The organism is Streptomyces sp. NPDC058295 (assembly GCF_042880655.1).
In the GTDB taxonomy this organism is placed as follows: Bacteria; Actinomycetota; Actinomycetes; order Streptomycetales; family Streptomycetaceae; genus Streptomyces; species Streptomyces coriariae.
On the sequence record NZ_JBHVYO010000024.1, the window covers coordinates 1 to 55,696 of the forward strand.

Annotated in this window: 52 protein-coding genes and 1 riboswitch (1 of these 53 cut by a window edge); of the genes, 27 read left to right on the top strand and 25 right to left on the bottom strand. The window is 72.4% G+C overall.

Annotation, left to right across the window (positions count from 1 at the left end):
- Positions 1-74 precede the first annotated feature (74 nt).
- From ACFVYS_RS24795 to ACFVYS_RS24805, 3 genes are all read right to left on the bottom strand, one after another.
- Positions 75-338 carry a TM2 domain-containing protein gene (locus ACFVYS_RS24795; RefSeq protein ID WP_142265854.1) on the bottom strand — a complete coding sequence of 88 codons (264 nt, stop codon included), beginning with the start codon at positions 336-338 and terminating at the stop codon, positions 75-77.
- A 238-nt stretch (positions 339-576) separates the two neighbouring features.
- Entirely contained in the window at positions 577-996 is a 420-nt protein-coding gene (locus ACFVYS_RS24800) for a DUF2752 domain-containing protein (protein ID WP_389505288.1), read from the bottom strand.
- On the bottom strand, positions 989-1,507 hold the full coding sequence (locus ACFVYS_RS24805) for a TM2 domain-containing protein (protein ID WP_389505290.1): 519 nt from the start codon (positions 1,505-1,507) through the stop codon (positions 989-991). The genes ACFVYS_RS24800 and ACFVYS_RS24805 overlap by 8 nt, the downstream gene beginning before the upstream one ends.
- A gap of 149 nt (positions 1,508-1,656) precedes the next feature.
- On the opposite strand from ACFVYS_RS24805, the gene ACFVYS_RS24810 reads away from it, so the two are divergent.
- The 4 genes from ACFVYS_RS24810 (at position 1,657) to ACFVYS_RS24825 (ending at position 3,935) form a co-directional block, all read left to right on the top strand.
- Entirely contained in the window at positions 1,657-2,064 is a 408-nt protein-coding gene (locus ACFVYS_RS24810; protein ID WP_389505292.1) for a VOC family protein, read from the top strand.
- 101 nt (positions 2,065-2,165) lie between these two features.
- The gene (locus ACFVYS_RS24815; protein ID WP_389505294.1) at positions 2,166-2,582 is read left to right on the top strand and encodes a hypothetical protein; all 417 of its coding nucleotides are present in this window, start codon (positions 2,166-2,168) and stop codon (positions 2,580-2,582) included.
- A gap of 5 nt (positions 2,583-2,587) precedes the next feature.
- Positions 2,588-3,097 carry a thiol-disulfide oxidoreductase DCC family protein gene (locus ACFVYS_RS24820; RefSeq protein WP_389505296.1) on the top strand — a complete coding sequence of 170 codons (510 nt, stop codon included), beginning with the start codon at positions 2,588-2,590 and terminating at the stop codon, positions 3,095-3,097.
- 10 nt (positions 3,098-3,107) lie between these two features.
- The gene (locus ACFVYS_RS24825) at positions 3,108-3,935 is read left to right on the top strand and encodes a TetR family transcriptional regulator (protein ID WP_389505298.1); all 828 of its coding nucleotides are present in this window, start codon (positions 3,108-3,110) and stop codon (positions 3,933-3,935) included.
- Between the two features lie 35 nt (positions 3,936-3,970).
- On the opposite strand, the gene ACFVYS_RS24830 is transcribed toward ACFVYS_RS24825, so the two are convergent.
- Entirely contained in the window at positions 3,971-6,385 is a 2,415-nt protein-coding gene (locus ACFVYS_RS24830; RefSeq protein ID WP_389505480.1) for an MMPL family transporter, read from the bottom strand.
- Between the two features lie 167 nt (positions 6,386-6,552).
- On the opposite strand from ACFVYS_RS24830, the gene ACFVYS_RS24835 reads away from it, so the two are divergent.
- Positions 6,553-7,242: a response regulator transcription factor gene (locus ACFVYS_RS24835; protein ID WP_389505300.1), complete on the top strand. Its 690-nt coding sequence runs from the start codon at positions 6,553-6,555 to the stop codon at positions 7,240-7,242.
- Entirely contained in the window at positions 7,239-8,714 is a 1,476-nt protein-coding gene (locus tag ACFVYS_RS24840) for an ATP-binding protein (RefSeq protein ID WP_389505302.1), read from the top strand. Before ACFVYS_RS24835 ends, ACFVYS_RS24840 begins: the two co-directional genes overlap by 4 nt.
- A 35-nt stretch (positions 8,715-8,749) precedes the next feature.
- Here the strand turns inward: ACFVYS_RS24840 and ACFVYS_RS24845 are convergent, their stop codons facing one another.
- From ACFVYS_RS24845 to ACFVYS_RS24860, 4 genes are all read right to left on the bottom strand, one after another.
- Positions 8,750-9,151, bottom strand: a complete 402-nt coding sequence (locus ACFVYS_RS24845) for an ATP-binding protein (protein ID WP_383477494.1) — start codon at positions 9,149-9,151, stop codon at positions 8,750-8,752.
- 122 nt (positions 9,152-9,273) lie between these two features.
- A complete protein-coding gene (locus ACFVYS_RS24850) occupies positions 9,274-10,812 on the bottom strand; it encodes an ABC transporter substrate-binding protein (protein ID WP_389505304.1) in 1,539 nt (512 codons plus the stop codon).
- A 208-nt stretch (positions 10,813-11,020) separates the two neighbouring features.
- Positions 11,021-12,415 (bottom strand): metallophosphoesterase, encoded by a 1,395-nt coding sequence (locus ACFVYS_RS24855; RefSeq protein WP_389505306.1) that lies wholly within the window; start codon positions 12,413-12,415, stop codon positions 11,021-11,023.
- Between the two features lie 2 nt (positions 12,416-12,417).
- Positions 12,418-12,657: an SCO4848 family membrane protein gene (locus tag ACFVYS_RS24860; protein WP_142265844.1), complete on the bottom strand. Its 240-nt coding sequence runs from the start codon at positions 12,655-12,657 to the stop codon at positions 12,418-12,420.
- A 91-nt stretch (positions 12,658-12,748) separates the two neighbouring features.
- On the opposite strand from ACFVYS_RS24860, the gene ACFVYS_RS24865 reads away from it, so the two are divergent.
- Positions 12,749-14,104 carry a D-alanyl-D-alanine carboxypeptidase family protein gene (locus tag ACFVYS_RS24865; RefSeq protein WP_389505309.1) on the top strand — a complete coding sequence of 452 codons (1,356 nt, stop codon included), beginning with the start codon at positions 12,749-12,751 and terminating at the stop codon, positions 14,102-14,104.
- Here the strand turns inward: ACFVYS_RS24865 and ACFVYS_RS24870 are convergent.
- The 3 genes from ACFVYS_RS24870 to ACFVYS_RS24880 all read right to left on the bottom strand — a co-directional run bounded on the left by ACFVYS_RS24870 (position 14,058) and on the right by ACFVYS_RS24880 (position 16,570).
- A complete protein-coding gene (locus ACFVYS_RS24870) occupies positions 14,058-14,975 on the bottom strand; it encodes a YihY/virulence factor BrkB family protein (RefSeq protein WP_389505311.1) in 918 nt (305 codons plus the stop codon). The genes ACFVYS_RS24865 and ACFVYS_RS24870 overlap by 47 nt on opposite strands.
- Before the next feature lie 139 nt (positions 14,976-15,114).
- A complete protein-coding gene (locus ACFVYS_RS24875) occupies positions 15,115-16,068 on the bottom strand; it encodes a decaprenyl-phosphate phosphoribosyltransferase (protein ID WP_389505313.1) in 954 nt (317 codons plus the stop codon).
- Positions 16,061-16,570 carry a phosphatase PAP2 family protein gene (locus tag ACFVYS_RS24880; RefSeq protein WP_389505315.1) on the bottom strand — a complete coding sequence of 170 codons (510 nt, stop codon included), beginning with the start codon at positions 16,568-16,570 and terminating at the stop codon, positions 16,061-16,063. Before ACFVYS_RS24880 ends, ACFVYS_RS24875 begins: the two co-directional genes overlap by 8 nt.
- Positions 16,571-16,702: 132 nt before the next feature.
- On the opposite strand from ACFVYS_RS24880, the gene ACFVYS_RS24885 reads away from it, so the two are divergent.
- Positions 16,703-18,076, top strand: a complete 1,374-nt coding sequence (locus ACFVYS_RS24885; RefSeq protein WP_389505317.1) for an FAD-binding protein — start codon at positions 16,703-16,705, stop codon at positions 18,074-18,076.
- On the top strand, positions 18,073-18,828 hold the full coding sequence (locus ACFVYS_RS24890) for a decaprenylphospho-beta-D-erythro-pentofuranosid-2-ulose 2-reductase (RefSeq protein ID WP_142265838.1): 756 nt from the start codon (positions 18,073-18,075) through the stop codon (positions 18,826-18,828). The genes ACFVYS_RS24885 and ACFVYS_RS24890 overlap by 4 nt, the downstream gene beginning before the upstream one ends.
- A gap of 28 nt (positions 18,829-18,856) precedes the next feature.
- Here ACFVYS_RS24890 and ACFVYS_RS24895 read toward each other — a convergent pair whose 3' ends face one another.
- The 5 genes from ACFVYS_RS24895 to ACFVYS_RS24915 form a co-directional block, all read right to left on the bottom strand.
- On the bottom strand, positions 18,857-19,435 hold the full coding sequence (locus ACFVYS_RS24895) for a 2'-5' RNA ligase family protein (protein ID WP_389505319.1): 579 nt from the start codon (positions 19,433-19,435) through the stop codon (positions 18,857-18,859).
- 187 nt (positions 19,436-19,622) lie between these two features.
- Entirely contained in the window at positions 19,623-20,636 is a 1,014-nt protein-coding gene (trpS, locus tag ACFVYS_RS24900) for a tryptophan--tRNA ligase (protein WP_389505321.1), read from the bottom strand.
- A gap of 79 nt (positions 20,637-20,715) precedes the next feature.
- Positions 20,716-22,164: a glycine hydroxymethyltransferase gene (locus tag ACFVYS_RS24905; protein ID WP_389505323.1), complete on the bottom strand. Its 1,449-nt coding sequence runs from the start codon at positions 22,162-22,164 to the stop codon at positions 20,716-20,718.
- A 40-nt stretch (positions 22,165-22,204) separates the two neighbouring features.
- Positions 22,205-22,295, bottom strand: a riboswitch (ZMP/ZTP riboswitch).
- 121 nt (positions 22,296-22,416) lie between these two features.
- Positions 22,417-23,604, bottom strand: a complete 1,188-nt coding sequence (locus ACFVYS_RS24910) for a glutathionylspermidine synthase family protein (protein ID WP_389505325.1) — start codon at positions 23,602-23,604, stop codon at positions 22,417-22,419.
- 32 nt (positions 23,605-23,636) lie between these two features.
- Positions 23,637-24,077 carry a hypothetical protein gene (locus ACFVYS_RS24915; RefSeq protein ID WP_389505326.1) on the bottom strand — a complete coding sequence of 147 codons (441 nt, stop codon included), beginning with the start codon at positions 24,075-24,077 and terminating at the stop codon, positions 23,637-23,639.
- A gap of 129 nt (positions 24,078-24,206) precedes the next feature.
- Here ACFVYS_RS24915 and ACFVYS_RS24920 point away from each other — a divergent pair, with 129 nt between their 5' ends.
- Positions 24,207-25,085, top strand: coding sequence for a hypothetical protein (locus tag ACFVYS_RS24920; protein ID WP_389505482.1), 879 nt, complete (start codon positions 24,207-24,209; stop codon positions 25,083-25,085).
- Here the strand turns inward: ACFVYS_RS24920 and ACFVYS_RS24925 are convergent.
- The gene (locus ACFVYS_RS24925) at positions 25,066-25,845 is read right to left on the bottom strand and encodes a DUF3050 domain-containing protein (RefSeq protein ID WP_389505328.1); all 780 of its coding nucleotides are present in this window, start codon (positions 25,843-25,845) and stop codon (positions 25,066-25,068) included. The genes ACFVYS_RS24920 and ACFVYS_RS24925 overlap by 20 nt on opposite strands.
- 218 nt (positions 25,846-26,063) lie before the next feature.
- Here ACFVYS_RS24925 and ACFVYS_RS24930 point away from each other — a divergent pair, with 218 nt between their 5' ends.
- Genes ACFVYS_RS24930 through ACFVYS_RS24955 form a run of 6 tightly spaced genes read left to right on the top strand, consistent with a single transcriptional unit; the run spans position 26,064 to position 34,396 of the window.
- Positions 26,064-26,642, top strand: coding sequence for a hypothetical protein (locus ACFVYS_RS24930; RefSeq protein ID WP_389505329.1), 579 nt, complete (start codon positions 26,064-26,066; stop codon positions 26,640-26,642).
- A 31-nt stretch (positions 26,643-26,673) separates the two neighbouring features.
- Positions 26,674-29,034 carry a chorismate-binding protein gene (locus tag ACFVYS_RS24935; RefSeq protein WP_389505331.1) on the top strand — a complete coding sequence of 787 codons (2,361 nt, stop codon included), beginning with the start codon at positions 26,674-26,676 and terminating at the stop codon, positions 29,032-29,034.
- Positions 29,031-30,776, top strand: coding sequence for an AMP-binding protein (locus ACFVYS_RS24940; RefSeq protein WP_389505333.1), 1,746 nt, complete (start codon positions 29,031-29,033; stop codon positions 30,774-30,776). The genes ACFVYS_RS24935 and ACFVYS_RS24940 overlap by 4 nt, the downstream gene beginning before the upstream one ends.
- A gap of 47 nt (positions 30,777-30,823) precedes the next feature.
- On the top strand, positions 30,824-32,407 hold the full coding sequence (locus ACFVYS_RS24945) for a class I adenylate-forming enzyme family protein (RefSeq protein WP_389505335.1): 1,584 nt from the start codon (positions 30,824-30,826) through the stop codon (positions 32,405-32,407).
- Positions 32,404-33,582, top strand: a complete 1,179-nt coding sequence (locus tag ACFVYS_RS24950) for an FAD-dependent monooxygenase (RefSeq protein WP_389505337.1) — start codon at positions 32,404-32,406, stop codon at positions 33,580-33,582. The genes ACFVYS_RS24945 and ACFVYS_RS24950 overlap by 4 nt, the downstream gene beginning before the upstream one ends.
- Positions 33,583-33,592: 10 nt before the next feature.
- Positions 33,593-34,396 carry an aminotransferase class IV gene (locus ACFVYS_RS24955; protein ID WP_389505339.1) on the top strand — a complete coding sequence of 268 codons (804 nt, stop codon included), beginning with the start codon at positions 33,593-33,595 and terminating at the stop codon, positions 34,394-34,396.
- A 109-nt stretch (positions 34,397-34,505) separates the two neighbouring features.
- Here the strand turns inward: ACFVYS_RS24955 and ACFVYS_RS24960 are convergent, their stop codons facing one another.
- Together ACFVYS_RS24960 and ACFVYS_RS24965 are read right to left on the bottom strand one after the other, a co-directional pair.
- Complete coding sequence (locus ACFVYS_RS24960) at positions 34,506-34,991, bottom strand: carboxymuconolactone decarboxylase family protein (RefSeq protein WP_389505341.1); 486 nt, start codon at positions 34,989-34,991, stop codon at positions 34,506-34,508.
- 31 nt (positions 34,992-35,022) lie between these two features.
- Positions 35,023-36,465 (bottom strand): PLP-dependent aminotransferase family protein, encoded by a 1,443-nt coding sequence (locus ACFVYS_RS24965; protein WP_389505343.1) that lies wholly within the window; start codon positions 36,463-36,465, stop codon positions 35,023-35,025.
- Positions 36,466-36,512: 47 nt separating this feature from the next.
- Here ACFVYS_RS24965 and ACFVYS_RS24970 point away from each other — a divergent pair, with 47 nt between their 5' ends.
- The 3 genes from ACFVYS_RS24970 to ACFVYS_RS24980 are packed head-to-tail and all read left to right on the top strand — an operon-like array spanning position 36,513 to position 38,205.
- Positions 36,513-37,031 (top strand): carboxymuconolactone decarboxylase family protein, encoded by a 519-nt coding sequence (locus tag ACFVYS_RS24970; RefSeq protein WP_389505344.1) that lies wholly within the window; start codon positions 36,513-36,515, stop codon positions 37,029-37,031.
- Positions 37,028-37,471 carry a carboxymuconolactone decarboxylase family protein gene (locus ACFVYS_RS24975; protein ID WP_389505346.1) on the top strand — a complete coding sequence of 148 codons (444 nt, stop codon included), beginning with the start codon at positions 37,028-37,030 and terminating at the stop codon, positions 37,469-37,471. The genes ACFVYS_RS24970 and ACFVYS_RS24975 overlap by 4 nt, the downstream gene beginning before the upstream one ends.
- Positions 37,468-38,205, top strand: coding sequence for an isocitrate lyase/phosphoenolpyruvate mutase family protein (locus ACFVYS_RS24980; protein ID WP_389505347.1), 738 nt, complete (start codon positions 37,468-37,470; stop codon positions 38,203-38,205). Before ACFVYS_RS24975 ends, ACFVYS_RS24980 begins: the two co-directional genes overlap by 4 nt.
- 3 nt (positions 38,206-38,208) lie before the next feature.
- Here the strand turns inward: ACFVYS_RS24980 and ACFVYS_RS24985 are convergent, their stop codons facing one another.
- From ACFVYS_RS24985 to ACFVYS_RS25005, 5 genes are read right to left on the bottom strand one after another with little or no spacing between them, the layout of a single operon-like run.
- The gene (locus tag ACFVYS_RS24985) at positions 38,209-39,165 is read right to left on the bottom strand and encodes an ABC transporter substrate-binding protein (RefSeq protein ID WP_389505349.1); all 957 of its coding nucleotides are present in this window, start codon (positions 39,163-39,165) and stop codon (positions 38,209-38,211) included.
- Between the two features lies 1 nt (position 39,166).
- Positions 39,167-41,113 (bottom strand): ABC transporter permease, encoded by a 1,947-nt coding sequence (locus tag ACFVYS_RS24990; RefSeq protein WP_389505351.1) that lies wholly within the window; start codon positions 41,111-41,113, stop codon positions 39,167-39,169.
- A complete protein-coding gene (locus ACFVYS_RS24995) occupies positions 41,113-42,243 on the bottom strand; it encodes a glycine betaine/L-proline ABC transporter ATP-binding protein (protein ID WP_389505484.1) in 1,131 nt (376 codons plus the stop codon). The genes ACFVYS_RS24990 and ACFVYS_RS24995 overlap by 1 nt, the downstream gene beginning before the upstream one ends.
- 5 nt (positions 42,244-42,248) lie before the next feature.
- Positions 42,249-43,781, bottom strand: a complete 1,533-nt coding sequence (locus tag ACFVYS_RS25000) for a GMC family oxidoreductase (RefSeq protein ID WP_389505353.1) — start codon at positions 43,779-43,781, stop codon at positions 42,249-42,251.
- Between the two features lie 56 nt (positions 43,782-43,837).
- Positions 43,838-45,367 (bottom strand): aldehyde dehydrogenase family protein, encoded by a 1,530-nt coding sequence (locus ACFVYS_RS25005; RefSeq protein ID WP_389505355.1) that lies wholly within the window; start codon positions 45,365-45,367, stop codon positions 43,838-43,840.
- A 232-nt stretch (positions 45,368-45,599) separates the two neighbouring features.
- On the opposite strand from ACFVYS_RS25005, the gene ACFVYS_RS25010 reads away from it, so the two are divergent.
- Complete coding sequence (locus ACFVYS_RS25010) at positions 45,600-46,553, top strand: GNAT family N-acetyltransferase (protein WP_389505357.1); 954 nt, start codon at positions 45,600-45,602, stop codon at positions 46,551-46,553.
- On the opposite strand, the gene ACFVYS_RS25015 is transcribed toward ACFVYS_RS25010, so the two are convergent.
- Entirely contained in the window at positions 46,536-47,510 is a 975-nt protein-coding gene (locus ACFVYS_RS25015; protein ID WP_389505358.1) for a LysR family transcriptional regulator, read from the bottom strand. The two genes, ACFVYS_RS25010 and ACFVYS_RS25015, sit on opposite strands and share 18 nt — an antisense overlap.
- Positions 47,511-47,613: 103 nt before the next feature.
- Here ACFVYS_RS25015 and ACFVYS_RS25020 point away from each other — a divergent pair, with 103 nt between their 5' ends.
- The 7 genes from ACFVYS_RS25020 to ACFVYS_RS25050 all read left to right on the top strand — a co-directional run.
- Positions 47,614-49,020, top strand: a complete 1,407-nt coding sequence (locus ACFVYS_RS25020) for an MFS transporter (RefSeq protein WP_389505360.1) — start codon at positions 47,614-47,616, stop codon at positions 49,018-49,020.
- Positions 49,021-49,061: 41 nt separating this feature from the next.
- The gene (locus ACFVYS_RS25025; protein WP_389505362.1) at positions 49,062-49,904 is read left to right on the top strand and encodes a helix-turn-helix domain-containing protein; all 843 of its coding nucleotides are present in this window, start codon (positions 49,062-49,064) and stop codon (positions 49,902-49,904) included.
- Entirely contained in the window at positions 49,886-50,098 is a 213-nt protein-coding gene (locus tag ACFVYS_RS25030; protein ID WP_389505364.1) for a DUF397 domain-containing protein, read from the top strand. The genes ACFVYS_RS25025 and ACFVYS_RS25030 overlap by 19 nt, the downstream gene beginning before the upstream one ends.
- On the top strand, positions 50,083-50,472 hold the full coding sequence (locus ACFVYS_RS25035; RefSeq protein ID WP_389505366.1) for a CU044_2847 family protein: 390 nt from the start codon (positions 50,083-50,085) through the stop codon (positions 50,470-50,472). Before ACFVYS_RS25030 ends, ACFVYS_RS25035 begins: the two co-directional genes overlap by 16 nt.
- Before the next feature lie 69 nt (positions 50,473-50,541).
- Entirely contained in the window at positions 50,542-52,641 is a 2,100-nt protein-coding gene (locus ACFVYS_RS25040; RefSeq protein ID WP_389505368.1) for a trypsin-like peptidase domain-containing protein, read from the top strand.
- Positions 52,638-53,588 (top strand): AAA family ATPase, encoded by a 951-nt coding sequence (locus ACFVYS_RS25045; RefSeq protein ID WP_389505370.1) that lies wholly within the window; start codon positions 52,638-52,640, stop codon positions 53,586-53,588. Before ACFVYS_RS25040 ends, ACFVYS_RS25045 begins: the two co-directional genes overlap by 4 nt.
- 1 nt (position 53,589) lies before the next feature.
- On the top strand, positions 53,590-55,696 hold the 5' portion of the coding sequence (locus ACFVYS_RS25050) for an SAV_2336 N-terminal domain-related protein (protein WP_389505372.1). 1,229 nt of this gene lie beyond the right edge of the window; 2,107 of the gene's 3,336 nt are visible here — the first part of the coding sequence; it begins with the start codon at positions 53,590-53,592; the stop codon falls past the right edge of the window.

Below are 55,696 nucleotides of genomic sequence, written 5' to 3' on the forward strand. Positions count from 1 at the left end.
GGCCCCGCTCCTTGAAGGAGCGGGGCCCTCGCCGTGTTGCCGCGGCCGGTGTCGGCCGGGTCGGCGCGCCGGTGTCAGCCGCGCAGGACGCGACCCTGCTTGTCGGTGCGGTCGTTGCTGGTGAGGAACAGGATGCCGTCGACCAGCGCCCAGATGCCGAGGCCGCCGCAGGTGAAGAGCTGGGCGACGCCCACGCCCACGGAACCGACGTAGAAGCGTCCGATGCCGAGGGTGCCCAGGAAGAGCTGGAGGATACCGGCGACGATCTTGGACTTGTCGGAGTACGGACGACCAAGCGGGTCGACCCCGTAGGGGGCCTGCGGGGTGGGGACGGTCATGAGAACTGCTCCTGAAATGACTGCGGGAGGCCGGTGCGGCCTGCTCCGAAATGGGGAGTCCAGGAGGGATGCCACGACGCCGCGATCATGCGCGTCGATCACTGTCCGCCGATGCCGACCAACGTCCTCGCACGGCTCCGCCATGCCAGGACGTCCCCCCTGTGACTGGTGAGCCTAGAGAAAACAGAGGGTAAAAAGGGAGTACAAATGATCCATCGTTCCTGATCCGTGATCAAAATCAGTCAACTACGTTGCGGAGCACCGTCCACGCCACCGCGACCCCGAGGACAAGCGTCAAAGCCCTTGGCCCCAGGCGCGGATGCCAGGTGCGGCCGTGCAGGCCCGCCCACATCCAGCGGACCAGCAGCGCGAGCGCGTACGGCGAGGCGAGCAGCAGGACCCGGTTGTCGAGCCAGGCCTGCGCGAAGTGACCGTGCATCAGGTCGTACACCATGCGGGTGCCGCCGCAGGCGGGGCAGAGCAGGCCGGTGACGAGCCGGAACGGGCATCCCGGGAGCCAGTGGCCGGGCTGGTGCGGGTCGGTGCCGTAGAGATACGCGGAGCCGGCCGCGCCGGCGGCGAGCACCGCGAGGGGCCCCGCCGCCGGGTGCCGCAGCGCGGCCGAACACCTCGCGGAGAGGCGCTCCGCGTCAGCCACGCAGGATCCGCCCGTTGGAGTCGGTCTTGTCGTCGCTGACCAGCAGGATGATGCCGTCGATCAGCGCCCAGATGCCGAGGCCGCCGCAGGTGAAGAGCTGGGCGAGGCCGATGCCGACGTCACCCATGTAGAACCGGCCGACGCCGAAGCTGCCCAGGGTGAGCTGGAGCACGCCCGCGACGATCTTCGACTTCTCGGAGTAGGGGCGGCCCATGAGGTCGTACCCGTAGGGGGCCTGGGGGTCACCGGTGAAGGTGCCCGGAGGTATGTAGCCGCCGCCGGGATAGCCGGGGCCCGGGTAACCGGGGTGGGCGTAACCCGGGTACGGCTGGCCGGGCTGGGGATAGCCGTAGGGGCCGGGGCCCGGCTGGCCGGGACCCGCGTCCTGCGGGCCGCCCGGGCCGCCGGTGGGGTACCCGTAGCCGGGCGGGGGCGGCTGCGGCGACTGCTGGGGCTGCTGGGGCTCCTGGGGCTGCTGGGGCTCCTGGGGCTGCTGTGGCGTTTCGGACAAGGTGAGTTCCCCCGAGGTCTGATGATCGGATCATCCGCAGATGAGACGAGTGCGGTTGAGTGCAGAACATCTTGCAGCAGAAATCCCGCCACGCGGAGACCGGGGTGCTCTTGACCGGATTTCGGGCCCCCTACAACTAATCTGACGGCATGTCAGATGACCAGTCGTACGAGCTGCTCGGTTTCGACAACCTCCTGCTGCCCGTCGGGGACCTCGGCGAGGCGGTCGCCTTCTACGAGCGGGCCGGGTTCACGGTGGGGCTGCGGTTCGACGAGGCCGGGATCGCGCTGCTGAAGGTCGGGGGCGAGACGCCGGGCGTCCTCCTCCGGCACGAGGAGGCCCTCGGGCACCGGCCCCCGCCCTGGCCGGCCCCACGCGTCTGGCTGGAGGTGCCGGACGCGCGGACGGCGGCGCGACGGCTGGCCGAGGCGGGCATCACCCTCCTGGATCCACCGTTCTCCACGTCCACCGGCTGGACCGTCGAGATCGCCGACCCGTGGGGGAACGTCCTCGGGTTCACGGACTACCTCAAGCGGCCCGAGCTGGCGAGGCGTTAGAGCGGCAGGGCGGCGGCACCCCAGCAGTTGAACGCGTTCAAAACAAGCGCTACAGTCATCCACGACAGCGTTTTGAACGCGTTCAAGAAAGGGTGGGGAACATGGACCGTACGGTCATCGCCTACGTCGTCTACCTGGTCGTCAGCATCGGACTGACCGTCTGGGTGGCCAGGACCCTCAGCAGCAACGGACGGATCTTCCTCGCCGACGTGCTCCAGGGCAACGAGAAGCTCGCCGAGGCCGTCAACCACCTCCTGGTGGTCGGCTTCTACCTCGTCAACCTCGGCTTCGTCGCCCTCTACCTGAGCGGCGACGACACCATCGAGGACACGCGCGGCATCTTCGAGGCCCTGTCGACCAAGGTGGGTGTGGTGCTGCTGGTGCTCGGCGCGATGCACCTGGCCAACGTGTACGTCCTCAACCGGATCCGGCGGCGCGGGGTCATGGAGCGGGAGCAGGTCCCGCCCGTCGCCCCGCAGGCCTGGGCCGCCCCCTCGGCGCCCACCGCCGGAGCGTGAGCACGATGGCCGCCGATCGGGCCGCCGACGACCGGGACGCCCAGCGTGTCCCGGTCCGCCGGCTCACCGTGCTCCACGACGCCGCGTGCTCCCTGTGCGGCTTCCTGCGCGACTGGCTGGGCCGGCAGCCGCAGCTGGTGCCGCTGGAGTTCGTCCCGGCGGGGTCCGCGGAGGCGGCCGCCCGCTTCCCCGGCCTCGACCATCGCGCGACCCTCGACGAGATCACCGTCGTCGGCGACTCCGGCCAGGTCTACCGCGGCACCGCCGCCTGGATCGTCACCCTGTGGGCGCTGCGCGAGTACCGCCCGCTGTCCCACCGGCTGAGCACCCCCGCCGGGGCGAAACTGGCGCGGGGCGCCGTACTCGCCGCCGCCAAGTGGCGCGACGGGCAGGGGCGGTCGGCGGGCTGGGGCGGAGGCGTCTACCGCCGTGGCGACGGCTGGTCGTACGACCCGCAGCTGGGCTGGAGCTACCAGCCGCCCACCTGTGCCGACGGCACCTGTTCCACTGGCTAGGCTCCTGTACGTGCCCGCGAACAACGACGGTCCCGCCGAGGCCGCTTCCCCGTCCGAGCCCCATGAGGCCGCTTCCGCGACCGAACGTCATGAGGCCACCCCCACGTCCAAGTCCGAGCAGACCCGCGCTCTGATCCTGGAGACGGCGATGCGGCTGTTCCAGGAGCGCGGCTACGACAAGACGACGATGCGGGCCATCGCCAAGGAGGCCGGCGTCTCGGTCGGCAACGCCTACTACTACTTCGCCGGCAAGGAGCACCTGATCCAGGGCTTCTACGACCGGCTCGCCGCCGAGCACCGGGAGGCCGTCCGGGACGTCCTGGCACGGGAGAGCGGCCTGGAGGCCCGGCTGGCGGGGGTGCTGCGGGTCTGGCTGGAGGTGGCCGAGCCGTACCACGAGTTCGCGGTCCAGTTCTTCAAGAACGCCGCCGACCCGGACAGCCCGCTCAGCCCCTTCTCCGCCGAGTCGGAGCACGCGCGCGTGGAGGCCATCGCCGTCCACAAGGAGGTGCTCGCGGGGTCGAAGGCGAAGGTCCCGGCGGAGCTGCGGGAGGTGCTGCCCGAGCTGATGTGGCTCTCCCAGATGGGCCTCGTCATGTACTGGATCTACGACCGGACGGAGGGGCGCGAGCGCAGCTACCGGCTGGCCGGGCGGGGCGCGCGCCTCACCGCGCGGGGCGTGGCGCTGGCCCGGTTCCGGGTGCTGCGGCCGCTCGTCCTGGAGGTCCACGACCTGTTCACGGACTTCCTGCCCGGCATGACCAACGCCCTGCCGGACCCCGCGAAGAAGAGCCCGCCGGGCCAGGCGGGCTCTGAAAGCGCTGAGGGCTCCGATTAGCGCTGAGGGCTCTGCGGGCTCTTCTCCGGATTGAGTCAGCTCACCTCCGCGGCCTCCTCCAGCTCCACGTCGTAGACCAGGGGCTCCCCCGCGACCGTCAGCCGCCGGGCGCGCTTCAGCAGGGGCGGCGCGGCCGTCGTCGCCAACAGATACGTTCCGGGGGCCGGGACGGAGAGGATGTACGAGCCGTCGGCGAGGGACGTCACGCGGTCCAGTTCCCGTCCGCCCTGCGACATCAGGGTGACCGTCGCGTCCTCGACCGGTTCACCGGCCGTGTTCCGGACGAAGCCGTGCACGACCGAGGACGGTCCCTCGCCCGCCGCGGCCGTGGCCGGCGCCGCCGCCTCCTCCTTGGGCTCGACCGCGAGATGCGGCAGCCGCTTCTCCAGCCACCCGGGCAGCCACCAGTTGGAGTCGCCGAGCAGATGCATCGCGGCCGGGACCAGTGCCGTCCGCAGGATGAACGCGTCCAGCGCGACCGCGGCCGCGAGGCCGACACCCGCCATCGCCGCGCCCGCGTCGCCGCTGAGCACGAAGGCGAGGAAGACGCAGACCATGATCAGGGCGGCGGAGTTGATGACCCGGCCGGTCTCCGCGAGGCCCACCCGGACCGCTCGCGCGTTGTCCCTGGTGTGCACCCACTCCTCGTGCATCCGGCTGACCAGGAAGACCTGGTAGTCCATCGACAGGCCGAAGAGCAGGGACAGCATGATGACGGGCAGGAAGGCGTTGATCGGCCCCTCCTTGCCGAGGCCGAGCAGATCGAGGCCCCAGCCCCACTGGAAGACCGCGACGAGGACACCGAAGGAGGCCGCGGCCGCGACCAGGTTCATCACGGCGGCCGTCAGCGGCACCACCAGGGAGCGGAAGGCGACCAGCAGCAGCAGGAAGCCCAGGCCGATGATGGTGGCGATGAAGAGCGGCAGACGGTCGCCGGTGACCGTGGCGAAGTCCTTGGACACCGCCGTGACACCACCCACGTGCGCCTGCGCCCCGGCCTCCGGGATGACGTCGTCCCGCAGCCGGTCGATCAGGGTGTCCGTCTCCGCGGACTGCGGCGAGGTCGTGGGCACCACCTGGATGACCGTGACCCCGCTCGCGGGCGGCAGGGCGGCCACCTGGGCGACGCCTGGCGTGTCCTTGATGCCCGCGGTCAGGGCGGTGGCGTCACCGCCGTCCACGACCACCTGGAGGGGGCCGTTGAAGCCCGGCCCGAAGCCCTCGGCGAGCAGGTCGTAGGCCTTCCGGGTGGTCGTCGAGGCGTCGTCGTTGCCCTGGTCGGTGGCGCCGAGCCGGAGTGACAGCACGGGGAGCGCTAGGACGGCCATGACGACCAGCGCGACCGCGGCGATCGTCTTCGGCCGGCGCTGCACGCCCACCGACCAGCGGGCCGCCGGGCCGCTCGCCTTCTCCGGCTCGGGGCCGGTCGCGGCCAGCACGCGCCGCTGCTTGCGGCTCAGCACCCGCGGGCCGAGGAAGCCGAGCAGCGCGGGCAGCAGGGTCGTCGCGGCGAGGACGCTCAGCACCACCGTCAGGGAGGTCCCGATGACGACGCCGTCCAGGAAGCGCAGGTTGGTCACCAGCATGCCGGCGAGCGCGATGCACACCGTGCCGCCCGCGAACAGCACGGCCCGGCCCGAGGTGTTGAGGGCGACGACCGTCGACTCCTCCGGGTCCAGGCCGCGCAGGACGCCCTTGCGGTGCCGGGTGACGATGAACAGGGCGTAGTCGATGCCGACGCCGAGGCCGATCAGCGAGGACAGCAGCGGGGCCAGGTCCGGGATGTCGGTGACATGGCTGAGCAGCTGGGTGGAGAACAGGCCCATGCCGACGCCGAAGACCGCCACGGCGAGCGGCAGCAGCATCGCGTACAGCGAGCCGAAGGCCAGGAACAGGACCACCGCCGCCGCCGCGAGGCCGACCATCTCGGCGAGGCCGGTGGGCGGTTCCTGCACCCGCTGGACGGCCTGGCCGCCCACCTCGACCTCCAGGCCGTCCTGTCCGGCACCCCGCGCGGTGTCGACGACGTCCTGGACGAGTTCCTTCGGTACGGCGTTCGCCTGCTCGGTGAAGGTGATCTGGGCGTAGGCGATCCGCCCGTCACCGCTGATCTGCGCCGCGTCCGCCGCGTCCGCCGCGTAGGGGCCGGTGACCCCTCCGACGCCCTTCATGCCCGCGATCTTCTCGAGCGCGGGCTGGATCCGGGACCGTACGTCCTGGTCCCGCACCGAGCCCTGGTCGACCTTCCACACGACCGTGTCGGTGTCGCCGGCGCTCGCCGGGAACGCCTTCTCCATCAGGTCGTACGCCTTCTTGGAGTCCGTGTCGGGAAGGGAGAAGACGTTCGCGTAGTCCGTGCCCGCCGTCGAGGCCGAGAATCCCAGGCCGAACAGCGCCCCCACCCAGAGCAACAGGACCACCAGCCGGTGCCGATAGCACCAGCGTGCCAATGCCGCCACGCTCAATCTCCTTCACCAGATCGTCGGTCGGTCCCCCAGGTCCTGGGCAACAGGATCGGCGGCGCCACGCGTGCGTGGACATGTGACGACCATGACTCTCAAGGAACTCCAAAGCGGGAACCGGCGCGATCGTCGGTGGGTCCGCCGATACTGGGGGCATGACGACGGCTTCCGGCACCGTGCTGGTCGTGGAGGACGAACCGAGCATCGCGGACGTCCTGGCCATCGCCCTGCGCTACCACAGCTTCGAGGTCATGACCGCGGGCACCGTCCGCGAGGCCCTCGCCCTCGCCGACCGCACCCGGCCCGACGTGGCACTGCTGGACGTCATGCTGCCGGACGGCGACGGCCGGGCCCTGGGACGTGAACTGCGGTCGCGCAGGCCGGACCTGGCGCTGGTGTTCCTCACCGCGCGGGACGCGCCGACCGAGATCGTCGGCGCCCTCGGCTTCGGCGACGACTACATCACCAAACCGTTCGACATCGACGTGGTCGTCGCCCGCATCACCGCCGTGCTGCGCCGTACCCGGCCGGCCGACGTCCTTCCGCAGCGGCCGCCGCTGCGGTACGGCGACCTGGAGCTCGACGAGACGACGTACAGCGTGCACCGCGCGGGCCGCTCGGTCGAGCTCACCCCCACCGAGTACGCGCTGCTGCGGTTCCTGGTGCGCAACGGCGGCCGGATCGTGCCCAAGGAGCAACTCCTGCGCCATGTCTGGCAGTACGAGCACACCCCGCCGGAGTCGACGGTCGTCGAGACCTACATCAGCTATCTGCGGCGCAAGCTGGACGTCCTGGGGCCGCCGGTGATCACCACCCGGCGGGGCGTCGGATACGGGCTGGCGTGAGGCGGATCCACCGGCACGGCGTCCACTCGCTGCGGGCCAAGCTGACGGCGGCGAACGTGGGGCTGCTCGCGCTCGGCATCGTCGTCGCGACCGCCGTCAGCCTGATGGGGATGCGGCACTACCTGCTCGACCAGGTGGACACCGAGCTGACCAAGATGCGTGACTCGCTGGGCAGTTCGCAGCTCACCCTGCGCCAGATCGACTCGCTGTCCGTGCTGAGCGTCGTCAGCGACCGGCTCATGCCCCAGAACACGGACCCGCAGAACGCGGACCCGCAGAGCACGGACACCCGGCCGGCGCCGGACTCGATCTTCACCGCCGTCGACGGCCGGGGCACCGCCCTCGCCATCTTCGGCGTCCGGCCCACCGACGCCCAGCGCGGTCTCGCGGACGCGGTGTCCGACCCGCGCGCGCTCAGCACCGACACCGACCCGCACGATGTCACCGTGCACGGCGACACGTACCGCGCGACCGCGACCCGGCTGCCCGACGGCACGTTCATCCTGCTGGCCACCTCCACCGAAGCCCTCCACAAGGGCATAGCGAAGGCCCTGAAGCTCGATCTCGCCGTCGGCACGCTGCTGCTGGCGCTGCTCGCCTGTCTGACCCTGTTCAGCGTGCGGCAGCGGATGCGGCCGCTGGAGGACATGGTGGAGACGTCGTCGGCGATCGCCGAGGGGGACCTGACCCGGCGCGTGCCGTCCAGCCACCACCCCACCCAGGAGGTCGAACAGCTGCGGCTCGCCCTGAACTCCATGCTCCACCAGGTGGAGACGGCGTACCGCACGCGCGAGCACAGCGCGGCCCAACTGCGCCGCTTCGTGGCCGACGCCTCGCACGAACTGCGCACCCCGCTCTCCGCGATCCGCGGCTACCTGCAGCTGTACGACCAGGGGATGCTGGTCGAGCAGGAGGAGCGCCGGCGGGCCTGGGACCGGATGAACGGCGAGGTGGACCGGATGGGCCGGCTGGTCGACGAGCTGCTCACGCTGGCCCGCCTCGACCAGCGGCCCGAACTGCGGCTGCGGGGCGTCGACGTGAGCCGACTGGTGCGGGACTCGGCGCAGGACCTGCGCGCGCAGCAGCCCGGGCGGCCGGTCACGGTCGTGGCCGACGGGGCCGTGCTGGTGCGGGCCGACGAGTCGGGGCTGCGACAGGTGCTGGGCAATCTGGTGGCCAACGTGCGCACGCACACGTCGGCCGAGGTACCGGTGCGGCTCGGGGTGGAGCGGGCGGACGGGGTCGTACGGCTGTCGGTCGAGGACGAGGGGCCGGGGCTGGGACCGGAGGACGCGGCGCGGGTCTTCGACCGTTTCTTCCGGGCCGGGGGCGGCGCGGGCAGCGGCCTCGGTCTGGCGATCGTGCAGGGGGTCGTCCAGGCGCACGGCGGCGAGGTGAGCGTGCGGACGGCACCGGGCGAGGGGCTGGCCGTCACGGTGACGCTGCCGGCCCGGCCGAAGGCCTGCGTCTGAGCGCGGGCCACCGAGGTGCGGTCCGTGGGGCTCGTCTAGGTGGGGGCCGTGACCAGGGCCCATACCGTCTTGCCGTGCCGGCCCCTGCTCCACACGCCCCACGCGGCGGCGAGGTGCTCGACCAGGTGCAGCCCGCGGCCGTGTTCCTCCGACTCCCCGACCGGCCGCGGCCGGGGTTCGAGCCGGCCCTCGTCGGAGACCTCTATGAGGCAGGAGCCGTCGCCGAGGGCGGTGACGGCCACCTCGAACTCCCGCTCGAGCAGGGGCCCGTGGCGTACGACGTTGGTGGCCAGCTCGGACACGACGAGGACGGCGTCGGCCAGCGCCGGGTCGTCGGGGCCGTGCCCCCAGTCCGCGAGATGGTCCCGTACCCGGCGCCGGGCGAGACCGACGGACGCCGGATGCCGGGGCAGCCGGAAGGAGTTGCGTCTCAGCACGTCCGCTCCTCCTCCCCTGCACACCTCCCTCACAGGGTGCCGCTTCGGGTGCCTGCCCGGTGCGACGGCGGCGCATGCCCGGCTCACGGGTTCAAGTCCGCGCGCCGGGTGGGCACTTCGGCTCAGATCCAGTCGAGTTTCCAGAGGCGGAACACGCCGTTGCCGTCCGCCAGGAACTGACCGCCGCCGATGTCCGCGCTGGTGACGATGTACTCCTTGCGCTGCCACAGCGGCACGACCGGCACCTCCTGGGCGATGACCTGCTGGAGGTCGCGGAAGTCGCCGGCGGCCCGACTGCGGTCGGCGAACTGCTGACTTCCGGCGATGTACTTGTCGACGGCCTTGCTGCTGTAGCCGGTGTTCATGGTGGAGTCGGTGCCGACGAGCGGGCCCGCGAAGGTGTCCGGGTCGGGGTAGTCGGCGACCCAGCCGACCGCGTACGCGTCGAGTTTGCCGGTGGCCCACCGCTTCTGGAAGTCGGTCCACTCGTAACCCTTGACGTCCACCTCGAACAGCCCGCTCGCCTCCAGCTGCCGCTTGAGCTCATGGGCCTCGGCCGCCGCGGCACCGCTGCCCAGGCCGTAGCCGTAGGTGAACTTCACCGGGATGCTCACGCCGGCCGACTCCAGCAGCTTGCGGGCCTTCTCGGCGCTCCGGTCCGGATAGCCGTCGAAGAAGGAGGTGGTGTGCCCCGTGATGCCGGTCGGGATGAGCGAGTACAGCGGGTCGACGGTCCCGTCGTACACGCTCGCCGCCAGCTGCTCGCGGTCGATCAGCCCGGCCACCGCCTTGCGAACGTCCGTCTCGTGCAGCGGTGAGCCGGAGCGGGTGTTGAAGTACAGGTTGCGGGTCTCGGAGCCGTCGGCCTCGTAGACGCGCTGGTCGGGGTCGCTGGTGTCGAGGGCGGCCAGCACCGCGGGCGGCAGCTGGCGGGTGGCGGCCTTGACCTTCTTGGCCTTCCAGGCCTTCTCCAGGGCCTCGGGGTCCGCGTAGTAGCGCAACTCGACCGGGGCTCCGGTCGACACGGCGCCCTGGTAGCGCGAGTTGGGCGACAGCAGGACCTTCTTGCCCTTCGTGTACCCGGTCAGCCGGTACGGGCCGGTCCCGTCGACGCTGCTGCCGACGCGCAGTCCGTCCGCAGGGTAGCGGGTGTGGTCGACGATCGAGCCGGCTCCGGTGGCCACCTTGAACGGGAAGGTGGCGTCCGGCGACGACAGGTGGAAGGTGACCTTCAGCCCCTTGGCGTCCACCGACTTCAGGGTGGAGAACAGGGACGCCGGGCCGACATTCGAGTTGATCTTCCTGACCCGGTCGAAGGAGTACTTCACGTCCTCGGCGGTCACCTTGGCGCCGCTGTCGAAGGTGAGGCCGTCCCGCAGCTCGCAGCTGTACGTGACGAGGCTGCCCTTGTCGAAGGCACAGCTCTCGGCCGCGTCCGGCACGGGCGAGACGCCGCCCGGCTCGTAGGTCAGCAGCGACTGGAAGACGTTGCTGAACAGCGCCCAGGATCCGGCGTCGTAGGCGCCCGCCGGGTCGAGCGAGGTGACGGTGTCCGTGGTGCCGACCGTGATGGTCGCACCACCGCTGTCCTGCGACGGCAGCAACTGCCAGCCGCCCACTCCGACGACCGCGAGAACCAGCAGCGTCAGGAGTATCCGCATGCGAACAGATCGCATGGTGATGCCCTGCCTCCCCAGGCCGCCAGACGGGCCCAGTCCACAGAAAAAGTGCCGCTCCCCTTGGCGGCGGGCTCACCTAACCACACGTGTTTCGCCAGGGGGAAGAGGATTCTGGCGAGATGGGAAAGAACTTACCGACGCCTTGTTTCGTCCGGGTTTCACAGCCTCTCCACAGGCTTCCGGCCGGCCGTCAGGCGTGCGTCGAGGCCAGTTCGACGACGGTGATGTCGGAGGGGGTTCCGACGCGGGTGGGCGGGCCCCAGGCGCCCGCTCCCCGGGACACGTACAACTGGGTGTCGCCGTAGCGCTCCAGCCCCGCCACGGTCGGATTCGCGGCGGCCGCGAGGAAGTTGCCGGGCCACAGCTGGCCGCCGTGCGTGTGGCCGGAGAGCTGGAGGTCGACGCCGTGGCGCACGGCGTCGTGGATCTGGACGGGCTGGTGGGCGAGGAACACGCACGCGCGCGTGGTGTCACGGTCGCCGAGCGCGCCGGCGAAGTCGGGCCCCTGGCCCTCGCTCTCGCCCGCGATGTCGTTGACGCCGGCCAGGTCGAACCAGGGCAGCTCCGTGCGGGCGTTCTCCAGCGGGTCGATGCCGAGCCGCCGCACCTCCTCGACCCACTGTTCGGCGCCGGAGAAGTACTCGTGGTTGCCGGTGACGAAGAAGCTGCCCTGCCGGGCCTTCAACCGCGCGAGCGGGGCCGCCGCCGGGCCCAGGTCCTTCACGCTGCCGTCGACCAGGTCGCCGACGACCGCGATCAGGTCGGGCTGCGTCGCGTTGATCGTGTCGACGACCTGCTGCGCGAAGCCCCGGCCGAGGACCGGGCCCAGATGGATGTCGCTGACGACCGCGATCCGGTAGCCGTGGGCACCGCGCGGGAGCTTGGCCAGGGGCACCGTCACCCGCTTGACCCTGGGGCCGCGCAGCACGCCGTAGGTGCCGTAGCCGACCGTGCCGACGGCGGCCGCGGCCGCCGCACCGGCCACGACCCGGGACACGAAGAGCCGGCGGGAGGGGGCCGAAGGGGACCGCTGCGGACTCTCGGGCTCCGGGCGCCCGGGTGCCCCGCCCTCGGGCGCCGGCTTCCCGGACCCCGGCCGTTCGGACACCGGACCCTCGGCCACCGGACCCTCGGGCGCCGGACGTTCGGACAGCGAACCCTCGGGCGTCGGCTCGGCGCGTGGGGGCCGCCCGGCCTGCGGTGTCTCGGAGGCCGGCGCTCCGATCGGGACCGGCTTCGGCTCGGGCTGTGCCGCGGAGGTCTCGGCGGGCGCCCGCTTCTCCAGGAAGCGGCGCAGCAGCGGCCGTACGGCCTCGCCGACGACCACGGCCAGCAGCAGGTAGACCGACAGGGCCATCCACAGGAAGCCCGGCCAGGCCAGTACGCGCTGGAGCCAGAAGGGGGCGCCGGCGCGTTCGGCGACCAGGGCGCCGATCGCCAGCACCCAGCCGCCCGCGACCAGCGCCGCGCCGGCGCGGCGCGCCCGGCCGGGGCCGCGGGTGGTGTCGCGGAACAGCCGCCGCCACAGGTACCAGTTGGCCGTGACCAGCACGGTCAGGGCCAGCAGCACGAAGACGATCACCACGGCTATGACGCCTGCCGCAGTGCGCGCAGACCGCGCAACCCGATGGCCCCGACGACCGTCCCCAATACGAAGGAGACGACAGCGAGCGTCAGGTGCACCCAGAAGTACGCCGTGGGATCGCCGTCGTCGAAGGCGAGCCCGCTGCTGTCCTTGATCAGGTTCTTGACGAAAGTGACCCAGATGACCCAGCTCCACACCCCGAAGGCGAGCAGGAACCAGGAGACGGGGCGGCTGAGCTTCATGGGTTCAGTATCACCGGCGGTTGTCCGGTTCCGTGACCGGGGTGGGGAGGGTGACGGGACTTCCCGTCGCGTGCCAGGTACGTTCTCCGTCGTGCCCGCACCCATGAAGCAGACCGTCAGGCGCTCCCTGCTGGTCACCTCCGCAACCCTCGCGTCCCTCGCGCTCACCGCGCCCGCCTCGCTCGCGGCGCCGAGCCCGTCACCGTCCCCGGCGGCGTCCGGATCGCCGTCCGCGTCGGCCTCGCCGTCCGGAGCGCCGTCCACCTCGCCGTCCGCGTCCGCCTCGCCGTCGGTCACTCCCCCGGCGAACATGTCGTCCGTGGGCGGCACGCGGCTCGGGCAGGCCGGGACGCAGGTGGCTATCGCGGGTGGCGCGCCGGTGCTGCCGAAGGACCTCACCGCGCGGTCGTGGATCGTCGCCGACGCCGAGTCGGGGGACGTGCTCGCCGCGCACAACGCGCACTGGCGGCTGCCCCCGGCGAGCACGATGAAGATGCTCTTCGCCGACACCGTGCTGCCGAGGTTCCCCAAGACCACCGTGCACAAGGTCGAGGCGAAGGACCTGGCCGGCATGGGGGCCGGTTCCAGCCTCGTCGGCATAAAGGAGGGCGAGACGTATACGGTCCACGACCTGTGGCTCGGCGTCTTCCTGCGCTCCGGCAACGACGCGGTGCACGTCCTGTCGCAGATGAACGGCGGCATCGCCGAGACCGTCAAGGACATGAACGAGCACGCCGAGGAGCTCCAGGCCCTCGACACCGACGTCGTCTCCCCGGACGGCTACGACGCCCCGCACCAGGTCTCCTCCGCGTACGACCTGACGCTGTTCGCCCGCTCGGGACTCCAGAAGCAGGACTTCCGGGAGTACTGCTCGACCGTCACGGCCAAGTTCCCCGGCGAGACGACGAAGAAGAAGGGCAAGACGAGCCGCGGGACCTTCGAGATCCAGAACACCAACCGGCTGCTCAGCGGCGACTACGACATCTCCCAGTACCCGGGCATCGCGGGCGTCAAGAACGGCAACACCACCAACGCGGGCGCGACCTTCACCGGCGTGGCCGAGCGCAACGGCAAGGTGCTGCTCGTGACGGTCATGAACCCGGAGAAGACCGACCACAACGAGGTCTACAAGGAGACCGCCGCCCTGCTGGACTGGGGCTTCCAGGCGGCCGGCAAGGTGACGCCGGTCGGTGAGCTGGTCGCGCCGAAGGGCACCGCGCAGGCCAGCGCGCAGCCCGGCGCCAACCCGTCCCCCTCCGAGGGGCAGGCCGGCGGTGCCGGGGACGTGTCGGCGAAGCCGGTGGCGGGCGCGGTGACCGAGAAGGGCTCGGGCGGCATGTGGATCGCGCTGGCGATCACCGGCGGACTGCTGGTGCTGCTCGCGGGCGGCGGATACCTCGTCAACCGCCGCTGGCCGCTGCCGGACCTGGTACGACGTCGTCGCTGACGTCGATGTCCCGCGGGTTGTCGGGGACGCTCCCCGTCGCCGTCCAGGCCGCGCAGTACAGGACCAGCTTCGAGGTGAGGTTGATCCACAGCAGCAGGGCGATGGGCACGCCGAACGCGCCGTACATGCTCTTGGCGGCCACGCCCTGCATATAGCCGCTCAGCAGCAGCTTGAGCAGTTCGAAGCCGACGGCGCCGATGAGCGCGGCGACGAGGAGGCGGCGGCGCGGGGGTTCGACGCCGGGCAGCAGGGTGAGGACGTACAGCAGGAGCAGGAAGTCGGCGAGGACGGCGACGGAGAACGCGGCGACGCGCAGCAGCACGCTTCCCCAGCCCTCCTTGTCGATGCCGGACTGCTCGATGATCCAGCCGACCAGCGCCGAGGCGACGGTGGAGATGGCGAGGGTGAGCAGCACGGCGCCGCCGAAGCCGACGAGGACGCCGGTGTCCTTGGCCTTGCGCAGGACGGGGTTCTCGTCGTCGTCGGGCCGCTCCCAGACGGCGCGCAGACAGTCCCGCATCTGGCCGACCCAGCCGATGCCGGTGAGCAGGAGCAGCGCACCGGCGATGAGACCGATGGCGCCCGCGTTCTGGACCAGGCCGTTGATGTCCAGCTGGTCTGAGATGCCGGGGACCTGATCGGCGATCTTGTCCTGGAGCTCCTGCTGCTGGGACTCGCTCACGGTGGCGGCGGCGACGGCGGCGGCCACGGTCAGCAGCGGGAAGAGCGCGACGAAGCTGACGAACGTCATGGCGGCGGCCAGCCTCGTCCACTTCACCCGGTCCAGTCGCTCGTACGACCGCCACGCGTGCGTGGCCATGAGGCGCGCGACCCACGGCCCGATGCCGGGGAGCTTCTTCAGCCAGTCCATGATCCGACTCTGCCCCCGTCCGGAGGAAAGACGCGGATATCGCCGATGCGGATACCGCGGAACGCCAGGGTTCGGGTACCCCGGAAACGCGGGATGCCGGCCGGTGCCGTGCCACCTGGTCGCGGCACGCGCGCGTGATTCACCAGCCGGCCACGGCCAGCGCGTACATGGCCAGCCAGGCCAGGCCGATGAGGGCGAGGGCGCGGTCGCCCAGGACGACCTCCTCGGGCTCGCCCGCGGTGCCCCGGTCGGCGAAGACGGCGTACCGCAGGACGGCCAGGATGAACGCGACCACGGACAGCTGGCGCCAGGGCAGCACGCCCGGGTGCGGGACGCCGCCCTCCTCCAGGGCCCACAGGCAGTAGCCGAGCACGGCGACGCCGGCCGCCAGCTGCCAGACGAAGCGCAGGTAGCCGGTGGTGTACTCGGTGAGCAGCACGCGCGTGGCGCCCGCCGTGCCGGCCAGCTGGACGGCCTCGGAGTAGCGCTTGGCCGCGACCATGAACAGCGCCCCGAACCCGGTGGTGATCAGGAACCAGCGGGAGAGCGGGATGCCCAGGGCGAGTCCGCCCGCCATGGCCCGCATCAGGAAGCCGGTCGTGACGACGACGAGGTCGACGACCAGGACGTGCTTCAGGCTGACGCAGTACGCCAGTTGCATGCCCAGGTAGGCGGTGAGGAGCAGCGCGACGGCGGGTGTCGTCAGCCGGGCCGCGGCGGCCGGCGCGAGGATCGCGAGGGCGACCGCGACGCCGTACGCGACGGGCACCGGGACCTGTCCGGCGGCGATCGGGCGGTGCCGTTTGGTGGGGTGGGCCCGGTCGGCCTCGGCGTCACGGGCGTCGTTGACCAGGTAGACGGCGGCGGCGCAGGCGGTGAACAGGGCGAAGACGAGGGCGAGTCGGGTGGCCGCGTGCAGGGAGAAGAGCCGGCCGGCCGCCGCGGGGGCGGCGACGACCAGGATGTTCTTGACCCACTGCTTGGGGCGGGCGGTCCGCAGGAGGCCGCCGACGAGGGTGCCGGGGCGGTCGCTCGGGGGCCGCGGGGCCGGCGGGCGGTGCGCGCGCTGTTGGTGGAGCAGTGCCTCAGCCATGGTGGCCCTCTCTCATCCAGCGCGCCCCCAACCGCGCGGTGACCGCACCCAGGGCCGCGCCCGCCGCGACGTCGGAGGGGTGGTGGACGCCGACGACCAGGCGGGAGAGGCACATCGCGGCGGCGAGCGGCGCGGTGGCGTACGCCCCGAGCGAGCCGTAGGCGACGGCGGCGGCCGCGGCGGAGGTCGCGTGCGAGCTGGGGAAGGAGTGCCGTCCCGCGGTGCGCACGAGGGGTTGGACGTGGGTGGGGCGCGGGCGTCGGACGATACGTTTCACTCCCATGCTGGCGGCGTGCGCGCCCGCGGTGAGCGCGGTGGCGCGCAGCCAGGCGCCGCGCCGGGAGCCGTCGACGGCGGCTCCCGCGACGCCCGCGGCGAGCCACAGGGCGGCGTGCTCGCCCGCCCAGGAGAGGGCGCGCGCGACGCGGGCGACGCGTGGGTCCGCGCCCCGGGCGTGGAGCGCCGAGAGGATCCGGTGGTCCAGGTCGTCGAGTTCGTCCATGTGGAATCACTGTTCACGCCTGCGTCCTCGGAACTCCGGCAATATTGAGCGACATCCCATTAATCACCCATTTCGGGGAGTAATGCATGTTTCAAAATTAATCGCCCATATAGAGGCGATACGGTCACCAACATGTCTGCCGAGGCCATTTCCGAGAACGTCTCCGTCACGGGATGGGGCCGCACCGCCCCCACCACCGCACGCCTGGTCCGGCCCCGGACCTACGCGGAGGCCGTGACGGCGGTCCGGGACTGCGGGCCTCGCGGAGGCATCCCCAGGGGCCTGGGGCGGGCCTACGGGGACGCGGCGCAGAACGCCGGCGGGGCGGTGATCGACCTGACCGGACTGGACCGGATCCACGTCATCGACGCCGACGACGGGAGCGTCCTGTGCGACGCGGGCGTCTCCCTGCACCGGCTCATGGAGGTCCTGCTGCCGCTCGGCTGGTTCGTGCCCGTGACCCCCGGCACCCGGTACGTGACCGTGGGCGGCGCGATCGGCGCCGACATCCACGGCAAGAACCACCATGTGTCCGGGTCCTTCGCCCGGCATGTGCTGTCCTTCGAACTGCTCACGGCGGACGGCACGATCCGCACGGTGGAGCAGGGCACCGACCTGTTCGACGCGACCGCCGGCGGCCTGGGCCTGACCGGCGTCGTCCTGACGGCCAGGATCCGGCTCCAGCCGGTCGGGACGTCACTGATGTCGGTCGACACCGAGCGGGCCGCCGACCTCGACGACCTGATGGCCCGGCTGACGGCCGGCGACCACCGCTACCGCTACTCGGTCGCGTGGATCGACCTCCTCGCGCGCGGTGCGGCCACCGGACGCGCGGTCCTGACCCGCGGCGAGCACGCGCCCCTGGACGCGCTGCCCGCCCGCGCGCGCAGGGCCCCGCTCGCGTTCCGCCCGGCCCGGCTCCCGGCCGCTCCCGCGTTCCTGCCGAGCGGCCTGCTCACCCGCACCACCGTCGGACTGTTCAACGAGCTCTGGTACCGCAGCGCGCCCCGCGCGCGGACCGGCGAACTCCAGAGCCTGTCCGCCTTCTTCCACCCCCTCGACGGCGTCCCGCACTGGAACCGCGTCTACGGCCGCGACGGCTTCGTGCAGTACCAGTTCGTCGTCGGGTACGGCCGGGAGGACACCCTGCGCCGGATCGTGGGGCGCGTCTCCGCCCGCCGCTGCCCGTCCTTCCTGGCCGTCCTCAAGCGGTTCGGGGACGCCGATCCCGGCTGGCTGTCCTTCCCGCGCCCGGGCTGGACCCTCGCCCTGGACATCCCGGCCGGACTGTCCGGCCTCGGCGCCTTCCTCGACGAGCTGGACGAGGAGGTGGCCGGCGCGGGCGGCCGTGTCTACCTCGCCAAGGACTCCCGGCTGCGCCCCGAACTGCTCACCGCGATGTACCCGCGCCTCGACGACTTCCGCGCGCTGCGCGCGGAGCTGGACCCGCGCGGGGTGTTCGTGTCGGACCTCGCCCGCCGGCTCAACTTCCAGGAGTCACCATGAAGGACGCCTTCGGCCTCCCCCAGTCCCTTCTCGTCCTCGGCGGCACGTCCGGCATCGCGCTGGCGACCGCCCGCCGGCTGATCGTCCGCCGCACCCGCACGGTGTGGCTGGCCGGGCGCCCGTCGCCCGCCCTGGAGTCGGCCGCCGCCGAGCTGCGCACCCTGGGGGCGGACGTGCACACCGTGCCCTTCGACGCGCTCGACCCCGAGTCCCACGAGACGGTCCTCGGCAAGGTCTTCGCCGAGGGCGACGTCGACGCGGTGCTGCTCGCCTTCGGCGTCCTCGGCGACCAGGCGAACGACGAGCGCGACCCGGCGGCCGCGGTGCGCGTCGCGCAGACCAACTACACGGGGGCGGTGTCGGCGGGGCTGGTCGCCGCGCGCGCCCTCCAGACCCAGGGCCACGGCTCCCTGGTCGTCCTCTCCTCCGTCGCCGGCGAGCGGGCCCGCCGCTCGAACTTCATCTACGGCTCCAGCAAGGCGGGCCTCGACGCCTTCGCCCAGGGGCTGGGCGACGCGCTGCACGGCACGGGCGTGCACGTCATGGTCGTACGCCCCGGGTTCGTCCGGACGAAGATGACCGCCGGGCTGCCGGAGGCGCCGCTGGCGACCACCCCGGAGGCGGTCGCCGCGGCCGTCGAGCTGGGGCTGCGGCGCCGCTCGGAGACGGTGTGGGTGCCGGGCGTGCTGCGCGTGGTGATGTCGGCGCTGCGCCACGCGCCCCGCGGGCTGTTCCGCAGGCTGCCGATCTAGGACCCGTCGGAAGTGCCGGGGCGGACCGCTAGCGCGTCGGCAGCGAGCCGCGGTCGACGTGCGCCGCCTGCGGGGGCACGACCGCGCCCCCGAAGTCGTAGTCGCGCAGTTTGCGCCAGACGCCGTCGGCGCCCTGCTCGGCGAGGGCGAAGCCGGTGCAGGACCACTCGGCCTCGTAGTGGGCGAGCTCGTCGAAGGCCCGGTCCATCGCCGCCTCGTCGATGCCGTGCGCGACGGTGACGTGCGGGTGGTAGGGGAACTGGAGCTCGCGGGTCAGCGGCCCGGAGGCGGCCCGGATCCGCTGCTGGAGCCAGGCGCAGGTCTCGGTGCCCTGGACCACCCGCACGTAGACCACCGGCGACATGGGCCGGAAGGTGCCGGTGCCGGAGAGCCTCATCGGGAAGGGGCGGCCGGCCGCGGCGACCTCGCCGAGGTGCGCTTCGACGGCGGGCAGCGCGCTCGCCCCGACCTCGGTCGGCGGCAGCAGCGTGACGTGCGTGGGGATGCCGTGCGCCGCGGCGTCGCCGAAGCCCAGGCGCCGCTCCTGGAGCAGGCTGCCGTGAGGCTCCGGGACCGCGATCGATACACCGATCGTTACGGTCCCCACGTCTTCTCCTGTCGTCATGTCGTCATGGCGGGGTGTGGTGCCGGGTTCGTACTCAGTCGTACGGCTATCGACTGTACGGCCAGAGCTGTGCTCTGGGCAGGCGCAGGGGAAGTGATGTGCAGCGCTCTGCCCGGAGGAACAGGTGTGCGGTGCGCCCCGAGTGCTACCGCGTGCTTCCGAGCGCCGCTCAGTGCTTCGCGGGCAGGAAGCCCACCCGCTCGTACGTCCGAGAGAGGGTCTCCGCGGCGACGGCGCGCGCCTTCTCCGCGCCCTTGGCCAGGATCGAGTCGAGCGTCTCGGGGTCGTCCAGGTACTGCTGGGTGCGGTCCCGGAACGGCGTCACGAAGTCGACGACGACCTCGGCGAGGTCCGTCTTGAGCGCGCCGTAGAGCTTGCCCTCGTACCGCTGCTCCAGCTCGGCGATGCCGGTGCCGGTCAGCGTCGAGTAGATGCCGAGCAGGTTGCTGACACCGGGCTTGTTCTCGGTGTCGTAGCGGACCACCGTGTCGGTGTCCGTGACCGCGCTCCTGACCTTCTTCGCGGTCGCCTTCGGCTCGTCGAGCAGGTTGATGAGGCCCTTCGGCGTGGACGCCGACTTGCTCATCTTGATCGACGGGTCCTGAAGGTCATAGATCTTGCCCGTCTCCTTCAGGATGTGCGGCTTCGGGATCGTGAAGGTCTCGCCGAAGCGGCCGTTGAAACGCTCCGCGAGGTCGCGGGTCAGCTCGATGTGCTGACGCTGGTCCTCACCGACCGGCACCTCGTCGGCCTGGTACAGCAGGATGTCCGCGACCTGGAGGATCGGGTAGGTGAACAGGCCCACGGAGGCGCGGTCGGCGCCCTGCCTGGCGGACTTGTCCTTGAACTGGGTCATCCGGCTGGCCTCGCCGAAGCCGGTGAGGCAGTTCATGACCCAGGCGAGCTGGGCGTGCTCGGGGACGTGGCTCTGGACGAAGAGCGTGCAGCGGTCAGGGTCGAGACCGGCCGCGAGGAGCTGGGCGGCGGCCAGCCGCGTGTTCGCGCTGAGCTCCTTCGGGTCCTGCGGGACCGTGATCGCGTGCAGGTCGACGACCATGTAGAACGCGTCGTGGGTCTCCTGGAGCGCCACCCACTGGCGGACGGCGCCGAGGTAGTTGCCGAGGTGGAACGAGCCTGCCGTGGGCTGGATTCCGGAGAGCACGCGGGGTCGGTCTGAGGCCATGCTCATCATTGTCTCAGAGCGCGGAGACCGCCCGGAACGGGTCCCGGGCGGCCCGCGGGGCCACCCGGGTGCCGCCGGGTCAGCCGAGGTCGATCTCCGGGTACAGCGGGAAGCCCGCCACCAGGTCGGTCGCCCGCTGGGCGATCTCTTCCGCCACCTTCGCGTCGAGCACGTGAGAGGCCTTGGACGGGGCGCCGGACTTGGTCGTGCCCGCCTCGGTGGTGGTCAGGACCCGGTCGATCAGGGAGGCCACCTCGTCCATCTCGGCCGTACCCAGGCCCCGGGTCGTCAGCGCCGGGGTGCCGATGCGGATGCCGGAGGTGTACCAGGCGCCGTTCGGGTCGGCGGGGATGGCGTTGCGGTTGGTGACGATGCCCGAGTCGAGCAGCGCCGCCTCGGCCTGGCGGCCGGTGAGCCCGTAGGAGGAGGCCACGTCGATCAGGTTCAGGTGGTTGTCCGTGCCGCCGGTGACCAGGGTCGCGCCGCGCCGCGTCAGGCCCTCGGCGAGGGCGCGCGAGTTGTCGACGATGCGCCGGGCGTAGTCCTGGAACGAGGGCTGACGGGCCTCGGCCAGGGCGACGGCCTTGGCGGCCATGACGTGCGGGAGCGGGCCGCCGAGGACCATCGGGCAGCCGCGGTCGACCTGGTCCTTGAGGGAGTCGTCGCACAGGACCATGCCGCCGCGGGGGCCGCGCAGGGACTTGTGGGTGGTGGTGGTCACGATCTGGGCGTGCGGGACCGGGTCGAAGTCGCCGGTCAGCACCTTGCCCGCGACCAGGCCGGCGAAGTGCGCCATGTCGACCATGAGCGTCGCGCCGACCTCGTCGGCGATCTCGCGCATGATCCGGAAGTTCACCAGCCGGGGGTACGCGGAGTAGCCCGCGACGATGATCAGCGGCTTGAAGTCGCGGGCCGAGGCACGCAGCGCCTCGTAGTCGATCAGGCCGGTGGCCGGGTCCGTGCCGTAGGAGCGCTGGTCGAACATCTTGCCGGAGATGTTGGGGCGGAAGCCGTGGGTGAGGTGGCCGCCGGCGTCCAGGGACATGCCGAGCATCCGCTGGTTGCCGAAGGCCTGGCGCAGCTCGGCCCAGTCGGCCTCGGAGAGGTCGTTGACCTGGCGGACGCCCGCCTTCGCGAGGGCCGGGACCTCCACACGGTCGGCGAGGACGGACCAGAAGGCGACGAGGTTGGCGTCGATGCCGGAGTGCGGCTGGACGTACGCGTGGCGGGCGCCGAAGAGCTCGCGGGCGTGCTCGGCGGCCAGCGCCTCGACGGTGTCCACGTTGCGGCAGCCGGCGTAGAAGCGGCGGCCGATGGTGCCCTCGGCGTACTTGTCGCTGAACCAGTTGCCCATCGCGAGGAGGGTGGCCGGGGAGGCGTAGTTCTCCGAGGCGATCAGCTTGAGCATCTCGCGCTGGTCGTGGACCTCCTGGCCGATGGCGTCGGCGACGCGCGGCTCGACGGCGCGGATCACGTCGAGTGCGGCACGGAAGGCGATGGACTCGGTGGAGAGGGACTGCTCGGACATGTCGTCGGCCTCCGGGGGCGTGGCGTGCGGTCACGGTTCTCGGTCTGGCCCAGGCGCACGGCACTCTTGTCGCTCACAGGCCGCTCCCCGATGGTCCGTCCCATCCCAGCGCGCCAGTCACGGCCCGCTCGCCAGCCTACCGGTCACGCCCGAATCCCAAGGTCCGGCGTCCACCATGCGAGCGACGTCGGACCCGCGCAGGAGCACGCCTCCAGCCGCTCTGGAGCAGCTGTCGGACCGGGGTCGCCGGGTCTAAAGGATCACGTGCGGCAGGAAGCGGGCGTACTCGTCCGTGACCGGGCCGGAGGACTCACGGATGCCGAGGCCGGCCGACTCGCCCTCGACGGTCCACGCGCCGAGGACGACGTGGTTGCCGTCGAACGTGGGGAGGGCCGCCAACTGCTGGTAGCAGCAGGCTTCGTCGGTGCGCGGGGCGGGATCGCCGCCCGGTGCGTGCAGGGTGACCCCGGCGCCCTCGCGGCCCAGCAGCGGCTTGGCGACATAGCCGGTGGTGGCCGCCAGTTCACGGGGGCCGTCGAGGTAGGCGGGGAGGAGGTTGGGGTGTCCTGGGTACAGCTCCCACAGGACGGCCAGCAGGGCCTTGTTGCTGAGGAGCATCTTCCAGGCCGGTTCGATCCACAGGGTGGTGCCGGTGCCGCCGCCGTTGTCGAGGGTGTCGAGGACATGGCCCGCGAAGCGGTCGGTGGTCAGCCACTCCCAGGGGTAGAGCTTGAAGCAGCTGCGGATGAAGCGCAGTTGACGGTCGACGAAGCGGCCGGACAGCGGGTCCCAGCCGATCTCCTCCATGGAGATCCAGTCGGTGTCCAGGCCGGCCTGCTCGGCGGTCTCCTTGAGGTAGGCGACCGTCATGAGGTCCTCGCCCAGCTCGTCCTCCGAGGAGTGCGCGAAGTAGAGCGGGCTGCCGGGCGGGAGCAGGGGGGCCTGCTTCTTCCAGGCGGCGACCAGGCGTTCGTGGAGGGAGTTCCACTGGTCGGCGCCGGGGAATCGTTCCTCCATCCAGAACCACTGGGGGGAGGCCGCCTCCACGAGCGAGGTGGGGGTGTCGGCGTTGTACTCCAGGAGCTTCGCCGGTCCCGTGCCGTCGTAACGGAGGTCGAAACGGCCGTAGACGGACGGGAGTTCGTCGCGCCGGTGCCAGGCCTCGGTGACCGCCGCCGCGATCCGCGGGTCGGTGATGCCGAGGTCGGCGAGCCGGTCGGTCTCGACGAGGTGGGCGGCGGCCGCCAGGCACATGGTGTGCAGTTCCTCGACGGTCTCCTCCAGCGCCTCGACCTCGTCGAGGGTGAAGACGTAGTACGCGCTCTCGTCCCAGTAGGGGCGCAGTCGGCCGTCGGGGTGGCGGGTGAGGGGGTAGACGAGACCCTGGTCCTCGACGGTCCGCTGCCAGTCGGGGCGGGGTTCGATGCTGTGACGTCGCACGGTGCCGGTGTCCTGTTCAGCCGCTCGGGCGCTCAGCCGCCGGAGCTGCCCTTGCCGACACCGCTGCCGCTGTCGCTGTCGCTGCCGAACCCGTTCCGGTCGACTCCGCCGCCACTGCTGCTGCCTCCGCTGCTACTGCCTCCGCTGCTACTGCTGCTCGAGCCGGTCGAGCCGCTGGACCCCTTGCCCGGCTTGGTGAAGGAGCCGCCGTCGACCCAGGAGCCCTTCTTGTCGCCGCCGTAGTACCAGGCGGCGTCGGTGGAGGCCGTGGCGGACTTGCCGACCTTGCCGGACCGGGTGGACTTGCAGTTCTTGTCGGCGACGACCTTGTAGCCCTTGGTGAGGTTGTAGCTGTCGCGGTCGACGCACCGCTTGTCGGGGTCGGAGGAGCAGGCGGACAGGGCCGCCGCGAGCACTCCCATGCCGCCGAGTACGACCGTGCCCGAACGAAGTCTGCGACGCGCGTCCGCCATGTTCCGTCTCCCCGTTTTCGCATCGCCGCTACGACGATTTCCGGCCGTCAGCCTAGACACCGTGCCGAGAGCGACCGAAGGCGGCCCGCCCACCAGCCTTTCCCCTACAGTCCTTTCGTGCTCTTCGGAATGGTGTGCGCCCTCGGCGCGGCGGTCTGCTTCGGTACGGCGACGGTGTTGCAGGCGATGGCGGCGCGGGCGGCCGCCGGCGGGAGCGGCGGGGACGCGGCACTGCTGCTGCGGGCGGTGCGGGAGTGGCGGTATCTGGCGGGGCTCGCGCTGGACGGGCTGGGTTTCCTGTTCCAGATCGCCGCGTTGCGCTCGGTGCCGATCTACGCCGTGGGGGCGGCCCTCGCGTCGAGCCTGGCGGTGACGGCGGTGGTCGCGGCGCGACTGCTGCGGGTACGGCTGAGCCGGACCGAGTGGGCGGCGGTGGGGGTGGTGTGCGCGGGGCTGGCGATGCTGGGTCTGGCGGCGGGGACGGAGGGTGAGGAGAGCGGACCGCAGGCGCTGCCGTGGGTGATGCTCGGCGCGGCGGGCGGGGTGCTGCTGCTGGGACTGGCCGGACGGCGGCTGACCGGGCGTGGACGGGCGCTGGTGCTGGGTCTCGGGGCCGGTTTCGGGTTCGGGGTGGTGGAGGTGGCGGTGCGGCTGATCGACTCGCTCGACCCGGCGGAGCTGCTCACCGACCCGGCGCTGTACGCCCTGCTGCTGGGGGGCGGTGCCGCGTTCCTGCTGCTGACGACGGCTCTCCAGCGGGGGTCGGTGACGACGGCCACGGCCGGGATAGTGATCGGCGAGACGATCGGCCCCGCGCTGGTGGGGGTGGTGTGGCTGGGCGACCGCACCCGGGAGGGGCTCGGCTGGCTGGCCGTGCTCGGTTTCGCGGTCGCCGTGGCGGGGGCGCTGGCGCTGGCCCGGTTCGGCGAGGCGCCCGAAACGGCACCGCCCGCGGGGTCGGCACCGGAGCCGGCACCGGAGCCGCCGGTCAGGCCATCGCCTCCGTGATGCCGTCCCACAGGCGGATCCTCGCCTCCAGCGCGAGGGTGGCCGTCTCGACGGCCTCCTGCCAGCGCGTGTCGTCCGTGCCGCACAGGTCGGCGACCATCTGCATGGCCATGGGCGTGTGCTCCTCGCCGTCCACCTCGATGTGGCGGGCCAGGTAGTCGCGGAAGAGCGGGAACCGGTCGGTGCCCTCCTTCTTGATCACCTGGTCGAACATGTCCGGGATGAGGTCCTCCCGGGAGAAGGCGAAGGCGGCGGCCCGGCAGTGCAGCGGCCGGTCGGCGATGATCCGGAAGGTCGTGCGCACGAACTCGGCGGCGGGGGCGGGGACCTGGGCGACCCGCAGCGCCGACGGCACGTCGTGGCCCTCGCCGATCAGCGCGACGAAGGTGTCGATCCGGGGGGTGGCGGCGCCCGCCTCGTCCATGCCCGCGCGGTACAGCTCGAAGTGGCTGGTGAAGCCGCCGTTCAGCTCGTCGCTCTCCTCGACGAGGACGATGTCGTTGATGAGCCGCCGGCTCACCTCCGAGCCGCGCGGCACCCAGGGGACGTCGACGCAGGTGAGGTCGCGCTGGAGCGACTTGAGCAGGGACATGAAATCCCAGACCGCGAACACGTGGTGCGCCATGAAAACCGCCATGTGTTCCCGGCTGCTTATCCGCTGGTAGATCGGGTGGGCGGTCACTTCTTTTCGGACCGGTTCGATCGCGGAACGGGCATTCTCGATTCCCTCGTGGGTCAGATTCCAGTCGTACCTGGACACGGTTCCTCCTTCGGTGGGGGAGATCGATCGTGCACTTCTCTCGACGCACCGGCAAGCGCTTCCGGGAATCCCGGAGAAGTTACCGGCAGTATCGCTCGACAGAAGGATCCAAGACCGCCGAAAAGGCGATTAAAAGCCGCGTTCCGGACAGTCGAAGACAGTTGTAGAAGTTTGAAGAACCTGTGAACGCAAGCGCTCTCTGCCGCGTACTCGACGGTGTGACCAGTAATCCCGTCACCGTCACTGCCGCATATCGCGTGGTGCCGGGCCGCGAGGCCGACTTCCACTCCTGGGGGTGGGCCATGCTGGGCGCGAGCGCACGGCAACCCGGCTTCCTGGGGGGCGGTGTACTTGTCGATGGAGAGGCGGAGTGGCATGTGGTCTATCGCTTCGCGACCGAAGGCACCGCCCGGGCCTGGGAGGACTCGGCCGCCAGGATCGAGTGGGACGGCCGGGCCCTGGGCATCGCCCGGCAGACGGACCGCAGAAGCGTGCGCGGCTCCAAGGCCTGGTTCGACGCCCAGACCCCCGCGCCGAAGGCGCCGGCCCCGCCGTCGAAATGGAAGTTATGGTTCGTGAATATGAGCGCGGTTTTCCCGCCGGTGCTCCTCTTCAATCTGATCGTGCTCCCCTATCTCGGTGGCCTCAATCCGTTCATTCGTACACTGCTGCTCTGCCTGTGCGTGACGGCCCTGGTCACCTGGATTCTCATGCCTCGCCTTCAGCGTTTCTTCAAGAAATGGCTGTATCCACCGCTCCAGGCGCTGCGCGGACGGCATAAACGACGGACCGCATAGCGCCAGAGAACGACCCCAAGGAGGTGGGCGGGTGAAGACCCTGCTCATCGACAATTACGACTCGTACACGTACAACCTGTTCCAGCTGATCGCCGAGGTCAACGGCGAGGAGCCGGTCGTGATCCTCAATGACGCTCCCGCGGACGCCGTTCCCGATATCTGCGCCTTCGACAACGTGGTGGTGTCGCCGGGACCCGGGCATCCGTCGAAGACGCGTGACTTCGGCATCAGCGCCGGAGTGCTCGCCGATTCCCCGGTGCCGGTGCTCGGGGTCTGCCTCGGCCACCAGGGCATCGCGCACGGGGAGGGCGGCCGGGTGGTGCCCGCCCCGGAGCCGCGGCACGGGCATCTGTCGGCCGTCCGCCACGACGGACGGGACCTGTTCCAGGGGCTGCCGCAGAACTTCACCGCGGTCCGCTACCACTCGCTGTCCGTACGCGAGCCGCTGCCTGACTCCCTGGAGCCGACCGCCTGGGCGGAGGACGGCGTCCTGATGGGGCTGCGGCACCGCGAACGGCCCCTGTGGGGCGTGCAGTTCCACCCGGAGTCGGTGCTCACCGAGTACGGCCACCGGATGCTCGTCAACTTCCGGAACCTGACGGCCGAGCGGGCCCGCAGGCCACGCACCAAGAACACCGCGGTCACCCCGGCCGCGGCGGCGATGCCGAGCCGCAGGGTGACCGTCCCCCGGCCGCGCCGGGCCGACCGGCCCGCCCTTCGGCTGCACACCCGCCGCATCGCCGAGGCGATCGACGCGGAGGCCGCCTTCACGCGGCTGTACGCCGACTCGCCGCGGGCCTTCTGGCTGGACAGTTCCCGGGTCGAGCGGGGACTCTCCCGCTTCTCGTTCTTCGGCGACGACAGCGGTCCGCTCGCCGAGTTCGTCCGGTACGACGTCGAGGCCGGCCTCTGCGAGATCGAGCGGGCGGGACGGCCGACGCGCAAGGTCCGGGCGAGCGTCTTCGACTATCTCAAGCGGCAGCTGTCGAACCGTCGGGTCGACGCCACCGGGCTCCCCTTCGACTTCACCGGCGGCTATGTCGGCTACTTCGGCTACGAGACCAAGGCCGACTGCGGCTCCCCGAACCGGCATCGCGCCACCACCCCGGACGCCTGCTGGCTCTTCGCCGACCGGCTGATCGCGGTGGACCACGAGAGGGGCTTCACCTACGCGGTCTGTCTGGCCGAGGACACCCCCCAGGCCGCCGGCGAGGCCACCGACTGGCTCGAGACCATGCTGGCCCGGCTCACCTCCCTGCCCGCCGAGACGGACCGGCCACGGCCGACGCCGCCCGGGACACCCGGGAGGCACGGGACGGTGGGGACGGAGGGAACGCCGGGCGCGGACGGGACGGGGACGACACGGGGCGCGGCCGCGCGTGAGATCGGCGGGGTCGGACCGGGGACGACCGGAGCCGGGCTCGGTACCGGGGTCGGTGACGTCGAGCCGTGGCTGGTGCGGGACCGTGCGACGTATCTCGCGGACATCGCGGCCTGCCGGCGTGAACTCGCCGCGGGCACCAGTTACGAGATCTGTCTGACCGACGCCGCGGTGCTACCCGCTCCGGACGACGCGTACGGCTTCTACCGGGTGCTGCGCCGGGTCAACCCCGCGCCGTACGCGGCCTTCCTGAGATTCGGCGACCTCGACGTGGTGGGCTCCTCGCCCGAACGGTTCCTGCGGATCACCCGGGACGGGGTCGCCGAGGCCAAGCCCATCAAGGGGACCGCGCCGCGCGGTGCCGGTCCGCTGGACGACGCCCGGCTCAGGGACGCGCTGGCGGCGGACGCCAAGACCCGCGCCGAGAACCTGATGATCGTCGACCTGCTCCGCAACGACCTGGGGCGGGTCAGCCGGACCGGGACCGTGCGGGTCTCCCGGCTCATGGCCACCGAGACGTACGCCACCGTGCACCAGCTCGTCTCCACCGTGGAGGGCCGGCTGCGCGAGGACACCGACGCGGTGGACTGCGTGCGCGCCTGTTTCCCCGGCGGTTCGATGACCGGGGCGCCGAAGCAGCGCACCCTGGAGATCATCGACGGCCTGGAGACCGAGGCACGGGGTGTGTACGCGGGCGCCCTCGGCTATCTGGGGTGCAGCGGCGGCGCGGACCTCAACATCGTCATCCGCACGGCCGTCCTGGCCGACGGCCTGATGCGGCTGGGGGCCGGCGGCGCGATCGTCCTGGACTCCGATCCGGTCGCGGAGTACGACGAGATGCTGCTGAAGACGGCCGCGCAGATGCAGGCCCTGCGGGAGCACGGCGCGGCGCTCACCCGGGCGCCCGGGGAGCGGGAGCCGGAGCCGGCCGAGGCACGGGCGGGCACCGGCCGCTCCCGGGACACCACCCCCGGACCCGGCCCGGCCACCGCGAAGGGGGCCACCCGATGACGCCCCCGCGTTCGACGACGACGTCACAGCCCGCGACCTGGTCGGCCGGTGGTTCCGGTGGCTCCGCCGGCCCCCGTGAGCAGGGGGTGGGCGTCCGGGTCGGGAATCTCGCCGCGGATCTTGCCGCGCTCGCCGAGCGGAGTGGGTGGGGCGGGCGGGCCGCGTTTCATCAGGGGCACCAGGTGTGGACCCACGGTGAGGTGCACGAGCTGGGGGCGCGTGCGGCCGGGGTGCTCGCGGAGCTCGGGGTGCGGGTCGGGGACCGGGTGCTGCTGGCGCTGCCCGACGGGATCGCGTGGGTCGCGGCCTTCCTCGGCGTCGCCCGGCTCGGGGCGGTGGCCGTCCTGGTCAATCCCGAACTGCCCGCGCCCGAGCACGCGTTCATGGCCGCGGACGTCGACGCCGTGCTGTGTGTGACCGGACCGGGTCTCGAGGACCGTTTCCCGGACCGGGCGTGCCTCGGCGCCGACCAGTTCCTCGCACTCGCCCCCGCCGCCGAGCCGGCCCCCGCCCAGCCGGTGGGCGCGCGGACGCCGCTGTACGTGCAGTACACCTCCGGCACCACGGGCGGCCCCAAGGGGGTGGTGCACACGCACGGCGACCCGGGGGCGTACCACGACCTCATCGGGCGGCGGCTGCTCAGGATCACCGAGGAGGACGTCACGCTGTCGGTGTCGAAGCTGTACTTCGCGTACGGCTTCGGCAACGCCTTCGTCTTCCCGCTCTTCTCCGGCTCCAGCGCCGTCCTGGTGGACCGGCGTCCGACACCCGCCGCCGTCGACGAACTCGTCGCCCGGCACCGGGTGACCCTGCTCTACTCGGTGCCGTCGGCGTACGCGGCGCTGGTCGCCGACCGGGGCACCGGTCACGCGGCCTGTTTCGCCTCGGTGCGCGCCGCGGTGTCGGCCGGCGAGGGCCTGCCGGACGGGCTCGGCGGACAGATCACCGCGCTGCTCGGCGCGCCCGTGCTGGAGCAGATCGGTTCGACCGAGGCCGGTCACGCCTTCTGCGCCAACAGTCTCGGCCACGACCGTCCGGGCACCGTCGGGCGTCCCGTGCCGGGGTTCGAGGTGGAGCTGCGTGACCGCGCCGGGCGGCCGGTGCCGGACGGTGCGGAAGGGGAGCTGTGGGTGCGCGGGCCGACCGTGACCCCCGGGTACCTGAACCGGCCCGAGGAGACGCGGCGCACGCTGGTCGGCGGCTGGCTGGCCACCCACGACCGGGCGCGTCGCGAACCGGACGGCACCTACCGGCACCTGGGCCGCACCGACGACATGGAGATGGTCGGCGGGATCACCGTCTCCCCGCTGGAAGTGGAGGCCGTCCTGCGCACCCACCCGGCGGTCCGCGAGGTCGCCGTCGCCGCCATCCCGGACGGGCAGGGCCGCACCCGCCTGCGCGCCTTCGTCGTCCCGGCCACCCCCATCACCCCCATCACCCCGACCGCTCCGACAGCTCCGACAGTTCCGACAGCTCCGACCACCCTGGCCGCTCCCCCGGACCCACCCGGCCCACCCGGCCCACCCGGCTCACCCGGCCCGTCCAGACCTCCCGGAGCCCCTGGCCCCACCGGCCCCACCAGCCCCAGCCGGCTCACCCGGCTGGAGGCCGAGCTCGTCGAGCTCGCGCGGGAGCGGCTCGCCGCGTTCAAGGTGCCACGAGGTGTCAGCTTCGTCGCGTCGCTGCCCCGTACTCCCACCGGCAAGCTCCGTCGGCACCTGGTGCGCCAGGGGGCGTGGTGACCGCGTCCGTCTCCCCGTCCCCGTCCGTGTCTGAGAGGAACAGCCATATGTCGCAGCAACTCCTGCTCGCCGACCGCGGGTTCTACCTGGGTCCGTTGTTCCGGCGGGCTGCCGACCGGCACGGAGCCGTGTTCGTCACGCTGGACCGGCCGCTGGACACCCACCCCTCCCTCGGGGTCGACCTCGACTACCGGAAACTGGCCGATGTGGTCGAGGAGTTGTCGGGCCGGCTGTGGGCGGCCGGGGTGCGGCCCTCGGAACAGGTGGTCGTACACAAGACGGACAACGTCGACATCGTGCTGCTGACCTGCGCGGTCTCCCGGATCGGCGCGGTCCCCGTGCTCCTCTCCCCCGGTCTGGCCGGCCCGGTCGTCGGGCAGCTGCTCGCACGGCTGCGGCAGCCCTGGCTGATCACCGACCGGGCCAAGCTGGACGGGCCGCTGAAGGACGCCGGTATCGCCTCGCAGGTTCGCCGGGTCCTCGCCGTCGACGACGCGCCGGGCGCCGAACCGCTGGCGAAGTACGCCGGCGCCGAGCCGCCCGCTCCCGTACGGCTGCACCCGCGTGAACCCGCCCTGATCACCCACAGCTCGGGCACGACCGGCGTCCCCAAGCTGGCCGTGCACTGCCCGAACACCATGTGGAACCGGCTGGTGCCGCAGAAGGCGATGGGCTGGCCCACCCGGGGCGAGACCGCCGCGCTGCACATGTCGTTCGTGCACTCGCGCTTCTACCACCTGCTGGGCGTCCTGCTGCACTTCGGCAGCCCGCTGGTGCTGATCACCGACCCGGAGCCGGCGAGCGTGGGACCGCTGCTGGCCCGGCACCGCCCCGGCATCGTCGAGACCCACCCCAACACCTTCGTGCTGTGGGAGGAGTTGGCCGACGCGCCCGGCGCTCCGCTGTCCCGGGTGAAGTCGTACGGCTCCACCTTCGACGCGATCCATCCGCGCACCGTACGGCGGCTGCTGGGCGCCTCGCGTCGCCGTGCGCCGTGGCTGATCCAGCTGTACGGGCAGAGCGAGACCGGGCCCGTCGCGTTCCAGTGGTTCACCCGGCGCAGCGTGGAGCGGGCGGACGGGCGGCGGGTGGGGATCGGGATCCCCGGCTTCACCCGGGTCCGGGTCGCGGACCCCGACGGCAGGCCGGTCCCGCCCGGCACTCCCGGGCGGATCGAGGCCCGCACCAGGGGCCGCATCCTCACCTACCTCGGCGCGCCGGCGCAGTACGAGCGTCAACTCGACGGCGGCTGGTGGCAGATGGGCGACATGGGATACATGAGCCGCCTGGGCGCACTGCATCTGATCGACCGGGAGGTCGACCAGATCGACGCCGTGCACAGCAATCTGGCGGTCGAGGACGCGCTCATGGAGCGGCTGGAGGAGCTCCGCGAGGTCGTGATCGTGGCCGGCGCGGACCGTGAGCCGGTGCCGGTGGTGTGCGTGCGGGGCGAGCAGCCGCTCGACCCGGAGCGCTGGCGGGAGGCGACCGCCGATCTGCCCGCGATGGCCGAGCCGCGCCAGTGGCGGTTCGAGGAGCTGCCGATGACGGCGACCTGGAAGGTGAAGCGGGTGGAGATCACCCGGATGCTGACACAGCCGACACCGACCCGAGCGAGCGTGCGCGCGTGAATCCCGTGATCGTGGTGGGCGCGGGTCCGGTCGGCCTGTCGGCCGCGCTGGCCCTGCGCGCGCACGGGCTGCCGGTCGTGCTGTTGGAGGCGGACCCCGAGGACCGTGAACGGCCGGGCAGCCGGGCCCTGTTCGTGCACCGGGAGACCCTGCGGCTGCTCGACGGGATGTCCCCGGGCCTGGCCGCCGAGATCACGGAGTACGGCCGGACCTGGCACACCCGGCGCACCCTGTACCGGGGCCGCGAAGTGTACGCGCGCACCTTCCCGCCCCCGTCCGGGCTGCCGCCCTTCACGAGTCTGCGCCAGCTCGACACCGAGCGCTTCCTGCGCGCCGCGTGCGTGCGGGCGGGGGTGGACTTCGTCTGGGACGCGCGGATCACGGGCGTCCGCACCTCCGGGTCGGGTGTCACGCTCGTCGGCGAGGGCGGACGAGAGTGGGGCGCCGGGTACGTCGTCGCCGCCGACGGGGCACGCTCGGCCGTCCGGGGCGGGCTGGGCATCCCCCTGGAGGGTGTGCGCGGCGAGGGTTTCCATGTCGTCGTCGACGTGGCGGACGTGCCGGACGCCGAACTGCCGCTGGAGCGGGTCTTCCATTACGAGCATCCCGGCGTCGGGGGCCGCAGTGTGATGCGGGTGCCGTTCACCGGCGGCTTCCAGGTGGACCTCCAGTGCCGCGACGACGACCCGGAGGAGGCCTTCGGCACCGAGGACGCCGTGCGGGAGTGGCTGCCCGGGGTGGTGGGCGAGGGGTACGCCGACCGGATCCTGTGGGTGTCGACGTACCGCTTCCTGCGCAAGGTCGCGGCCTCCTTCACCGACCCGCACGGGCGGGTGCTGCTCGTCGGCGAGGCCGCGCATCTGTTCCCGCCGTTCGGCGCGCGCGGCATGAACAGCGGGATCGCCGACGCGGCGGCGGCCGCGCGGGCCGTGGCCGCCGGGACGCCGGAGGCGGTGGCCGCGTTCGCGGACGTACGGCGGGCCGCGGGGCTGTTCAACAGCGAGGCCGCCGGACTGGCCCTGGAGCATCTGCGGCCACGGCGTCGGACCGTGCGGCTCAGACAGCGCGCGGCGGCGGCCCTCGCGCCCGTCCTGCCCTCGTGCGGATCATGGCTGGAGCACGCGCCGTACGGACCCCGGGGCGGGGCGCCGGCGGTGGCGGGCGGGAAGTACTGAGGAGGACCGAGTGGGTGCACGACCGACCGTCGGTGAGGGGCTGTCGACGTGGACGCCCGGCCGTGGGCTGACCGTCGCCGCGGAGTCCGCGGCGGACGGGCCGCTGCTGGTCGCGGACTCGTGGCTGGTCCGCGAGGGCCGGGTGCGCGGGTACGACCGGCACCGGGAGCGGTTTCTGCGGGCCTGCGCGGAGTGCGGCGGCCCGGATCCACGCCGGCTCGTCGAGTTCTGGCAGGACGTGACGGCGGCGCTGCCGCGCACCGGTGACTGGTTCCCCCGGGTGGAACTCACCGCCGGCTCACGGGAGTTGCGACTGAGGCTGCGGCCCGCCCCGCCGCTCGGCACGGAGGTGCGGCTCTGGTCCGTCGGCCAGCCGGACCGACGGACCGTGCCCCGCCGCAAGGGCCCGGACCTGGACGTCCTGGCCCGGGTGCGGGGGCGGGCGGTCGACGAAGGGGCGCAGGAAGGGGTGCTGGTCGGTCCGTCCGGGGCGGTGCTGGAGTCGGCCACCGCGAGCGTGCTGTGGTGGGAGGACGACACCCTGTGCCTGCCGCCGCCCCGGCTGCCCGTCCTGCCCGGAGTGACCGTGGGACTCGTCCGGGAGCGGGCCGTACGGTCCGGGATCACCGTCGCCCATCGCGAGCGGACCCTCGCCGAACTGGACGGCCGGGAGGTGTGGACGGTGAACGCGCTGCACGGGCTGCGACCGGTGACGAGCTGGATCGGCGAGCCGATGACGGCCGGGCCCGCGGTACGGGCGCCGGAATGGCGGGACTGGCTGGAGCGATTGCCGGAGCCGCTTCCGGATAAATAGAACCCGCAGAAGAAGCAGAAGAAGACGGGCAAGGGTCGGAAAAAAGACGGGCACCGGCGAATACCGCCGATGCCCGATTTCGCATTGTCCGGAAATGCTTTCCCGGGGATTAACTCTTCGCCGGCTGATAGCCCCCCGGCACCATGCGCGTCGCGATGGCGATCCGGTTGTACGCGTTGATGACCGTGGCCGCCCAGATCAGCGCCGCCACCTGGGCCTCGTCGAAGACCTCCGCGGCCTCGGCGTACACCGCGTCCGGCACCTGCCCGTCGTGCACCAGGGTCACCGCCTCGGTCAACGCCAGTGCGGCGCGCTCCCGAGCGTTGAAGAAGGGGGTCTCCCGCCAGGCGTTCAGCGCGTAGATCCGCTGCTCGGCCTCGCCCTGGGCGCGGGCATCCTTGGTGTGCATGTCGAGGCAGAACGCGCAGCCGTTGAGCTGTGAGGCGCGGATCCTGACCAGTTCCAGGATCTCGGGTTCGACCTTGGCGTCCTGGGCGGCGGAAACGGCGGCGCCGTGCAGGGATCCCATCGCGGCGGAAACATCGGGGGTTATCTTCTTGAGGGCCACACGGGACACGGAATTGTTGTTCGTCATGGGGAGACTCTAACCCCTGCGATCGGAAAATTTATCCGGGAAAAGGAATTCCGGAGCCGTTCTCACCGAAAGGAAGCGCCGCGCACAATGCGTCCAGCGCGCCGGACCAGGCGTGGTCCGGCGGGGTCCCGTAGCCGACGACCAGGGCGTCGAGCGGCTCGGTGACCGCGTCGGGGTGGCGGTGGCGGGGAGTGAGGCCGTCGACCGCCAGGCCCTGGTAGGCCGCCGCCCGTACCACCGTCTCCTCGGTGCCGGGCGGCAGCCGCAGTACGGCGTGCAGGCCCGCCGCGATACCGGTGACGCGGATCGCGGGGGCGTGCGCGGCCAGGGCCGCGACCAGCGCGTCACGGCGCCTGCGGTAGCGGGTGCGCGCCGCCCGGACATGACGGTCGTACGCGCCCGACGTGATGAACTCCGCCAGCGTCAACTGGTCAAGGACCCCCGAGGTGTCCACCCCGCCCTTGGCCGCCAGCACCTCCTCCGCGACGTCCGGCGGCAGCGCCATCCAGCCCAGGCGCAGGCCGGGAGCCAGTGACTTGCTCGCGGTGCCCAGGTACACCACGTGGTCGGGGTCCAGGCCCTGGAGGGCGCCGACGGGCTGGCGGTCGTAGCGGAACTCGCCGTCGTAGTCGTCCTCCAGGACCAGCCCGCCGGTGTGCCGCGCCCAGTCCAGGACGGCCGCCCGCCGGTCGTGGTGCAGCGGCACGCCCATCGGGAACTGGTGGGCGGGGGTGAGCAGGACCGCGCCCGCGCCCTTCGACAGCCCCGGGTCCGTCAACAGCCCCGGGTCCGTGCCGCGTTCGTCGACGGGCAGCGCGGTCATGGCCAGCCCGGCCGCCGCCAGCAGCCGCCAGTGCTCGTCCAGACCGTACGAGTCGACGGCGATCGTGCGCACCCCGCGCGCCCGCAGGACGGTGGTGAGCAGTCTCAGGCCGTGCGCGAACCCGGCGCAGACCACGATGCGTTCGGGGTCGGCGCGCACGCCGCGGGCGCGGGCGAGGTAGCCGGCGAGGGCGGTGCGCAGTTCGACCCGGCCGCGGGGGTCGCCGTAGCCGAGGGCGTCGGAGGGGGCCGCGGTGAGGGCGCGGCGGGCCGCCCTGAGCCATTCGGCGCGCGGGAAGGACCCGAGATCGGGGGTGCCGGGGCGCAGGTCGTAGGCGGGCCGGCGGCGCTCGGGGCGAGGGGGCACCGCGTCCGCGGCCGGGGCGGTCCTCCCCTCGGCCACCCGCGTGCCCGAGCCCTGGCGGGCGGTGAGCCAGCCCTCGGCGACGAGGTCGGCGTAGGCGTCGGCGACCGTGTTGCGGGCGATGCCCAGGTCGGCGGCGAGCGAGCGCGAGGAGGGGAGCCTGATGCCGGCGGGCAGCCGGCCGCTGCGGACGGCCTCGCGCAGGGCGTCGGTCAGGCCCCGGCGCAGATGCGGTCCGGTCGGTTCCAGATGCAGGTCGACGCCGAAAGTGGCCCATGATCTTGCCATGGAAATGGACCATACTCCTGGGCTGCCCGGCTCCTAGGGTCGAGGGCATGACGACGCACGCAGACCCCACGACCACCGACGAACAGGTTCCCTACGCCCCCGAGCACACCCCCCGGCTGAACTGGTCCGCGCACGCCCCCGAGGTGCTCAAGGCCATGCTCCGGCTCGACGCCGCCGCCCGCAAGGGCCTCGACCCGAAGCTGGTCGAGCTGGTGAAGGTCCGCGCCTCGCAGATCAACCACTGCGCACTCTGCGTCGACATGCACAGCAAGGACGCGCTCGCGGCGGGCGAGAGCGTCGAGCGGATCATCCAGCTCAGCGCGTGGGAGGAGTCGGCGCACTTCTACACCGAGAGGGAACTCGCGGCGCTGGCCCTCACGGAGGCGGTGACCGTGCTGACGGACGGTTTCGTGCCGGACGAGGTGTACGAGCGGGCCGCCGGGCACTTCGAGGAGGCGGAGCTGGCGCAGCTGATCGCCGCGATCACGGTGATCAACGCGTGGAACCGGTTCGGCGTGACCTGCCGGCTGGTGCCGGGCCACTACCGGCCGGGGCAGCACGCATGAGCCGTACGAACCTCCTCGACCGCGAGGTCGGCCGGGCCATGTCCACGCTGAGCGCGGCCGCGAAGCGGGGTCTCGGCGACCCCGCGCTCGCCGAGCTCGTGGTGATCCGCGCCTCGCAGCTCAACCACTGCGCGTTCTGCCTCGACATGCACCTCACGATCGCCCGCGAGCACGGGGTGAGCGAGAAGCAGCTCGATCTGCTGACCGCGTGGGAGGAGGCGGGGGACGTCTACGACGAGCGGGAGCGGGCCGCGCTGGCCCTCACGGAGGCGGTGACCGTGCTGACGGACAGCTTCGTGCCCGACGAGGTGTACGAGCGGGCGGCCCGGCACTTCGACGCCCCGCGGCTCGCCCACCTCATCGCGCTGATCACCGCCATCAACAGCTGGAACCGGGTGATGGTCGCCCGCCGTATCCCGCCCGGGGGTTACACCCCATGAGCGAGGTGGACGCCGTGAGCAAGGTGGACGTCTTCCGCCGGCTGCACCACGGCCGGCTGCCGGGCGACCCTCTGGTACTGCCCGGCCCCTGGGACGCGGCCAGCGCCCGGGTGTTCGCCGAGGCCGGGTTCCCGGCGCTCGCCACGCCCAGCGCGGGCGTCGCCGCCTCGCTCGGGTACGCGGACGGGCGGACCCCGGCCGACGAGATGTTCGCGGCGGTCGCCCGGATCGTACGGGCGGTGGACGTGCCGGTGTCGGCGGACGTCGAGGACGGGTACGGGCTGGCGCCGAAGGAGCTGGTGGAGCGGCTGCTGGAGACGGGCGCCGTCGGCTGCAACCTGGAGGACTCGGCCGACGGCGTCCTCAAGGACCCGCGCGAGCACGCCGAGTGGCTGGCCGAGGTGCGGCGGGCGGCGGGCGACCGGCTCTTCGTCAACGCGCGGATCGACACCTTCGCGTACGGCGACGGGGACCCGGACGACGCCATCGGACGGGCGGCGGCGTACGTGGCGGCGGGCGCCGACTGCGTCTATCCGATCGAGGCCCCGGCAGGTCTGCTGCCGTTGCTGCGGTCCGGGACGCAGGGCCCGCTGAACGTGTTCGCGCGGATCGGCGCGGGCCCCTCGCCCACCGCACTCGGTGAACTCGGGGCCACCCGCGTCACGTTCGGACCGGGACTCCAGCGGCGGGCGGAGATCCTCCTGCGGGATCTCGTCACCGAGCTGAGGCCGTGACCGTCAGGACAGCCACGCCTTCCACGTCGACGCGTGGCTGTCCACCCACTTCTTGGCGGCCGCCTCCGGAGTGAGCTTCTGGTCCGCGATCATCAGGGACACCTCGTTCTGGTCCTCCGTCGTCCACTTGAACTTCTTCAGGAAGGCGGCCGCCTTGCCGCCGTCCTTCGAGAAGTCCGCGTTGAGGTACTTCTGGAGCGGGGTGTGCGGGTACGCGCAGGCGACCTTGTCCGGCTCCGCGTCGCAGCCCTCCTTGTAGGCGGGCAGCTTCACCTCGGTCATCGGGACCTTCTTGAAGAGCCACTGCGGGGCGTACCAGTAGGTGAGGAAGGGCTTCTTCTCCTTGGCGAACTGCCTCATCTGGGTGATCTGGGCGGCCTCGGAACCGGCGAAGACGACCTGGTAGTCGAGCTTCAGGTTCTGCACCAGGGCCTTGTCGTTGGTGACGTAGGACGGGGAGCCGTCCATGAGCTGGCCCTTGCCGCCGCTCTCGGCGGTGCGGAACCGGGACGCGTACTTGTTCAGGTTCTTCCAGTCCGTGACGTCCGGGTGCTCCTTGGCGAAGTACGTCGGGACGAACCAGCCGATGTGCCCGGTGACGCCGAGGTCGCCGCCGCGCGCGATCGTCTTCTTGTCGTCGACGTAGCGCTTCTCCTGGTCGGGGTGGCCCCAGTCCTCCATGATCGCGTCGACCCGGCCCTGGCTGAGCGCGTCCCAGGCGGGCACCTCGTCGACCTGCACGGTGTCGACGCGGTAGCCGAGCTTGTGCTCCAGCAGGTACTGGGCGACGGCCACGTTGGCCTGCGCGCCCACCCAGGACTGGACGGACAGGGTCACGGTCCTGGCGCCCTGCGCGTTGGCGAAGGGCGAGGCCTGCTTGGTCATGTCGGCGGCGCCGCAGCCGGTGAGCAGCAGGAGCGCCGACGCCCCGGCGGTCAGGGCAGTGGTACGAAGTCGCATGTCACGCTCCCTTCTTCACGCGGCGGTCGGCCGGCTGGGTCACCCGGTCGAGCATCAGGCCGAGGCAGACGATCGCGGCGCCGGCCACCAGGCCGGTCGCGAGGTCGCCCTGGGCGAGCCCGAACACGGCGTCGTAGCCGAGCGCGCCGCCGCCGACCAGACCGCCGATGATGACGACGGCGAGGACGAGGACCACGCCCTGGTTCACGGCGAGCAGCAGCGCGGGCCGGGCGAGCGGGAGCTGGACCTGGCGCAGCTGCTGCGAGCCGGTCGCGCCGAGGGACCGGGCGGATTCCATCGCCGCCGGGTCGACCTGGCGCAGGCCCTGGGTGGTGATGCGGACGACGGCGGGCAGCGCGTAGACGACGGCCGCCGCGACGGCGGGGGCGCGGCCGACGCCGAACAGGGCGACGACCGGGATCAGGTAGACGAACTGCGGCATCGTCTGGAACACGTCCAGGACCGGGCGCAGCAGCCGTTCGACGCGGTCGCTGCGGGCGGCGGCGATGCCGGTCGCGAAGCCGAGGACGAGGGTGACGGCGACGGCGGCCAGCACCTGGGAGAGGGTGTCCAGGGACGGTTCCCACACGCCGAGCACACCGGTCGCGGCCAGCGCGAGGACGGCGGTCAGCGCGGTGCGCCAGGTGCCGATCGGCCAGGCGATCGCGGCGACCAGCAGCAGCACGGCCCACCAGGGCAGGCCCTGGAGGCCGGCCCGTACGGGGTCGAGGACCCAGGTGGTGAAGTGGCCGGCCCAGTCGGCGGTGCCGCCGATCACGGGCACCCCGGAGTAGAGGTGGTCGGTCATCCAGTCGACGGCGTCGTTGACCGGGGCGGCGATGCTCACCGTCCAGGTGTCGGGCCAGTCGAGCCGGCCGGCCACCCGCCCGACGAGGGCCACGGCCACGGCAGCGGCAGCGGCGTAGAGCCAGGCGGCCCGGTGACCGCCCGGTTCGCCGTCGCCGGCGCGACCCGCGGCGGCCGTGACGCGGTCCAGGACGACCGCGAGGAGCACGATCGGGATACCGGCGGCGAGTGCCGCGCCCACGTCGACCGAGGCCAGCGCCTGGTAGACGCGGTCACCGAGGCCGCCCGCGCCGATCACCGACGCGATGACCGCCATGCCCAGCGCCATCATGATCGTCTGGTTGAGGCCGAGGAGGAGTTCCTTGCGGGCCAGCGGGATCCGGGCGGTCAGCAGGCGTTGCCGGGCGGTCGCGCCCAGCGACTCCACCGCTTCCAGGACCTCCTTGTCGGCGCCGCGCAGTCCGAGCGCGGTGAGCCGGGCCATGGGCGGGGCGGCGTAGACGACGGTGGCCAGGACGGCCGCCGGGACGCCGATGCCGAAGACGAGCACGACCGGGAGCAGGTAGGCGAAGGCGGGCAGTACCTGCATGGTGTCGAGGATCGGGCGCAGACCGCGGTCCAGGCGCTCGGAGAGACCGCCGGCCAGGCCGAGCACCACGCCCACGACGACGGACACGAGGACGGCGACGATCATCAGGGCCAGTGTCTGCATGGTCGGCACCCACATGCCGAGCAGGCCGCAGGCCAGGAACGCGGCCGCCGTGCCGAGCGCGAGCCGTACCCCGGCCACCCGCCAGGCGACCAGCGCGGCCGCCGCGGTGACCCCGGCCCAGCCCGCGCCGAGCAGCACCAGGTACACGGCGCGCACCGAGAGGACCACGCCGTTGCTGAGGTAGCCGAAGAAGTAGAGGAAGAGGGGGTTGCTGTCGCGGTTGTCGACGATCCAGTCGCTGGCACCGGTGAGCGGCTCGGTGAGGTCGACGGTGAGCGCGTGCGGCCAGGTGCCGCTGGACCACCGGGCGTTGGCCAGGGGGACGAGGATCGCGGCCGCGAGCGCGAGTATCAGGAGCTTGCGGACGGCCTGGTGTTTGAGGACGCCCGGGAGGGCGACCCGGGGGGCGGGTGTGGTCAGCGTGGCCATCAGACCGCCTCCTTACGGGGCTCCGTTCCGACCGCGACGGATCCGGGCTCCCGTCCGGCCGGGACGGCTGCGGGGCCCGTGCCGGCCACCACGCCGAGCAGTCCCTCGTGGTCGACGACGCCCAGGCAGCGGGCCGAGTCCATGACCCGTACCGGGACGCCCGCCCGGGCGACCGCCTCGATCGCCTGGGACACCGTGGCGTCCGGGGAGAGGGCCGGGCCGGTGCCCGCCTCCTCCAGGGACGCGGGCCGCATGGCGGTACGCACCGTCAGGACCTGCTCGCGCGGCACGTCACGGACGAACTCGCGGACGTAGTCGTCGGCCGGGGAGCCCACGATCTCCTCGGGCGTGCCCAGCTGCACGACCTCGCCGTCGCGCATCAGGGCGATCCGGTCGCCCAGCTTGAGCGCCTCGCTGAGGTCGTGGGTGATGAAGACCATCGTGCGGCCCTCCTCGCGGTGCAGCCGGACGACCTCCTCCTGCATGTCGCGCCGGATGAGCGGGTCGAGGGCGCTGAAGGGCTCGTCGAAGAGGAGCACCTCCGGGTCGACGGCCAACGCGCGGGCCAGGCCGACGCGTTGCCGCTGGCCGCCGGAGAGCTGGGCGGGCCTGCGCTGTTCCATGCCGTCCAGGCCGACCTTGTCGACGACCTCCTTGGCGCGGGCGCGTCGCTCGGCGCGGCCCAGGCCCTGGATCTCCAGGCCGTAGGCCACGTTGTCGAGGACCGTGCGGTGCGGGAGCAGGCCGAAGTGCTGGAAGACCATCGCGGCGCGGTGCCGGCGCAGTTCGCGCAGCCGGGTGCGGTCCATGGCGCGGACGTCCTCGCCGTCGACGACGATGGTGCCGGCCGTCGGTTCGATGAGCCGGGTCAGACAGCGCACCAGGGTGGACTTGCCGGAGCCGGACAGGCCCATGACGACGAAGACCTCGCCCTTGCGCACGTCGAAGGAGACGTTCCGCACGGCGGCGGTGCAGCCGGTACGGGCGCGGAGTTCGGCGGGCGGGAGCGCGGCGAGCTCGGGGTCGGCCGGGACGCTCTCGGACTTGGGTCCGAAGACCTTCCAGAGGCCGTCCACCGAGAAGACGGGGGCGTCGGTGTCCTCGGTGGGCGGCTTACGGGTGGCGGGCATGATCGTCATCGCGCATCGTCTCCGATCAGGTCGACGGCTTTCTCGCCGACCATCAGCACCCCGATCATGGGGTTCACGGCGGTCATGGTGGGGAACACGGAGGCGTCCGCGATGCGGATGCCCTCCAGGCCCCGGATACGCAACCGTGGGTCCACCACGGCCAGTTCGTCGTCCTCGGCTCCCATGCGGCAGGTGCCCGCCGGGTGGTAGACGGTGTGCGCGACCTTGCGGGCGTACTCGCTCAGTTCCTCGTCGCCGGTGATGTCCGGGCCCGGCGCCACCTCGCGCTTGAGCCAGCCGGCCAGCGGCTCGGTCTTCGCGATCTCGCGGGCGATCCTGATCCCGTCGACGAGGGTGCGGCCGTCGTGGTCGTCCTCGTCGGTGAAGTAGCGGAAGTCGAGGGCGGGCTTCACGGCCGGGTCCGCGCTCTCCAGGTAGAGCCGGCCGCGGGACTTCGGCTTGGGGATGTTGGGGGTCATCGAGACGCCGTACGGCGGGCGTTCGTAGCCCAGGCGTTCCGGGTTGTCCGTGAAGGGGACCTGGTAGAAGTGGAACATCAGGTCGGGGCCCGGGTGTTCGGGGTCGCGGCGCACGAAGAGACCGGCGTCGGAGTCCATCGCGGAGTTCTCCGGGATCGGCCCGTGGGTTTCCCAGACGATCACCGACTCGGGGTGGTCGAGGAGGTTCTCGCCGACGCCGGGCAGGTCGAGCACGACGGGTATGCCGAGCGCGTCCAGGTCGGCCTTCGGGCCGATGCCGGAGTGCAGCAGGAGGCGCGGCGAGTCGACAGCGCCCGCGCACAGCACGACCTCGCGCCGGGCCCGTACGAGGATCTCCTCGCCGTCCTTCGTGCGGACGTGCACGCCTTCGGCGCGGGTGCCGTCGAGCTCCAGCCGGTGGGCCCAGCTCTCCAGCAGGATCGTCAGATTGGGCCGCTCGTCCATCACCGGGTGCAGATAGGCCACCGAGGCGCTCGACCGCTTGTTGGTCTCGGGGTGGTAGGCGAGGTCGAAGAAGCCGACGCCGTCGTCGAAGGGCTTCTGGTTGAAGCCCTCGATCCGCGGTACTCCGGTCGCCTGCTGGGCGGCGTCGACGAAGTCACGGGCGATGGCGTTCCGGTCCTTCTCGTCGACCGGGACGATGTTGTTCAGCAGGCGCGCGTAGTACGCCTCCATCGGGACCGCGCCCCAGCCCTCGGCGCCGGCCGCCTCCCACTCGTCGAAGTCGGACGGCAGCGGCTTGAAGGCGATGAGCGTGTTGTGGGAGGAGCAGCCGCCGAGGACGCGGGCGCGGCTGTGCCGGATGTGGGAGTTGCCGCGCGGCTGCTCGGTGGTCGGGTAGTCGTAGTCGAGCTCGCCACCGAGCAGGCCCATCCAGCGGCGCAGGGTGAGGACGTCGTCGCGGCCGACGTCGCTGGGGCCGCCCTCGATGACGGCGACCGTGGTATCCGGGTTCTCGGTCAGCCGGGAGGCGATGACGGAACCGGCGGTTCCGCCTCCGATGACCACGTAGTCGTAGACATGTGCGTTCTCTGGCATGGGGGGTACTCCAGGGGCGTGCGAAGTCTTCGAACAGGCTCGGGGCGGGCGGGGGGTCAGCCGGCGAACCAGCGGACGGGACGCGGCGCGAGGTTCTGGTAGATGTGCTTGGACTCGCGGTACTCGGCGAGCCCGGCGGGGCCGAGTTCGCGGCCCACTCCGCTCTTCCCGAAGCCGCCCCACTCCGCCTGCGGCAGATAGGGGTGGAAGTCGTTGATCCAGACGGTGCCGTGCCGCAGCCGGCCGGCGACCCGGCGGGCCCGGCCCGCGTCGGCGGTCCAGACGGCGCCCGCGAGGCCGTACTCGGTGTCGTTGGCGAGCGCGACGGCCTCGTCCTCGGTGCGGAAGGTCTCGACGGTGAGGACCGGTCCGAAGACCTCCTCCCGCACGACCTTCATCTCGCGGTGGCAGCGGTCGAGGACGGTGGGCTCGTAGAAGTAGCCGGACTCCGGCCGCTGCGGGGCGGGTTCCGGACGCCGGCCGCCGGACCGCAGCACCGCGCCCTCCGCGAGCGCGGAGGCGACGTACGCCTCGGTCTTGGCGCGCTGCTGCTCGGAGACGAGCGGACCGCACTCGACGCCGTCCTCGGTGCCGCGGCCGAGCCGGATCCGCTCGGCCCTGCGGGCGAGTTCGGCGACGAAGCGGTCCCGGACCGCCTCCTCGACGATGAGCCGGGAGCCCGCCGAGCACACCTGGCCGCTGTGGATGAAGGCGGCGTTGAGGGCCTGGTCGACGGCGGTGTCGAAGCTCTCGTCGGTGGCGCAGGCGTCGGCGAAGACCACGTTGGGGTTCTTGCCGCCGAGTTCGAGGGCGACCTTCTTGACGGTCGGCGCGGCCGCCTGCGCGACCTTCGTGCCGCTGACCAGGCCGCCGGTGAAGGAGACGAGGTCGACGTCGGGGTGTTCGGCGAGCCGCGCGCCGACCGTGTGCCCGGGCCCGGTGACGATGCCGGCGACCCCGGCGGGCAGCCCGGCCTCGAGGAGCAGGTCGATGAGCGCGATCGTCGTCATCGGGGTGATCTCGCTCGGCTTGACGACGAACGTGTTGCCCGCGGCGAGCGCCGGGGCGATCTTCCAACTCGCCTGGAGGAGCGGGTAGTTCCATGGGGTGATGAGCGCGCACACGCCGACCGGCTCGTGTACGACGACGCTGTGGATGTCGGGCGAGCCCGCGTCCACCACCCGGCCCTGGGACTCGGCGGCGACGAGTCCGGCGAAGTAGCGGAAGGCGTCGGCGACGCAGTCGATGTCGACGCGTCCTTCCTCGAGCGTCTTGCCCGCGTCCCGGCTCTCCAGCAGGCCGAGCCGTTCGCGATCGCGCACGAGAAGATCGGCGACGCGGTACAGCAGGGCGGCGCGTTCGGCGACGGGGGTGTGCGGCCAGGCGCCCTCGTCGAAGGCGGTGCGGGCGGCCGCGACCGCCAGGTCGGTGTCCTTCTCGTCGCCCTCCGCGACCACGGCGAAGGGGCGGCCGTCCGCGGGGTCGAGGATCTCGCGGGTCGCTCCGGAGACGGCTTCCAGCCACTCTCCGCCCGCGTGGATCGTCCGGTGGTCTCGCCCTTCCGGCTGTTCCGTCCTGTCGGCCATGATCGGTGTCGCCTTCCGTTCCTGTTCAGTCCCCCTGCGTCACCTATGGGTCGGTCTCGGCGACGGCGTCCACATGCCCCCACCCTCCCATTGCATGCGCAATGCATGGCCGAAAGTGCTCCGCATCACTGAAGTTATGGACATAAAGTGCCAAACCGTACGCGTGGTCATGGATGGGCGGCCTGGACGGACCATGGACGCGACCAGAACCTTTGACTAAAGTCAAAGAACTATGGAGCCAGTGCAGACGGAGCAGGTGCGGGCGGAGCAGGTGCGGGCAGTGCAGGTGCGGGCGGAGCAGGTGGCGGCCTTCCGCCGCTTCAACCGCTACTTCACGCGCCGTATCGGCGCCCTGGACGACCACTACCTCGGCCAGGACCGTCCCCTGGGCGAGGCCCGGCTGATGTTCGAGATCGCCGACGCGGAGGCCGGCGTGTCCCTGCGCGCGCTGCGCGGCCGAATCGGCCTGGACGCCGGGTATCTGAGCCGGATGGCGAAGGCCCTGGAGGCGCAGGGCATGGTCCGGATCAGCGTGCACCCCGACGACAACCGGCTGCGGATGGTCGAGCTGACCCCGGCCGGACACGTCGAGCTCAAGGAACAGAACCGCCGGGCCGACGTGCGCACGGCGGAGCTGCTGACCGGACTCGACGCGCGACAGCGCGCGGAACTGACCGAGGCGATGGCCACCGCGCGCCGCCTGCTGCGCCTGGCGGGCATCACCGTCGAGCCGGTCGACGGCGCCGCGCCGGACGCCCGCGCCTGCCTGGAGGCCTACGCCGCCGACCTCACCGCCCGCTTCGGCAGCTTCACGGCGTCCGACCTGGTCGGCCCGCAGGAGGTCTCCGGCGCGAGGGGCGCCTTCTTCGTGGCGTACGAGGAGGGACGGGCGGTGGGCTGCGGAGGGCTGCGCACCCTGGAACCCGGCGTCGGCGAGCTCAAGCACGTCTGGGTGCACCCGGACGCCCGCCGCCTCGGCCTGGCCCGGCGGCTCCTCGAACACCTGGAGGGCGCGGCTGCCGAGCGCGGCCTCGACCTGCTGCGCCTGGACACGAACGCGTCGCTCACCGAGGCACGGGCGATGTACCGGGCGTGCGGGTACCGCGAGATCCCCGCGTACGGCGATCACGTCTACGCCGACCACTGGTTCGAGAAGCGGCTCGCGACGTCAACGGCCGCCGGCTGACCACTGGGCCACCAGGTCCCGCACCGCGCCCCGCAGCCAGGCGTGCGCCGGGTCGGCGTCGTGGCGCGGATGCCAGGCCATGCCCAGCCGCAGCGGGGGCAGGGGCAACGGCACCTCGAAGGAGACCAGGCCGAGGCTCTCCGCCAGCGGCAGCCCCCAGGCGGTGTTGAGGCCCACCAGATCGGTGTCGCGGATGACGAACAGGGAGGAGGGCAGGGAACCGACGGTTCCCACCACCCGCCGCTCCAGGCCCAGTTCGGCGAGCGCGGCGTCGACGGGCCCGCGCAGCCTGCCACGCCGGGACACCAGGATGTGGTCGGCCTCGCGCGCATACCGCTCGGGCGTCAACTCGCCCTCCAGCAGCGGATGCCCGGCCCGGGCGACGCCCATCATGCGGTCCTCGAAGAGCGGTTCGCGGTGCACCTCGGGGGCCGCCGTGTCGAGGACGCCCACCTCCAGGTCGGCGGTGCCCTCGCGCAGGAACGGCGCGTCGATGTGACTCTCGCTCAGGAAGCGGAGCCGGATACCGGGCGCCTCGGCGGCGATGCGGGCGTAGAGGGCCGGGCCGTGGGCGGCCGCGATGGCGTCGTGGCCGAGGATCGTGAAGGAGCGCACCACCGTCCTGAGGTCGGTGCCCTCGACCGGCGCGAACAGCGCTCGCGCCCGCTCCACGACCGCGCTCACCTCGGCCCGCACCGCGAGGGCGCGGGGCGTCGGCACCATCCGCCGCCCGGCCCGCACCAGGACCGGATCGCCGAGCGCCTTGCGGATCCGGCCGAGGGTGCGGCTCATGGCCGGCTCGGACAGGTGCAGGCGCCGGGCCGCGCCCTGCACGCTCTGCTCCTCCAGCAGCACGTCCAGCGCGACCAGCAGATTCAGGTCGATGCCCACGGGGGCGCCCGCGGGGCCGCCCACGGCTCCACCCGGCGCCGCGCTCACGGATTGCGTCACACGCATTCGTCCCTTGCAAAGGTTGCACTGGAAAGCAGGTCAGGGGCGAGCCTACGGTGAAAGGGCCCCGGCCGGGCCTCCCACTTCACCGAGCTCCCCTGGAGGAGCCGTGCCCTCGCACGCCCTGAAACGGTCCACCCTCCTCACGCTGTGCGCCTGTGTGCTGGTCGCGCAGAGCATGGTCGCCGCGATCAACCTCCTGATCCCGCAACTGGGTTCGTCCTCCCTGCACCCCTCGCACACCGAGATCCTGTGGACCGTCGACGCCTATGTCATCGCGTTCGCCGGTCTGCTCATCCCGGCCGGTGCGCTCGGCGACCGCCACGGCCGCAAGGGCGCGCTGCTCGCCGGGCTCGGCCTGTTCGCCGCGGGCGCCGCCACCAGCGCGTTCGCGCCCGACCCGGCGGTACTCATCGTGGGCCGAGGCATCTCGGGAGCGGGCGCGGCACTCATCACCCCGGCGACGATGTCGATCCTCGTCCACCTCGCCGGGCCCCGGCACAGGGCCCAGGCGATGGCGTCCTGGACCCTCGCCATCGGCCTCGGCGGCCTGGCGGGCAACCTGGGCGGCGGCCTGGTCGGCCAGTTCCTGACCTGGCGGGCCCTGTTCGGCGCGATGGTCCCGCTGGCGGCGCTGCTGGCGCTCGCCGTGGCACTGACCACCCCGCGCACCGACCGCTCCCCGCACAGCAACCTCGACCCGCTGGGCACCCTGCTGCTCACCGCCGGGCTGGTCGCCGTCCTCTTCGGCATCATCGAGGGACCGGACCACGGCTGGACCTCGCCGCGCATCCTGGGCTCGTTCGGCGCCGGAGCCGTCCTGATAGCCGCCTTCGCCGTCCAGGCCCTGCGCTCTCGCACCCCCCTCTTCGACCCCCGCGTGTTCCGCTCCCCCGCCCTGCGCGCGACCAGCCTCGGCCTGATGACGGGCTTCTTCGGCCTGTTCGCGCTGTTCTTCGTCAACTCCCAGTACCTGCAGGACGTGAAGGGCTACGGGCCCGCCGTCACCGGGGTCGCGATCGTCCCGCTGATCACGGGCATGGCCCTCGTCCCGAAGCTGGCCGCCCGCTGGTCGGCGCACCCGCGCCCGGTCATCGGCACCGGGCTCGCCCTGATCGGCCTGGGCCTGCTCGGCGCGTCCACCGCCGACGCCGGCACGCCCTACGCGCTGTACGCCTGCTGGCTGCTGGTCATCTCGGCGGGCACGGGACTGGCGATGCCCGCCCTCACCCTGGGCGTCGTCGCCTCCCTCCCCCACCACCAGGCGGGCCTCGGCTCCGGCCTCGGCACCTCGGCCCGGGAGATCGGCGCGGCCCTGGGCGTCGCGGTCACCGGCACGGTCCTGGCCGGCCACACCGGCTTCACGGGCGGCATGGGCCCGGCGCTGCGCACGGTCGCGGTACTGGTCCTGGCGGCGACCGCCGTGGTCGTGACCGGCCTGCGCGACCGGGGGACGACTGCCGACGAGACGGTCCCCGCGGCACCCGCGAATCGCCTGACCCCGGAACGGCGTTGAATTACTCTGCGTGTTCAAGGGGTTACACCGAGGAGCGTGCGATGCCATCGCGACGAGTGGTCACCGGACGGAGCCAGGAACCGCGCCGCCGGTTCGCCGAGGAGCTGCGGCTGCTGCGCGGCGCGCGCGGCGAGAGCCTGCGCCAGGTCGGCGAGCGGCTGGGCTGGGATCCGTCCACGTTCGGCAAGATGGAGAGCGGGGAGTCACTGGGCAGCCCCGAGATCGTCGAGGCGCTGGACCAGCACTACGGGACGCCGGGGTTGCTGCTGACCCTGTGGGAACTGGCGCTGGCGGATCCGAGCCAGTTCCGCGAGCAGTACCGGCGGTACATGGTGCTGGAGGCGGACGCGGTGAGTCTGTGGCACTACGCCGTGAGCGCGCCGCCCGGTTTGCTCCAGACACCCGGGTACGCGCGGGAGGCGCTCGCGGCGGGCGGCCTCCGGGACGCAGAACTCAACCAGCAGGTTGAAGCCCGCATGGGGCGACGGAAGCTGCTCGAAGGGAAGGAGGCACCGCAGTTCCGCGCCGTCCTCTCGGAGGCGGTGCTCCGTACGCAGCTGCACGATCGGCAGGAGTGGCGGGAACAGCTGGAGCACCTGGCCGACGTCTCGGAGCGTCCGAACATCACCGTCCATGTCCTGCCGTTCAGCGCTGGTCCGCACGGCCTGATGAACAGCGCCATGATGTTCCTTCGATTGCCGGACGCCCGTACCGTGGCCTACAGCGAGAACGATGTACGCGGTGAACTGGTCGAGGAAAACAGGTCGGTTGAGCAGCTGCAACGTGCCTACGATGCGGTGCGCGACCTGGCGCTGTCCCCGGTCGAGTCGCGGAAGTTCATCACGCGGATGTTGGAGGAAGTGCCGTGCGAGCCATCGATCTGAGCACCGCCACATGGCGCAAGTCCAGTTACAGCAACACCACCGGTGGCGAGTGCCTCGAAGTCGCCGAAGGCGTCCCCGCCCTCGTCCCCGTGCGGGACAGTAAAGCCCCGGAGCGCGGAGCGCTCCTGTTCGATGCGGGGGTCTGGTCCGTTTTCGTCTCGTCGATCACAATGTCGGCGTGGCCGAACCGATAAGCGCAGAGGCAGAGTTGGACGACGGGACGCCCGTCAGATTCGTCCTCACGTCGACGCCCGCGGCCATGGCCCGCGTCCCGGTGGGCGGTGACGATCTCCCCGAGGGCATGGGCAGGGCCGTCCCCGTGGCCACCGGCGGCGCCGCCGTCGCCAGTTTCGCGGCGGGGGCGCTGAAGGCCGCGCTCAAGCCGCTCGGGCCGCTGCTGCAGGAGGTGCACGACGTCGTGTCGGCCGTGCCGGACCCGCCGGCCGAGCTGAGCGTCACGTTCGGCGTCCAGATCGGCCAGGACCTGAAGCTCGGGATCGTGGGCGGGAGCGGGCAGGCACATCTGACCGTCACCGCCTCCTGGAAACCGGCGCCCGGCGCGGAGTGAGCCATGGGCTGGTTCGGGGGGATGCCAGGGCAAGGGCACGGGCACGGGGACGGTGCGGAACCGGCCCTGGTGTCCGTAGGCGGAGCGGGCAGCGGCACCTGGTCGGGGGCCGGACTCCCGCTCGGTGACGACCTCGTGCTCACCTGCGCCCATGTCGTGAACGACGCCCTCGGCAGATCCCTGTTCGAGACCCGGCCGCCGGGCCCCGAGGAGCTGCATGTCGTCCTCAGGGGGGAGTGGAGCGCCGCGGAGCACTGCCGTGCCCGGGTCACGCACTGGATTCCGCCGCGCGCCCACGACGGCGGCCCGGTGCCCGTGGGCGCCGACGTGTGGTGCGGCGACCTCGCCGTGCTGCGGGTCGACGCACCGCCCGGCCGCGCCCCCGCACCGGCCCACCGGGCCGCTCTGCGGGCCGGTCAGACGGTGCGCGCCTGGCACTGCAGCGGCCGCGAGGACACGTTCGCCGACCTGAAGGTCAAGACCGACCGTGGGCCCGTCGCCTATCTCGACGGCGAGGCCACCGGCATGGCGGTCAGCCGCGGTTTCAGCGGCGGACCGCTGTGGTCGCTGCACGACGAGGCGGTCGTCGGCCTGCTCGTCGCCCACTACTTCGTACCGCCCGTCGACACCACAGGGCAGCCCCGGCCCTTCAACCCCCAGGACCTGATCCGCCGCAGCTGGGGCTTCTCCTGGCGGACCGTCCAGGCCGAACTGCGGGCCGTGGGGGCCCTGGAGAGCGCGGAGCCGGCGCACGTCGGCCTCGACGATCCGGCGTTCGTGGTGCTCATGCAGGAGATCGACAGCGCCCTGCCCACGGCGAGCGAGCGCGGCGGCATCGCCCGCCGGCTGGCCTGGGAGTGCGGTGTGCCGCCCGGCAGCGAGGTCACCCCGCCCACGGTCGAGGAGTTCGTCTCCTTCCTCCTGACCCGGCCGCGGGCGCTGCCCGCCCTGATCGGTCTGCTGCGCCGTGACCGCCGCGATCCCGAGGCCGTCGAGCGCATCCAGGCGGCGGGCCGGCTCTCCCGTGTACCGCGGCTGCTCTCCACGCGGGAGCTGCACGGGCTGCACGAGTTGCTGCGCCGCCTCGACCACGAGGTAGTGGGCCGGTTCGCCGAGGCGGTGCGCGCCGCGCTGCCCCTGGCGGCCGCGTTCCCGGGCGGCGGGACCCTGGACGCGCTGATCGACCACCTGGAGACCCTGCCCGGTGACGGCCGCGCCGAGGACGGCGAACCCCGGGTCCCGGCGCTGCTGCGCGCGATGGAGTACTTCGGCGAGCTCTGCGGGGCGCAGCGGGCGGGCGTGCGCCTGTGGTCGGACGGGGTGGCCGCCCGGCTCGGCATCCCGCGCTCCGCGATGGGCGAGCGGCGCTCGGACGCCCAGGAGTGGGGCCGGGTGCTGCGCGGCCGCTCCCTCCGCACCCGTGTCCTGGTACAGGTAAGCGGGGCCGAGCCAGGCCGTCACCGGCTGCGGATCTGGTGCGACGAAGGGGCGGGTCCGCGCCAGGTGTCCACGGACACGTCCGTGTCGTACTCGGCGTCCGGGGCGGCCCGCGAGCTGCTGCGGGTCGTGGAGAGCCTGGGACCGTCCGCGGTGGACGGGCAACGCCCGCTGGTGGAGGTGCTGGTGGACCGGACCGGTCTCAACCTGCCCATCGACGAGTGGGAGGGGCACACCCCGGACCAGATCGTGCCCGGCGTCCTCGGCGTCGAGTTCCCGCTGGTCGTGCACTGTCCGGAACTTCTGCGCCGACATGAGCGTTTTCTCCCCGACTGGCGGCGCCGCTGGAGCCGGCTCGACTCCGGCACGACGCTGGTCGTCTCGGACGCCACGCTCGATCCGAACAAGATCTACTACGAACTGATGGGCCGTCTCGACACGGTCCGTGTCTCCGTCGCCGCCGACCCGGCCCTGCGGGACCGCGTCGTGCAGATCTGCCTCGCGGTGGGCGTCCCGGTCGTCGTGTGGGACCGCGACCGGGACGCCGACGGCCATGTGGTGGAGCGCCTGGCGGAGGTGGCCACCCGTGAGCTGCCCGACGGGGTGCGCTCCTATCGCGCCAACACTCTGGCCCGCCCGCTGGAGTATCCCGGTCGGCCCGTCCTGGCCTGGGCCGACGCCGACCGCACCGTGCCCCGGCTGCACCTGACCGAACCCCAGGAGAGCACATGACTTCCGCCGCCGAAGCGGACTGGCGTCTGTTCCGCGGCGACGGCGTGCCCCGTGCCGTCGCCCTGCCCGCGGCCCCGCCGTGGCGCCGCTTCGGGCCCACCGGGGCCGGCCGCCAGGAGCTGCCGTACCTCATCGAGCCGAAGCACGCGGACGTCGTCAACGCCGCGCTGCACCTGCGCCGCCCGCTTCTGGTCACCGGACCGGCCGGCACCGGCAAGTCCTCCCTGGCGCGGGCCGTCGCGCACGAGCTGCGGCTGGGCGAGCTGCTGCGCTGGCCCATCAACAGCCGTTCCACCGTGAAGGAGGCGCTGTACCAGTACGACGCGATCGGACGGCTGCGCGAGACGACCCTCAGTCGCGACCGGGGCGAACGCGAGCCGTCCATCGGCACGTTCGTCCGGCTCGGCCCGCTCGGCACCGCCCTGGTGCCGTCGCAGGTGCCGCGCGCCCTGCTCATCGACGAGATGGACAAGGGCGACGTCGACCTGCCCAACGACCTGCTCACCGTCTTCGAGGAGGGGGTCTTCGAGATCCCCGAGCTGACCCGGCTCCCCGAGGACGTCACCGACATCGAGGTGCAGACCGCCGACCATCGCGGCACGGTCCGGGTGCACCAGGGCCGCGTCCAGTGCGCCGAGTTCCCCGTCGTCGTCATCACCAGCAACGGCGAGCGCGACTTCCCGCCCGCCTTCCTGCGCCGCTGCATCCGCCTGGACCTGCCGGTGCCCGACGAGGAGCGGCTGCGCAGGATCGTCGCCGCGCATCTCGGGCAGGACGCGCTGCGGGCGGCCGACGACCTGCTGGAGGCGTTCCTGCGGCGGCGCGTGCCGGGTGAGCTGGCCACCGACCAGCTGCTCAACGCCGTATTCCTGCGCGCGGGCGGGGTCGACCTCGACGCGGAGGGCCTGCTCGACGCCGTGCTGCACCAGCTCACCGGGTCGATGTGAGATGTCCGGGGGCAGCGGGCTCGCCGAGGCGCTGCGGGTCCTGCGGGCCTGCGGCCACGACCTGGACGCGGAACAGGTCCTCGACGTGCTCTGGCTCGCCCGCCGGCTGCCGGCCGGCCCCGACGCGCCGCTGGGCCGGGGGCTCCGCCCGGCCGAGGAGCCGCCGCCCCCACCGCCGAGCGCCCCGGCGGGTGGTGAGACCCCGCCGCGGTCGGCGCCGCCACCACGGGGCGAGGACCTGCCCGACCTCACCTCGTCCTCCCTGTACGCGTCGGCCCGCCGCCCGCCGGCCCCCGCCCCGCCCGAACTGCGGCCCGTCCGGCAGACCGAGCCGCGGTCGGCGATGCCGGTCCGCGTACCGGAGGGCAAGGCCCTCACCGACGAGCTCGGGCTGGGCCGCGCGCTCAGGCCGTTGCGGCGCCGGCAGGCCAGTCGGCGGCGGCGCGAGATCGACGAGGAGCGCACGGCCGTGGAACTCGCCGAGACCCGGCTCCCGGACGTGGTGCTGCGGCCGGTGCAGGAACGCTGGCTGCATCTCGTCCTGCTCGTCGACGACGGCCTGTCGATGCTGCTGTGGCACCGGCTCGGCGCCGAACTGCGCGTCCTCCTCGAGCGCCTGGGCGCCTTCGCCACCACCCGCGTCCTCGGCCTGGACACCCGCTCCGCGGGCGAACCCCGGCTGCACGTGCGCCCCTTCCAGCCGGACAGCACGCCCGTGCCCACAACCACCGTCAACGACCCCACGGGCCGCACCCTGGTGCTCGTGGTCAGTGACGGCATGGGCCGGGCCTGGCGGCACGGGGCCCTGTACGCGCTGCTGCACTCGTGGGCGGCCCGCGGCCCGGTGGCGCTGCTGCACACCCTGCCGCCGGAGATGTGGGAGGCGTCCGGCATCCACGCCGAGCGCTGGCAGGCGACGACCCGGCGCATCGGCGGCGCCAACACGTCCTGGCGGATCACCGATCCGGTGCTGCCACCCGATCTGGCCCGCTTCGCCGACGTACCGGTACCGGTCCTGGAGCCCTCGGCCCGGGCGCTCGGCGACTGGGCGCGGCTGCTCGCCTCGCCCGGCACCACCGTGGAACTGCCGCTCCTGTCCCGGCCGACCCGGCACGCGGCCGTGACCGCCGCCCGTGATCTGCAGAGCGCCCAGCACTTCCGGGACGCGGCCACCCCGGAGGCGTACCGGCTGGCGGCGCATCTGGCGGCGGTCTCGCCGCTGTCGGTGCCGGTGATGCGTCTGGTGCAGTCGGCGGTGCCGTGGCCGGCGACGACCTCGCACCTCGCGGAGGTGTTCCTGGGCGGGCTGGTCCGGCCCGCGCCGGCCCCCGTGCCCGGACCGCTGCCCGCCAAGCACCTGGTCTTCGACTTCACCGAGGAGTCGAAGGCGGTGCTGCTGGACGCCGTTCCGCAGGCCGAACTCCTCGGCACCAGCCGCAGCATCGGACGGCGCCTGGAGCAACTGGCGGGCAACTCGCCGGACTTCCCCGCCTGGCTGGCACATCCGGACGGCTCGGCCGAACTCCCGCGCTCCCAGCGGCCGTTCACCTCGGTGGAGCGGCGGCTGCTGGCCCGGCTCGGGGTGTCGACCGTACGGCGTGACCGCGGGACGGGACCGTCCCGGCCCGCGCAGCCGTCCGACCTGAGCGACGACTGGGGGCAGTTGACGGACACCGATCCCCGGCGCATCGGCCCGTACGAGCTGCAAGGGCGGCGGCGCGGACGCCGCACGATGGCGTACTGGGGTGTCGCCGAGCACCAGCGCTGGGCCGTGATACGCACCCCCCGGCCCGATCTGCCGGCCGCCAACGCGCGGTTGATCGAGGTGGAGGCCCGGGTACTCGAACGGCTGGGCGGCCAGTACGCCCCCAAGCTCCTCGGCACCGGTCTGGACGACAGCCCCCCGTGGCTGGCGATGGCCCCGATCGCCGACGAGGGCTCCCTCCGACAGCAGCCGCCACGCCTCGCCGAACTGCTGACCGTGGCCGCCGAGGACGGCAGCGCCCCCTTCGACCTGCTGACCGGACTCCTCGTCGGCTGGCATCTGTCGAGCGCGCTGAGCGTGTGCCATCTCAACGGGCTCGTGCTCTCCGACCTGAGCGCCGACG

What these genes read in the sequence shown, in the direction of transcription:
- ACFVYS_RS24815 (WP_389505294.1), top strand. Translation starts at nt 2,166, where the DNA reads ATGGACCGTACGGTCATCGCCTACGTCGTCTACCTGGTCGTCAGCATC.
- ACFVYS_RS24875 (WP_389505313.1), bottom strand. Translation starts at nt 16,068, where the DNA reads ATGGCTGAGGCACTGCTCCACCAACAGCGCGCGCACCGCCCGCCGGCC.
- ACFVYS_RS24940 (WP_389505333.1), top strand. Translation starts at nt 29,031, where the DNA reads ATGACGCCCCCGCGTTCGACGACGACGTCACAGCCCGCGACCTGGTCG.
- ACFVYS_RS24890 (WP_142265838.1), top strand. Translation starts at nt 18,073, where the DNA reads ATGAAGGACGCCTTCGGCCTCCCCCAGTCCCTTCTCGTCCTCGGCGGC.
- ACFVYS_RS24990 (WP_389505351.1), bottom strand. Translation starts at nt 41,113, where the DNA reads ATGGCCACGCTGACCACACCCGCCCCCCGGGTCGCCCTCCCGGGCGTC.
- ACFVYS_RS24820 (WP_389505296.1), top strand. Translation starts at nt 2,588, where the DNA reads ATGGCCGCCGATCGGGCCGCCGACGACCGGGACGCCCAGCGTGTCCCG.
- ACFVYS_RS24860 (WP_142265844.1), bottom strand. Translation starts at nt 12,657, where the DNA reads ATGAAGCTCAGCCGCCCCGTCTCCTGGTTCCTGCTCGCCTTCGGGGTG.
- ACFVYS_RS25045 (WP_389505370.1), top strand. Translation starts at nt 52,638, where the DNA reads ATGACTTCCGCCGCCGAAGCGGACTGGCGTCTGTTCCGCGGCGACGGC.
- ACFVYS_RS24995 (WP_389505484.1), bottom strand. Translation starts at nt 42,243, where the DNA reads ATGCCCGCCACCCGTAAGCCGCCCACCGAGGACACCGACGCCCCCGTC.
- ACFVYS_RS24985 (WP_389505349.1), bottom strand. Translation starts at nt 39,165, where the DNA reads ATGCGACTTCGTACCACTGCCCTGACCGCCGGGGCGTCGGCGCTCCTG.
- ACFVYS_RS24850 (WP_389505304.1), bottom strand. Translation starts at nt 10,812, where the DNA reads ATGCGGATACTCCTGACGCTGCTGGTTCTCGCGGTCGTCGGAGTGGGC.
- ACFVYS_RS24795 (WP_142265854.1), bottom strand. Translation starts at nt 338, where the DNA reads ATGACCGTCCCCACCCCGCAGGCCCCCTACGGGGTCGACCCGCTTGGT.
- ACFVYS_RS24975 (WP_389505346.1), top strand. Translation starts at nt 37,028, where the DNA reads ATGAGCCGTACGAACCTCCTCGACCGCGAGGTCGGCCGGGCCATGTCC.
- ACFVYS_RS24960 (WP_389505341.1), bottom strand. Translation starts at nt 34,991, where the DNA reads ATGACGAACAACAATTCCGTGTCCCGTGTGGCCCTCAAGAAGATAACC.
- ACFVYS_RS25010 (WP_389505357.1), top strand. Translation starts at nt 45,600, where the DNA reads ATGGAGCCAGTGCAGACGGAGCAGGTGCGGGCGGAGCAGGTGCGGGCA.
- ACFVYS_RS25005 (WP_389505355.1), bottom strand. Translation starts at nt 45,367, where the DNA reads ATGGCCGACAGGACGGAACAGCCGGAAGGGCGAGACCACCGGACGATC.
- ACFVYS_RS24870 (WP_389505311.1), bottom strand. Translation starts at nt 14,975, where the DNA reads ATGGACTGGCTGAAGAAGCTCCCCGGCATCGGGCCGTGGGTCGCGCGC.
- ACFVYS_RS24880 (WP_389505315.1), bottom strand. Translation starts at nt 16,570, where the DNA reads ATGGACGAACTCGACGACCTGGACCACCGGATCCTCTCGGCGCTCCAC.
- ACFVYS_RS24980 (WP_389505347.1), top strand. Translation starts at nt 37,468, where the DNA reads ATGAGCGAGGTGGACGCCGTGAGCAAGGTGGACGTCTTCCGCCGGCTG.
- ACFVYS_RS25000 (WP_389505353.1), bottom strand. Translation starts at nt 43,781, where the DNA reads ATGCCAGAGAACGCACATGTCTACGACTACGTGGTCATCGGAGGCGGA.
- ACFVYS_RS24965 (WP_389505343.1), bottom strand. Translation starts at nt 36,465, where the DNA reads ATGGCAAGATCATGGGCCACTTTCGGCGTCGACCTGCATCTGGAACCG.
- ACFVYS_RS24835 (WP_389505300.1), top strand. Translation starts at nt 6,553, where the DNA reads ATGACGACGGCTTCCGGCACCGTGCTGGTCGTGGAGGACGAACCGAGC.
- ACFVYS_RS24945 (WP_389505335.1), top strand. Translation starts at nt 30,824, where the DNA reads ATGTCGCAGCAACTCCTGCTCGCCGACCGCGGGTTCTACCTGGGTCCG.
- ACFVYS_RS24810 (WP_389505292.1), top strand. Translation starts at nt 1,657, where the DNA reads ATGTCAGATGACCAGTCGTACGAGCTGCTCGGTTTCGACAACCTCCTG.
- ACFVYS_RS24920 (WP_389505482.1), top strand. Translation starts at nt 24,207, where the DNA reads ATGGTGTGCGCCCTCGGCGCGGCGGTCTGCTTCGGTACGGCGACGGTG.
- ACFVYS_RS24905 (WP_389505323.1), bottom strand. Translation starts at nt 22,164, where the DNA reads ATGTCCGAGCAGTCCCTCTCCACCGAGTCCATCGCCTTCCGTGCCGCA.
- ACFVYS_RS24915 (WP_389505326.1), bottom strand. Translation starts at nt 24,077, where the DNA reads ATGGCGGACGCGCGTCGCAGACTTCGTTCGGGCACGGTCGTACTCGGC.
- ACFVYS_RS24970 (WP_389505344.1), top strand. Translation starts at nt 36,513, where the DNA reads ATGACGACGCACGCAGACCCCACGACCACCGACGAACAGGTTCCCTAC.
- ACFVYS_RS25025 (WP_389505362.1), top strand. Translation starts at nt 49,062, where the DNA reads ATGCCATCGCGACGAGTGGTCACCGGACGGAGCCAGGAACCGCGCCGC.
- trpS (WP_389505321.1), bottom strand. Translation starts at nt 20,636, where the DNA reads ATGGCCTCAGACCGACCCCGCGTGCTCTCCGGAATCCAGCCCACGGCA.
- ACFVYS_RS24885 (WP_389505317.1), top strand. Translation starts at nt 16,703, where the DNA reads ATGTCTGCCGAGGCCATTTCCGAGAACGTCTCCGTCACGGGATGGGGC.
- ACFVYS_RS25015 (WP_389505358.1), bottom strand. Translation starts at nt 47,510, where the DNA reads ATGCGTGTGACGCAATCCGTGAGCGCGGCGCCGGGTGGAGCCGTGGGC.